We start from the raw sequence: 56678 nt of genomic DNA, 5'->3' as shown, positions 1-56678 counted from the left end.
GCTGCTTGATCGCCGCCGGGCGGTAGACGTCGGCCGACACCACCATCACGCTCTTCTTCTTGCGCTCCTTGAGGAAGCGCGCGAGCTTGCCAGCGGTGGTGGTCTTGCCCGCGCCCTGCAAGCCAGCCATCAACACCACGGCAGGCGGTGCGGCATTCAGTGCGAGGTCTTCGTTGGCCGCGCCCATCAGGCTTTCGAGCTCGGCCTGGACGATCTTCACGAAGGCCTGGCCTGGTGTCAGGCTGCGCGACACCTCGGTACCGACTGCACGTTCCTTGACGCTGTTGACGAAATCCTTGACCACCGGCAAGGCAACGTCGGCCTCGAGCAACGCCATGCGCACTTCGCGCAGCGTGTCCTTGATGTTGTCTTCAGTCAGCTTGGCCTTGCCGGTGACATGGCGCAGCGTCTGTGACAGGCGGTCGGTCAGGTTTTCGAACATGGTGATCCTTTCAGGCCCAGTAAAAGCCGAGGTTTGTCAGGCGCCCAAGGGGGAAATGTACACACCCTGGGCACAGCAAGGCGGCGATTATAGCGAAGTGCAGCGACGGCGCACACCTTGGTGGATAGTCGGTGACCAAACCCGCCGCTTCGCAGGTACTGTCCCGCAGTCTTCCTAGAGCAGCGCGATCTATGCCAAACTCCGTCTCTTTAAGGCTCGCCAACCAGGACTTATGTTCTCCTCACCCAGCCTCATCCCCAACCTGATCGCCGCCGGCCTTTATATAGCCGCGACCCTCTACCAGGGTTCGCACCTGGCCCAGGGCCGCAAAGCCGACAAACGCTTGCTCGGCCTGCTCGGCGCCCTCGCGGTGATCGCCCAGGGCGGTGCCCTGTTCTTCCAGCTGATCACCCCGCTGGGCCTGAGCCTGGACTTTTTCAGCGCCGCCAGCCTGATCGCCGTTGCGGTCATTACCCTGACGCTGCTGGCCTGCCTGCGCATCCCGGTAGAAAACCTGCTGGTGCTGCTGTTCCCGCTGGGCGCGGTCACCGCGTTGCTGGCCCAGTTCGCGCCCCCCGGTACCGTGCCGCTGGTCAACGAAGAACCCGGCATCCTTGCGCATATCCTGCTGTCGATCCTCGCCTACGGCCTGTTCACCATTGCCGTGTTCCAGTCGCTGCTGCTGTTGCTGCAGGACCGTCAGCTGAAAAACAAGCACCCGTCCGGCTTGATCCGCAACTTCCCGCCGCTGCAAACCATGGAAAGCCTGCTGTTCGGCTTTCTCTGGGCCGGTTGGTGCCTGCTGTCGCTGTCCCTGATTTCTGGCTGGCTGTTCCTCGACAACCTGTTCGCCCAGCACCTGGTGCACAAGACCTTGCTGGCCTGCGTCGCCTGGGTGGTGTTCAGTGTTCTGCTGTGGGGCCGCACCCGCCTAGGCTGGCGTGGCCACAAGGCGATCCGCTGGACGCTGGCCGGTTTCTGCCTGCTGATGCTGGCCTATTTCGGCAGCAAGCTGGTTCGCGAATTCATCTTGCATATCTGACGGCCGCCCATGGACACCCTGCCGTACGCACCGCTACTCGGCACTCTGGCACTGGCACTGCTCTGGTCGGCGCTTTTCAGCGCCGTGGATGCCGCCCGCCTGCAGCTCAACGGTTCGTTGCGCTCTGGCGATGACGGGCAAGCCCCCCTGCCCGCCCAGGCGCTGGTGCTGTGCGCCAGCCTGGGCAAGCTGCTGGTGCTGGGCCTTGCCTGCCTGATCGGCCAGCGCTACAGCGGCGAACACGGCTTCTGGCTGGCCGGCCTGGGTGCCACCCTGGCCTTGCTGGTGTTTGCCGAGTTCCTGCCGCGACGCCTGGCGCGGCGCAACCCGCAGGCGTTCGTCAGCCTGGGTGCCAGCCTGCTCAAGGTGCCCCTTGCCCTGTTGCAGCCACTGGCCTGCCTGCTCGACGGTTGCGCCAAGCTGATTCTGCGCCCGTTCCGCGCACAACCTACGGCGGTGGCCCTGCACCCGGAGCAGGATGACGACTTCGACGAAGACGAGGAGCACGAGCCTGCACGCCATGGCCTGCTCGACGGCTTGCAGTCGCTGGACAAAATCACCGTCAACGACATCCTGGTGCCGCGCAACGAAGTCGATGGCATCAACCTGGATGACCCGATCGAACGCATCATTGAGCAGCTGATCGTCAGCCGCCACACGCGCCTGCCGGTCTATCACAACGATATCAACCAGGTTGAAGCGATCCTCAACACCAAACTGATCAGCCACCTGCTGCCCAAGGCAGAGTTGACCCTGGAGAATCTCCACGGCGCCTGTTACGAACCCTATTTCGTCCCAGAAAGCACGCCCCTGCAGTTGCAGTTGCTGAACTTTCACAAGCAGCAACGGCGCCTGGGCGTGGTGGTGGACGAATACGGCGAAGTGCTGGGTATCGTCACACTGGAAGACATCCTCGAAGAAATCGTCGGCGAATTCGAAGACGAACAGGGGCTGGACAACCCGCACGTACACCCCCAGGGCGACGGCACCTTCGTCATCGAAGGCACCGCCTCGCTGCGCGAGATCAACCGCACCCTGGGCTGGCACCTGCCTTGCGATGGCGGGCCGAAGACCCTCAACGGGCTGGTCACCGAAGCGCTGGAAAGCATCCCGGAAAGCGCTGTTTGCCTGAAGATCGGCCGATATCGCCTGGAAATCCTCGAAACAGAGGACAATTGCGCCAGCAAGGTACTGGTGTGGACCGTGACCCGATAGCTATACTCGGGTCACGCTTACCCAGCCCCGCCGTCCCGCCTGCTACCCGCACCCGGCGCCACACGGCCAGTCCGCTCCACTGACACGCCCCGCGGTCCTGCTTCAACACCCCGAACAGTGCCCGCTCCCGCCCCTATCCCCCTTGGGCTATCGTCAGTCGGGCGAGCAAAAGAACAATACGCTCCGGCGTCCGCGCAACCGTGCCTGCCCTTGGATGGCGCGCGCAGTCGCGGATCAAGCCCATGGAGCACGACCAGACTGTTAGGGACCTAATTAATGACCACCAGCAGCACCTATGCCCAAGCGCCTGCCGCGCCGGTCAACTCGCCCGCGCGGGTGGCCACCGCCAGCTTCATCGGCACGGCCATCGAGTTCTACGACTTCTACGTTTACGCCACTGCCGCCGCGCTGGTGATCGGCCCGGTGTTCTTCCCGTCCGGGTCGGGCACCGCGCAAATGCTTGCGGCCTTTCTGACGTTCGGTATCGCCTTCCTCGCCCGCCCGCTGGGCTCAGCGCTGTTCGGCCATTTTGGCGACCGCATCGGCCGTAAATCGACCCTGGTGGCGTCGCTGCTACTGATGGGCGTCTCTACCACGGCTATCGGCGTGCTGCCCGGCTATGACAGCATTGGCGTCTGGGCGCCGATCATTCTCTGCCTGCTGCGCTTCGGCCAAGGCCTGGGCCTGGGTGGCGAATGGGGCGGTGCGGCGCTACTGGCCACCGAGAACGCACCGCCGGGCAAGCGCGCCTGGTTTGGCATGTTCCCGCAACTGGGCCCCTCGATCGGCTTCCTGGCGGCCAATGGCCTGTTCCTGACCCTGGCCCTGGTGCTCAGCGACGAGCAGTTCCGTGAGTGGGGCTGGCGCATCCCGTTCCTGCTCAGCGCCGCACTGGTACTGGTCGGCCTGTATGTGCGCCTCAAGCTTGAGGAAAGCCCGGTATTCGCCAAGGCCATCGCCCGCCATGAGCGCGTGAAGATGCCGGTGGTCGACCTGTTCTCCAAATACTGGATGCCCACCCTGCTGGGCGCCGCGGCGATGGTGGTGTGCTACGCCCTGTTCTACATCTCGACAGTGTTCTCGCTGAGCTACGGCGTGACCACCCTGGGCTACAGCCGGGAAACGTTCCTCGGCCTGCTGTGCTTCGCGGTGGTGTTCATGGCCCTGGCCACGCCTCTGTCGGCCTGGCTCAGCGACCGATACGGGCGCAAGCCGGTGCTGATCGTCGGCGGCCTGCTGGCCGTGGCGTCGGGCTTTACCATGGAGCCGCTGCTGACCTCGGGCTCGACCACGGGTGTGGCGCTGTTCCTGGCCATCGAGCTGTTCCTGATGGGTGTGACCTTCGCCCCGATGGGCGCGTTGCTGCCCGAGTTGTTCCCCACACACGTGCGCTACACCGGTGCGTCGGCGGCGTACAACCTGGGGGGAATCGTGGGGGCTTCGGCGGCGCCGTTCTTTGCTCAGAAGCTGGTGAGCATGGGCGGCTTGAGTTGGGTGGGCGGGTATGTGTCGGTGGCGGCGGTGATCAGTTTGATTGCGGTGCTGTGCTTGAAAGAGACCCGCAATACAGAGCTGTGAGACTCTGGGGCCGCTTTGCGGCCCATTCGCGGGGCAAGCCCGCTTGTGTCTTGGAGAGGGAATAGAATCTGAAGTGAGAGCGGTGAATGGCAAGCTGATAGCCCGAGGTGCCCAGAGCACGTGTGGGAGCAAAAGCTGCCATTCACCGTTCCACTTTGGCGAGAGCCCGAACAGTTGGATGAGGGGCGTAATCTCGAATCACAAGCGTGGGCCAAGCCAAAGCGCTCTCACTCCTTGAGTTTAAGAGGGTTTGGCCATGTCTTCCTCTGTCGGCATCGATGTTTCCAGTGCCACACTTGCTGTTCACATCCGCCCTGAGGGGGTGAACTTCAGTGTTTCCAATGACTTGAAGGGATTCCAACTGCTCGTCGAAAAGCTTGGCGGGCATGCAGTTTCAATGGTCTTGCTCGAAGCTACCGGTGGCTACGAGTGCAATGTCCTCAAAGCGCTGCAGGATGCCGATTTTCCGGTTTGCCGGATCAATCCCAGTCGTGCCCGGGACTTTGCCAAGTCGATGGGTAAACGCGCCAAGACCGATCCCATTGACGCAGCGGTTTTGGCTCACCTGGCTGAAGTTATGCCCCCACGGCCTTGCCAGGTGATGACACCCGAGCGGGCCTTGCTGCGCGAACTGCTTATGCAGCGGGATCGCTTCGTCCAACAGCGCGACGATGACAAGCGGCGCCTGAAGCAGGCGCGGGCTCCCAGTGTTTGTTTGCGGTTGGAACAACACATCGCCTATCTGAAGGGTGAAATTCGAGCGCTGGAACAAGAGATCGCACAGCAGGCAGCAGCTTTGCCTGATGACCGGGTTAAACAGCTCACTCAAGTCAAAGGAATTGGTCTGATTACTGCCGGAAAGCTGATGGCCTTGCTGCCAGAGCTGGGCCAGGTGGATAAGAAGGAAATTGCCGCCTTGGTCGGTGTTGCGCCGTTCAACCAGGACAGCGGCAAGCAGTCGGGCAAGCGTTCAATCTGGGGGGGGCGCTCACAAGTCAGGCGGGCGCTCTATATGGCCTGCTGGGTGGTGATACGGCACAACAAGGACTTCTGCGAGCGCTACAAAGCACTGCGAGCCCAAGGGAAGTGCGCGAAAGTATCGGTGGTGGCGTGTATGCGAGTATTGATAGTGAGGCTAAATGCGATGCTCAAGACCGGAACGCCCTGGAAGGAGCAAATAGCTCATTCGTAGGAGCAAGCCTTGCTGGCGATGCCCGGCACAGCCGGGCCTGGGGCGCTACGCGCCCCATCGCCGGCAAGGCCAGCTTCCACAAGAAGACAGTTGCTCCCACAGCGCTGAACCCGAGGGTACGGACTTTCCTGTGGGAGCGGGCTTGCCCCGCGAATGGGCTGCACAGCAGCCCCTTACACAATCAGATCAAAACTCGACCTTGACCGCCTGCGAAGCCCGGGTCGCCTTGGCCCGCGCCGCTTCGATCGACTCATCACGCGCCAGGCATACGCCCATCCGACGGGTACCGTTGATTTCCGGCTTGCCGAACAGACGAATGGCTGTGTCCGGCTCGCTCAGCGCGGCCCCCAAGTTAGCGAAGCTGGTCTGTTGCGACTGGCCTTCCGGCAGAATCACCGCCGACGCCGACGGCCCAAACTGACGCACCACAGGGATCGGCAGGCCAAGAATAGCGCGGGCATGCAAGGCAAACTGCGACAGGTCCTGGGAGATCAACGTCACCAGGCCGGTATCGTGCGGGCGCGGCGAAACTTCGCTGAACCACACCTGATCGCCTTTAACGAACAGCTCCACCCCGAACAGACCGCGACCGCCCAAGGCATCGGTGACCGCCTTGGCCACTCGCTGCGACTCGGCCAAGGCCTTGGGGCTCATGGCCTGAGGCTGCCATGACTCCTGATAATCACCTTTCTCCTGACGATGGCCGACTGGCTCCAGGAAAGTGGTGCCACCGACGTGACGCACGGTCAGCAGGGTGATTTCGTAGTCGAAATCGATGAAGCCTTCGATGATCACTCGGCCCTTGCCGGCGCGGCCGCCTTCCTGGGCGTAGTCCCAGGACTTCTGCAGGTCGGCATCGCTGCGCAGCAGGCTCTGGCCTTTGCCCGACGAGCTCATCACCGGCTTGACCACGCACGGGTAGCCGACGTCAGCCACGGCCTTGGCGTAGTCTTCATAGGTGTCGGCGAAATGATACGGCGAGGTCGGCAGGTCCAGTTCTTCGGCGGCCAGACGACGAATGCCTTCACGGTTCATGGTCAGCTGGGTGGCACGGGCGGTGGGCACTACGGTGAAGCCTTCGTTTTCCAGCTCGACCAGGGTCGCGGTGGCAATGGCTTCGATTTCAGGGACGATGTAATGCGGCTTCTCGGCCTCGATCACTGCGCGCAGGGCGACGCCATCGAGCATGTTGACCACATGGCTGCGGTGCGCCACCTGCATGGCCGGGGCATTGGCGTAGCGGTCCACGGCGATCACTTCGACGCCCAGGCGCTGCAGCTCGATCACCACTTCCTTGCCCAACTCACCGCAGCCGCAGAGCAGTACACGGGTGGCGGTGGGCGACAATGGGGTTCCGATACGGGTCATTTCAGGTCCTCGAAGGCGTCCGGGGCTGCGCCAGGCTAAGCGCCGCCCGCTGAAAAAGGACCCGTATTCTACACCATCAACCGACCGCAGCAGCCCGCCGGGCGCGAAATGCCATGGCCAGCCACACCGCGGTGACGCCGGCGAACTTCGAGGCCATTGCCGTGCCGATCACAGCTGGGGTCAGGGCACCGATCATGCCGAAGAAAATGAAGGTATCGACCGGAATGCTCAGCGCCGAGCTCAGCCACAGGCGGTCACGCAGGGGCCGGCGTGTGACACTGAACACCAGCCAGTCGATCAGTTCGGAGATGAAGAAGGCGGTGGCGCTAGCCAGTGCGATGGCCGGTTCCGAGGTGACGTATGACAGCACCAGGGCCACCAGCATGGCGATCAGGGCGCCATGCCCGAAGCGGGTCTGGACCATGTCGCGCAGGATGAACACCAGGCCGCCCCAGGCGGACCAGATGATGTCCAGGTGTGGGGCACTGGAAAAGGCGTAGTTGATCAGCACTACGCTGCTGATATAGGCGATGAGAAAGAACATGAGCAGTAACCGTCAGACAAGCCGCACAGGTTACTTGATTTTGGGGTCAGCGGCAGCCGCTCCTACAAAATCATGCCGGCAGCCACTGCCCGTTCATGGCACAGCTTCAACACCGCGCGGCGTTCAGTGTTATCCATCCGCCCCCAGCGGCCAATCTCGGCCACCGTGCGCTGGCAACCCGTGCAGATATCCTGCTCGTCCAGCGCGCAGATGCTCACACACGGCGACGCCACCGGGCGCTCGACCTTGACCGCCTCACTCATCATCCACCACCAGGTCACGCGCATAACGCTGGGCATTGTGCACATAGTGCGCGGCGCCGGCCTCGATCATGCGCATCTGCTGCTCGCTCAACTCGCGCACCACCTTGCCTGGCGAACCCATCACCAACGACCCGTCGGGGATTTCCTTGCCCTCGGGGATAAGCGCGTTGGCGCCGATGATGCAATGCTTGCCGATGCGTGCCCCGTTCAGGATCACCGCGTTGATGCCGATCAGGCTGTAATCGCCGACCGTACAACCATGCAGCATGGCGTTATGGCCGACCGTCACCCCCTTGCCCAAGGTCAACGGCGAACCCATGTCGGTGTGCATCACAGTGCCGTCCTGGACATTGCTGTCCTCGCCGATGTCGATCAGTTCGTTGTCACCCCGCAATACAGCACCAAACCATACGCTGGCACGGGCCTGCAGGCGCACATTGCCGATCACAGTGGCGTTGGGTGCGATCCAACTGGTGGGATGGCTGTCGACCCGCAGGTCGCCCAGGCGATATTTCATGCTCGCTCCTCAGGATAAACGGCGGCGGTTTGAAGCAGACGGCAGGGTGGGCCCCGCTCAGATTTCGATGTAACGCTCCGGGGGTTGATGCAGGCTGATGCCGGCGTCGTATAGCAGGTTGACCAGCTCGACGATCATGATCGCCGACAGCCCCCAGATCTTGTATTCGCCGTAACGGTAACTGGGCACGTACCAGCTACGCCCCTGGTAATCGATACGGTGGGTGTGGTCACGCGGGTCTTGGCGAAAGAATTCCAGCGGCACGGTGAATACTGCCGCGATCTCCGCATCGTTGGCGCGGTATTCGACGTAATCGGGAATAAGCCCGACGAATGGCGTCACTTTCAGGCCATGCAGCGAGATCAGCGGGCTCAGCGGGCCGATCACTTCCACCAGCCCTGGCGGCAGGCCGATTTCTTCTTCGGCCTCGCGCAGGGCGGTAAACACCAGGTCCGGGTCTTCGGGGTCGCGGCGGCCACCCGGGAAGGCCACTTCGCCACCGTGGGTCGACAGCCCCTTGGCGCGCAGGGTCAAGACCAGTTCGGGCGCTTCGCTGCGGGTAATGGGCAAGAGTACCGCCGCTTCGGGAAACCTTCGGTCGGTTTCCAGTGATGCGGGTTCATGGTTGCTCATTCGGCGAAGAAGCTCGTCCAGCATTGCGCACTCTCGTATCCAAGGCCTGTCTTGCATGATGCACCAAAGCCGCGAAGCACCCAAGCCCCGTACGCTTGCGGCCACCGGGCCATCGCGCCAAGATAGCCCTGTCATAAGGGAAGCTAAGCATGAAATTCTGCAGCGCGTGCGGCCAGCCGGTCATTCAGCAGATCCCCGAGGGCGACAGCCGCCTGCGGTATGTCTGCGCGTATTGCCAGACCATCCACTACCAGAACCCAAACATCGTCGCCGGGGTGCTGCCGACCTGGGGCAGCCAGGTGCTGCTGTGCCGCCGCGCCATCGAGCCACGCCGTGGCTACTGGACCCTGCCCGCCGGGTTCATGGAGAACGGCGAGACCCTCGATCAGGCCGCCCGTCGTGAAACTGTCGAGGAAGCCTGTGCCCAGGTCGGGCCAATGAGCCTCTACCAATTGTTCGACCTGCCGCACATCAACCAGGTGCATGTGTTCTTCCGCGCCGAACTTGCCGACCTGCGCTTCGATGTGGGCGTCGAAAGCCTGGAAGTGCGGCTGTTCGAAGAACATGAGATACCGTGGGGCGAGCTGGCTTTCCGCACCGTCACACGCACACTAGAATGCTACTATCGCGACCGCATCGGGCAGCACTACCCCATAGGCCATGAGTACCTGCCGCCGATGAACGTCTCGCCCACTACTTAAGCCTGCAGGTGCTGCTTCATGCGCTGGTTGTTTGCCTTTTTCTGCCTTTGCGTTACCTCGGTGTCCCAGGCTGCCTTCACCGAGACCATCATTCGCAAGCCGCAACCACCGGTGCCTGCGCAATCGCAATCGCAGGCCGCCATGCAGCCACTCATCGACAAGGTGCTGGTGATCAAGTCCGAGCGCCGCCTGCAACTGATCAGCCGTGGCGAACCGCTGAAGACCTACCGAATTTCCCTGGGCAAGCAGCCCAAGGGCGCCAAGGAGCGCGAAGGCGACAAGAAAACCCCAGAGGGCCTCTACTGGCTGGACTGGCGCAAGCAGAGCGACCGTTTCAACCTGGCCATGCACATCGACTACCCGAACATCAGCGACGCCGCCCGCGCCACCCGCGAGGGCGTGAGCGCCGGCAGCATGATCATGATCCATGGAACGCCGATCAACGACAACTACCCGGAGTGGTACTTCCATACCCTGGACTGGACGGATGGTTGCATCGCCATGCGTAACCGCGACATGCAGGAAGTCTGGGAACTGGTCAAGGACGGGACGTTGATCGAGATTCGTCCCTGACGTCCTACAAACCCACTCACCGTGTAGGAGCTTTCGCACATTCAAATGCTAACCCGCCTGACATCCGCATAGGCGGCGTACCGATGCTGACGCTCGCCAGGTGGGCGCGCGGTTGCAGTCGGCCAAAGGCGGCAAGGCGGACTGACCTGATCACCAACTGACCCGCCGCTGCCCTGTCGTTGCCTCCGGCCCCAGCCACTGCGCGCCGCGCAGCAGCGGGGTCAGGGCAGCATCGGGTTGCAACGCGATGGCGATTTGCGCCTGCCGCCCGCGCACATCTGCATCCATATCGAGCTGATGCTGCCCTGGCTGCAGCAACTGCCCCAGCAGGCGCCAGCCCCCTCGGCACTGCACCTCGACCCAGCCTTGCCCCAACCCCAGCGACCAAGGCTCACTCAATGCCAGGTCCGCCACTGTGAGGCGTCCATCGCTGGCCAGGCATTGCAGCCCCGAACCCTGCACCCGCACCGAACCCTGCCACTGTCCATCCAGACGATACGCTGCAGGCACAGTCGCCTGCGCCGCTGCCGGCCGCACTTCTAGCGCCCAGCGCCAGGGCCAGCCGTGAACGTGCACGTGCCACGCCTGCCCCTGAAACCCCAGCGCGCCCTGCCCCTGCAAACGCCAAGGCTGCACGGCCCACTGCAAGGGCCCGAACGGCCCCAACTGGGCAGCCTGCCCTTGCCACAGGCTGCCGCTCACACCCGCCGCCGGTAATCCAAAGCCACGCACCAGCCAACTGGCCGGCAAGTGCACCAGCAAGGTCAGGCCAAACACCAGTAGCAACCACGCCACGCCGCCCCGGCTCATGGTCGAAGCACCAGGTCGAAGCGCATCCCCTGAGGGTCTTGCTCCAACCCCCACTGCAAGGGCAGCGCGCCTTCGGCCTGCAGCGCGCGCACCCAATCCAGCAGGGCCTGCTCATCGCCTACCTGACCGCGCATTTGCCAGGCCTCGCCCTGCGTGACCACCTCCAGCAACTCGATCCGCCGGGCCTGTGCCGACGCGCGCAGGCGCTCAAGGTTCAACGTCGCGCCACCCTGCAAACCCACCGCAGCTTCCGCCAGCGCCCGCCATTGGCTCAGCACGCGCCATTGCGCCACACCTTCGCGCACCACCAGCACGCTCGACAGCAGCGCGATGAGGCACACGGCCAACGGCAAACGGTGCCGCTGCATCCAGGCCCTGCTCATGCCGCCACCTCCAGGTCGAACACCACGTTTGGCGACGACTCGCCGCCACTGACCTGCACCTGAGCCCCTACAGCGCTGGCCATCTCGCGCCAGGGTGGTGCGGCGCCCTCCCCCTCCAGCCGCACATGCCAACGCTGGCCATCAAAGCGCACCGCTTGCAGGCGCCAGCCGGGATGCTCACGCAGCCAGGCGTGCAAGCGTTGCTGTAAGTCGTCGAGCTGACGCAGGCGCACTTGCTGCTGCAGGTCGGCCTCGCGCAGGCGCTTGAGCGACTGAGCGGCCTGCCTGGGCCCCGCCTGCTCACCTGTCACGGCAATCACCTGGGCCTGCCAAAGCTGGGCCTGGCGCCATTGCTGGGCCAACCACAAGCCGCCCCAGGTGCACGCTAGCAGCAGGCATGCAGCAATAAGCTGGCACTGCTGCCGCGACGGCCCCGCCAGCGAACGGCGCCGCCTCTGCTCGAACAGGCCAGGCACGCTGTCCAGCGCGGCCAATGCTGCCGGCCACCTGCCTTCCAGGGGGAGCCTGCGTAGCTGGGGCCAGGGTTCGAGCAACACCTCGCCCATCGACTCAGGCCAGGCCAGCCAGTGCTCAGCAGCGTCTTCGCTCAGCCCCTTGAGCAGGCTGACCCCACCTTCTTTCTGCCACCACCAGGCTGCGCCCGGCTCGGGTACAGGCAGCAACTGGAATTCGGCCCAGCACCGCTCGACCATCAGCCCCCACTCGGCACATTGCCCACGCCAGCCGTCCAACTGCTCACGCGCCACGGCCAGTAACCGGGCTTGCCCGGCCGCACGGCCCAGATACCCACACACCACCTCATCCGCGCCTTGCAGCAAACGGTCTTCAAGCAGCAGCGGCCACTCTTCACGCTTGAGCCCTGGCGGCGCGGCCAACTGGAAATGGCTGCAGCGCTCGGCAGGCACGATCAACGCCACCCGCGCTTGTAGATTCGCCGGCGGTTCGCCCTGCCCCTGGCGTTGCGCGCCATCGCCCCCGACCAGTAACCAGTCCCAAGGGCTGCCTGGACGCAACAGCAGCCAAGGTCGTGCCGGTGAGCGTCGACGCCAGTCAACGTTCATGAGCGCCCCCAGGGAAGAACGAAGGTGCAGGCATACGGTGCTCCATCACGTTGCAGTTCCAGGCGCACGCCACGGCCGGGGTGCGCGGGTTGATCGGAAGGCCAAGGCAGCCAGCGGCCACTCTGGTGGTAAAGAATGTTCATCGCGCTCACCCGCCCAAGCTGTTCGCGCAGCACCCAGCGCGGCGCCGAGGCGGCATACAAGTCCGCCGAGCTTTCCAGCAGCAAGCGTTGCTCCCGCGCCTCGAAGCGCAAGCGCTGGCGCTGCAAACGCGACCCGCCTTCGGCTTCCGGCAGGCCTGTCGCGGCCACCCACAGCAGTTGCCGGCTCGCCGGTTGCCAGTCCAACCAACGGCTGGCCAAGGGCAGCCGCTGCTCATACACACGGCGCAGGACCGGGCTGTCGAAGCGCCGCTCCAGCGCCAGGCAAAAGTCCAGCACCGAGGTTTCCTGGCTGCTCACCTGCAACCGCTCACGCACCTTCAGCCAGCCATTGACCAACGCTGCCAGCATGACGCCGAGCAGCGCGGTGAGGGCCAGAGCCACCATCAGTTCGATCAGGGTCAGGCCTGCCTGCTGCCGCTTCATGGGCGCTCCAGAAACACACTGTATTGGCCAAGCGGCAGCCGCTGGTCGCGGTCGCCGAACAGCAACAGTTCACCCCTGCGCAGGTCGCGCACGCCGGTGCGGCGCAGTTTCAGTTGCCAATGGCACACCTGGCCGCCCTGGCTCAGTTCGCCGCCCACTTGATTGCTGGCCGGCCAGTACTGCTCGACGGTGAAACGGGCCTGCAGTTCGCGGGCGCAGAGCAGGCCAAGGCGGTGCTGCTGCAGGTTGTCCTGCACCGCCAGACGCTGGCGCAGGACCTGGCTGGTGATCACCGCCAACACTGCGGCAATGGCCAGGGCAACGGTCACTTCCAGCAGGGTGAAACCACGCTGCTGGCGTTTCATGGCACAGCCGCCGTCTGCAGGCGGCCATCACGGCGCCAGGCCCAGTGCTGACTGCCCTCGGCCCAGCGCCAGCGCACGGAACCCGGCTGCGCCCAACCCTGCGGCGTGAACACAAGGCGCGGCTGCTGGCTGGCTGGCCAGTCGGGCTGCAAGCCCTTGGGCCACTCGCCCAGGCTGACCTGTTCGACAACCCAGCCATCGCGCTCACGCCGCACGAACTCCGGGCGTTGGCCGGTCCAGCGCAGCCCGCGCAACTGCCCGGCGTGCCGCGCCTCGGCGGCCTGCGCGTGCATGTGCGCAGCCAGCCGCTGCAAGGCCTGATCGGCGCTGGCCTTGCCGCTGTCGAGCGACGCCACGGCGAGCCCGGTCATGAGCCCGGCGATGGCCAGCACCACCAGCAGTTCGATCAGGCTGAAGCCTTGCTGATGACCGGGTGCTATTGGGACCGCTATGCGGTCCTTCGCGGGCAAGCCCGCTCCCACAGGTTCGGCACAGGTCTTCAAGCCTGTATGTATCCTGTGGGAGCGGGCTTGCCCGCGAAGGGCCATATCAGGCTTATCTAACATGCTTTACAGCGCCCAGTTACCCAGGTCGGCATCCTGGCCTTCACCGCCCGGCACACCATCGGCGCCTAACGAATAAACATCCACCCGCCCATGCTCACCCAGCATGCGGTACTGATAGGGAGTACCCCACGGATCTTCCGGCAAGCGGCGTACATAACCATCGCTGCGCCACGAACGCGGCAATGGCTCCTGGGTCGGCTTTTTCACCAGCGCGGCCAAGCCCTGCTCGCTGCTCGGAAACCGCAGGTTATCCAGCCGGTACATGTCCAGCGCCTGTTCGAGGGTGGCAAGGTCGGCCATGACCTTCTGCCGCATGGCCTTGTCCTGGTTGCCCAGCACGCTGGGGGCGACCACGGCGATCAGCAGGCCGATGATGAAGATCACCACCATGATCTCCATGAGGGTGAAGCCACGCTGACGGTTACGTCGATGCTGCATGGAAGTACTCCTTGTGTTCACAGTTGCAGGCCCTGATTGAGTTGCATGATCGGTAGCAGCACCGCCAGTACGATGAACAGCACCACGGCGCCCATCACCAGGATCATCAGCGGTTCGAAAAGCGCCATGGCGGTGTCCACCTGGCGGGCGAAACCGCGCTCCTGGTCGTCGGCCACGCGTTCGAGCATGTCGGCCAAGGTGCCGCTGGCCTCGCCGCTGCCAACCATGTTCACCAGCAACGGCGGAAACTGCTGGCAGGCATCCAGCGCACGGTGCAGGCTGGTGCCGCCCTGCACCTGCTGGCGCACGTGCTCCATGGCCAGGCGGATGCGCCGGTTGACGACCGTCTCGGTGGCCACTTGCAGGGCTTCGAGCAGGGCCACGCCGCTGCCGCTAAGAATCGCCAGGCTGCGCGCCAAGCGCGCGCTTTCCAGCACCTGCAACAGGCCGCCGATACGGGGCAGGCGCAACAGCCACGCGTCACGTCGCAGGCACCACTGCGGCTTGCGCAGCAGCCAGCTGGCAAGCAGCGCACTTGCCAGCGCCAACCCCAGCAGCCAGGGCCCAGCGTGTACCAGCCCTTGGCTCACGCCGATCAGCAATGCGGTAATCAGCGGCAGGCTCTGCCCGGCGTGGGCGAACTGTTCGGTGAGCTTGGGCACCACGAAGGTCATCAGGCCGATCACCACGGCAAGCGACACGCCCATCAGCACACAGGGGTAGATCAACGCGGTACGCGCCTTGTGCTGTTGCCGTTGCACCTGCTCCAGGTGATCGGCCAGCCGCGTGAGCACCTGGGCCAGGCGCCCGGACCGCTCGCCTGCTTCGACCAGCGCACAGTAAAGGCCGCTGAACGGCGCCCCCTGGCGCGCCAAGCTACGTGCCAGCCCCAGGCCTTCGGCGAGCGAGCCGCGCAAGGCCACCAGCACGCTGTGCAAGGCCGGCTGGCGCAGTTGCCGTTCGAGGGTGGCCAAGGCATCGACCAACGGAATGCCCGCACCGGTCAGGGTCGCCAACTGGCGGGTCAGTTCGCACAGCTGTGCGCGGTTCAAGCGCTGGCGGCGGGGTTGCCGGGTACCTGCCTCTTGGCGCTGCAACTGGCGGGCGAACAGGCCCTGCTCACGTAACAGCTGGCGCGCATGGCGCTCGCTGTCGGCCTGCAAGCTGGCCTTGTGGGCCTTGCCGGCCAGGTCGATGGCTTGATAACGATAGGTCGGCATGGCTCAGCCCTGCACCACGCGCAGCACTTCGGCCAGGCTGGTCTCGCCACGCGCCAGGCAATCGCTGGCCATGGCGACCAGGCTGCGCCGACGATCAGCCAGGTAATCCTGCATGGCTTGTTCACTGGCGCCGTCGTACAGCAGCGCGATCAGGCCCGCGTCCAGCTCGACGAATTCGTACAGGCCCAGGCGCCCGACATAGCCGCTGCCTTGGCACTGCTCGCAACCCACGGCGTGATAGCTGCTGCCCAGCGCGCACAGTTCAGGCCACAGGTCACGCTCGGCCGCTTGTAGCGGCTGCGCCACCGCGCACTGGCACAGCCGCCGCACCAGGCGCTGCGCAAGCACACCGCGCAGGCACGATGCGATCAGGAAGGGTTCGATGCCCATGTCGCGCAAGCGGGTCACCGCGCCCACGGCACTGTTGGTGTGCAGGGTCGACAGCACCAGGTGGCCGGTAAGGCTGGCCTGCACGGCAATCTGGGCGGTCTCCTGGTCGCGGATTTCACCCAGCATGATCACATCCGGGTCCTGGCGCAGGATGGCGCGCAGGCCAGTGGCAAACGTCAGCCCTGCGCGGGGGTTGATCGCGGTCTGGCCGATACCGGCGATGGCGTACTCCACCGGGTCTTCGACGGTAAGGATGTTGCGGCTGCCATCATTGAGGCTGTTGAGGCTGGCGTACAGCGTGGTGGTCTTACCAGAGCCGGTCGGGCCGGTGGACAGCACGATGCCATTGGGCCGCGCCAGGCAATTGCGCAGGCCATTGAGCACCGCTGCCGGCATACCCAGGTTGTCCAGCGCCAGCAGGCTGGCCTGCTTGTCGAGCACACGCATCACCACCCGCTCGCCGTGGATGCCAGGCAGGGTCGAGACGCGCACGTCCACCTCACGTCCGGCCGCCCGCAAGGTGATGCGACCGTCCTGGGGCTGGCGTTTTTCGGCGATGTCCAGCCGGGCCATGACCTTGATCCGCGACACCAGCATCGCCGACAGCGCCCGTGGCGGGCGCAGCACCTCGCGCAGGTGGCCGTCGACGCGCAGGCGCACCACCAGGCTCTGCTCGAAGGTCTCGATATGAATGTCCGAGGCACGCAGGCGCAGGGCCTGGCCGAACAGGCCGTTGATCAGGCGGATCACCGGCGCCTCGTCATCGCTTTCGAGCAAGTCCTCGATGCGCGGCATTTCGCTCATCAGGCTGTCCAGGTCAACCTGGTCGCCAATCCCTTCGATCAGCGCTTCGGTGGCCGCATCGCCTGCCTGATAGAGCTGGCCCAGTTGCTCGTCGAAGGCCGCAGGCTCCAGGTAGGTCAGCGCACTGGGCTGGCCATGCACCCGCAGCAGCTCCTGCAACTGGTCGCTGTCGGCGTCGCGGCGCAGCCACAATTGCCAGCCGCCCTGCATCGGGGTCATGGCCAGGCCCGCCTGGCGTGCCAGCCGATAGGGCAGCATCACCAGGTGCCTCCTTCCAGGCGCGCCCTGCTTGCGGGGAACACCTGCAGCAGCGGCGTGCCGCCTTCAGCGCCAGCAAGGTCCGGCAACTGCAGCGGGGTGGTCTGTTGCAGGGTGCGGTACTTGTCTTCGCTGAGCCCGGCCAGGCTCGGCCCTTCGCGCAGGATGCGCGGGCGGATGAAGACCATCAGGTTCTGCTTGGTGTTCTTGCTGGCATCGGAGCGGAACAGGCGGCCCAGATACGGGATGTCACCGAGCAGCGGTACCCGCTGGTTGCTGGTGCTCAGCTCGTCGCTGATCAGCCCGCCCAGAATCACCAGGCCGTTGTCTTCGACCATGACCTTGGTCTTGATCTCGCGCTTGTTGGTGATCACATCGCTGGCAGCGCTGGATTCGGCAATCGACGAGACCTCCTGAACAATGTCCAGGCGCACGCTGTTGTCGATGTTGATCTGCGGTTTGATCCGCAGCTTTACCCCCACCTCCTTGCGCTCGATGGTCTGGTAGGGGTTGGCGTTGTTCTGCGTTACGGAGCCTGTGACGAAGGGCACTTCCTGGCCGACCAGGATTGACGCCTCGGCGTTGTCCAGGGTCAGCAAGGTCGGAGTGGACAGCAGGTTGAAACCGCTCTTGCCCTTGAGCGCATTGACCAGCATGGCGAAGTTGAAACCGCCACCAAAGTGGCCAATGCCGGCGGTGGCACCGGTGGTGGCAGACAGCAGCTTGCCCAGTGCCTCATTGTCGTCGCTGGCAGCCGCCCCCGCGATATTGGCGATGTTCACCCCATTGCTGCCGAAGTTGACGATACCGGCCCCGAATTTCTCATCGGCGAACAGCCACTGCACACCCAGCTCCTGGGCACTGCTGTCGGACACCTCGGCGATGATCGCCTCGACCACCACCTGGGCACGGCGGATGTCCAGTTGCTCGACGATGGCACGGTAGGCAGCCAGCTCGCTGTCGGGGCCGACCATGACCACGGCGTTGGTACCCTCTTCGTACTCCAGGCGAATACCCGAGCCACCGGCGGTGGCCATCACCGGCCTGTCCTTCACCTCCCCTTCGCCCGCGCTTTCAGCCGGCGCCACGCCTTCCTGGCTGAGCCCGCGCAACACCTTGACCACTTCACTGGCAGTGGCGTGCCGCAGGTAGATGACCTGGGTGCTGACGCTGCCCACTGCTTCGCTGGGGCGGTCGAGCTGACGCAGCAGGCTGGCGATGCGTTCGAGGTTACTGCGCCAGTCGGTAACCACCAACTGGTGCGCTGCCGGGTACGGGGTGATCACCCCTACCCGTGGGTCGATCAGGGGCTTGAGGATGCCCAGCACCTGCTCGGTGGCGGCGTTGCGTAAGTCGAATACCCGCGTGGCTACGCTGTCGCTGCCCGCGCCCTGCTGCCCGGTAGGCTCCACCGGCACCGGTTCCAGGCGCGCAGCCTGGTCGGGAACGATCTTCACGCTGCCGTTGGGCAGATCGACCGTGGCGTAGCCCTGGGCACGCAGCTGCGCGAGGAAGATGTCATAGATGGCATCGGCGTCGTGCAGATCGACCGTGCGCACGGTGACCTTGCCCTTGACCCGCGGGTCGACGATGAACGTGGTGCCGGTGATGCGCGACACACTGTCGATGAACTCGCCCAGTTCGGTGTCGACGAAGTTCACCTCGTACATCGGCGTGCCGTTGTCATCGAACACCGGCTCTTCAGCGCAAGCGCTGGGCAGGCCCACGGCCAGGGCCAGGCTCAGTGCAGCCGCCATGCAGTATCTAACAGGCATCGTTCATCCTTGCCGCTTGAAGCCGGTCACGGCGGGGCGTGGCGGCCAGGGCAGGCGTTCACGCCGCCCCTGGTTGTTGAAAATCAGGCCATCGCTGTCGATGTCCTGCAGCACGATCCCTGGCGCCAGGCGCTGGCCGCGAGCCAGGGTGCGCACCTGCTGGCCGTAGCGCAGTACCACCACGCTGGCCGACAACGGCTGGGCCTTGAGGCCGCCGAGGTAGTGCAGCGGCAAACGGGTCATGGCGATCGCGCCGTCGTCGGCGGGCGCCTGCCAGAGGCCAACCATCAACCCAGGCAGTTGAACTTCAACCGCCTTGGAGGGGCTGGCCGGTTGTGGCTGGCGGCCCAGTTGCAGCACGCACTGTGCAGCGAGCCAGCCGGCCAGGGTCAAGCAAGCGCCGGTGAGCAGCCGTGAAGCGAAGTTCACGAGGCCATCTGCCGGGGATGCCAACCGGGGTGGCCCTGTACATAGCGCACCTGGGGCAATTGCAGCGGTGCCAGTTGCCAGTCCGGCTGCTGACGCGCCAGCCAGGCTTCTACCCGTTGCCACAGCGGTTCGCCAGCCTGCGACTCGAACTGCAGGCCGAACGTGCGGCACAGCCCCTGGACCGGCTCCAGGCCGGTGATGCGCTTGCCTTGCGGGCTGTAGCTGACGCCCCAGGCTTGGGTTTGCCAGCGCGGCAGGTCCTGGCTGTTATCCAGCAGCAGCGGGTCGCCGAACAGCTGTTCAGCGGCATTTTCCAGCACTTGCTCGACCTGCCGGGCCGGGGCCTCGACCACCGGGGCCGGGTAACTCCCAGTCAGGCTGATCAAGTGCTCGCGGGTAATCGCTGCACCTGCGGCCAACGGGCAGTCGTAACGCAGGCCCGGCAATAGCACGGGCATGCTGCCGTCATCGGCCAGAGCCTGATGCAGCAGGCGGTCCCAGCTGCCGCCACGGGTGTCACGCCGCCACAAGTTCTGGGGCGCCCGGGCCAGCGGTTGATCGAGCCACGCCGCATGGCCAGCGCGCTGTTGGCGCAACTGCGCCTGCAACTGCCCGGCACGCACCTGCGCAGCCGGTGCCAGCTGGTGTTCGAACGCCGGGAAGAACCGACCCTCGAACTGCCATTGACCAGCCACCTGCTGACAGCGCAAGCGAAACGCCCCGCTGCCCCGGCACCCGGCGAACAACACCGGCACGCGGCGGCCGCTGGCCTGGGTGGCCAGCACTGGCGCCGGCCATAGGTCTTGGCCGCGCGCGCACAGCAACACGTCAATTGCCGGCAGCCGTTCAGCCAGCCACAGACCCGGCCCGGTACCGACATCGGCCATGGCCACGACCAGGTCCGCCTCGCGCCGGGCCTGTTCGAACACCGGCAGCAAAGATTGATACCACTGTTTAAGGGAGGCTTTCTGGTCCTGGGCGTAAGGGTCGGTCACACCGACCACGGCAATGCGCGCACCGCCCCGCTCGAACAAGTGCAGGGGTTCAAGGCCGAGGCCTTGGCGTTGTTCATCGGCGAGCCCTGCGCCAAGCGTAATGGCAGGAGACTGAGCGTAGAGTGCCGTGCTGCGCTGCGGCCAGAGCACCCGCTCGTCGCTGCTGACGCGCACTTCGCTGCCCAGCAGTTGGCTGCCCTGCACGCCACTTTCACCTTGGGTCAGGTAGGCCAGGCCACTGCCGTTCCAGCCTTGGCCGTTCTCCAGGGTCAGGCTGTTGCCCGCCCCGGCCTCGCCACGCAACTGTTCCAGCAGCGCTGCCAATACCGCATAGCCGCCCAGGTTGGCCTCATCGGCCCGGCCGGCATCGAGCAGCGGCGCCAGTTGCGGGAAAGCGGTGCTGGCGCTGGTACCGGTCATCCACGGCGCACGCCCGAGGTGGCTGACCGGCCCCAGGCGCGTCGCCGGGACTACGGCCAGGCCGGGCTGGCGGGCATCGAGGGTGTCAGCGACATAAAGCAAATCCAGGCTGGCGTTGCCACCGCGCTGCCCTGGCAAGGCGGAACAGGCGCCGAGCAACGGTGCCAAGGCACCGACACCCATCCAGCTGATCACTTCGCGCCTGTTCACACTGCTTGCCATCGAGCCCGCCATCCTTATCCAAGTTCACGTTGGGCCCCGGATGTTGCGGCGTTCGCATGACAGTTTGATGGCAGAAATCCGACAACGATTCCAAATCGATCTGTCGGGCACGAACGTAAGAACGTGCAGTTTTAAGCGCGCTTTCACATTTCTGCCAAGGAATCATCATACTTGCGCTCTAAAGTCGCGGTTTCTTTCAACTCAGCCAACATAAGGACACCCTGATGAGTCGAGATACCGGCGACAACCTGGACCGGAACCACAGCGGCAATCTGCCGATGGCCAGCGTCATGGACGCTTACCTGAGCCGCCGCAGCGTGATGCGCGGCAGCCTGGGCGCCGCCATCGCCATGATCGCCGGTACCGGCCTGACAGGCTGCTTCGACGGTGGTGGCGGTTCCGATCACGATGATCCTGTCACCGAACCGCCGGTGACCGAGCCACCTGTAACCGAACCGGAAGTCCCGAAACTGGCACTGGGTTTCCAGTCCATCCCAGGCTCGCGTACCGATGCCTGTGTCGTCGCGGCAGGCTACAGCGCCTACGTGCTGGCGCCATGGGGCACGCCGCTGAACAGCAATGCCAACCCGTGGAAGTCCGATGGCAGCAACACCTCGACCGACCAGGCCAATGCCATGGGCATGCACCACGACGGCATGCACTTCTTCCCTATCAATGGCAGCTCCGAAGACGGTTTGCTGGCCATCAACTTCGAGTACATCGACGCGGCCGCCCTGCACCCGGCTGGCCCGACCACTGACGTCAACGGCAAGCGCCCGGCCGAAGAGATCCGCAAAGAGATCAACGCCCACGGCGCCGGCGTAGTACGCCTGCAAAAAGTCAGTGGGCGCTGGCAGGTGGTCGACAACGACCCACTGAACCGCCGCTTCACCACCGCCTCGCGCATGGAGATCACCGGCCCGCTGCGCGGTACCGACCACGTCAAGACCAAGTACTCCACTGGCGGCACTCACTGCCGCGGCACCAACAACAACTGCGGCAACGGCTACACCCCCTGGGGCACTTACCTGACCTGCGAAGAGAACTGGCCGGGCATTTTCGTCAACAAAGGCACCCGCCCTGAAGACCAGCGCCGTATTGGTGTCGGCACTTCCAACGGCCAGTACAAATGGGAAAGCGCCGCCGGTGACAGCACCGAGGTGAATGACGAATTCGCCCGTTTCGATGTGACCGTCAAAGGCGCCAGCGCCGCCGACGACTACCGCAACGAAGCCAGCACCTATGGTTACATCGTCGAGATCGACCCCTACAACAGCGCCACCCTGGCCACCAAGCGCACGGCGCTAGGCCGCTTCCGCCACGAAGGCTGCTGCCCAGGCCTGCCAGTGGCCGGCAAGCCGCTGGTCTGGTACATGGGCGACGACTCGAACAACGAGTACCTGTACAAGTTCGTCTCCACCGCCGTGTGGGATGCCGCCGATGCAAGCCCAGCCGACCGCCTGGCCACCGGTGCCAAATACATGGACCAGGGCAAGCTCTACGTGGCCCGCTTCAATGCCGACGGCACGGGTGTATGGCTGTTGCTCGACGTGGCCACCGCCACCAGCGCCGGCAGCACCCTTGGCGCGCTGTACGGTGACCTGCCGGGCATCATCCTCAACACCCGTGGTGCTGGCGATGCCGTGGGCGCGACCCCAATGGACCGCCCGGAATGGACCACAGTCAATCCGCTCAATGGCGATGTCTACCTGACCCTGACCAACAACAGTGCGCGTACCCCGGAAAAAGTCGACGCCGCCAACCCGCGTGGCCCGAACCGTCACGGCCACATTATCCGCTGGCACGAAAGCGACGATCAGCTGAGTTTCACCTGGGACATTTTCGTGTTTGGCGCCAATGCCGCCGGTACTGCTGACATCAACCGTTCCGGCCTGACCGAGCTGAACCAGTTCGCCAGCCCCGATGGCATGAGTTTCGATAGCCGTGGGGTGTTGTGGTTCGAGACCGACAACGGCGAAACCACCCTGACCGATTACACCAATGACCAGTTACTGGCGGTGATCCCTACCGATCTGGTGGATGCCACGGGCAAGCAAGTGCCGGTCAACGCGCAAAACCAGGTGGATTTGCGGCGCTTCTTTGTCGGGCCGAACGGCTGCGAGGTGACCGGGATTGCCTTCAGCCCAGACAACAAGTCGATGTTCGTGAACATCCAGCATCCGGAGAACTGGCCGTATACCGACAAGGCTACCGATGCTACCCCGGCAGGGGGCACGGTAAGGCCGCGGGCTTCGACAGTGGTGATTCAGCGTGATGATGGCGGGGAGATCGGGACGGTCTGACCGGGCGCTGGTCAGCCAGCCTTGCGCTGGCTGTACCGGCCTCTTCGCGGGGCAAGCCCGCTCCCACAGGCACCCCACTAGTCTCAAGGGCAGTGGGGGACCTGTGGGAGGTACCCCACTAGTCTCAAGGGCAGTGGGGGACCTGTGGGAGGCACCCCGCTAGTCTCAAGGGCAGTGGGGTACCTGTGGGAGCGGGCTTGCCCCGCGAAGAGGCCGGCGAGGTTTACCAGAGTATCGGCTCACGACTCTTCACCCGCACCTGCTGCGCCGGCACCCGCGCATGCCACTGCACCACCCCCAGCGCCTCGACCTGAAACGCGCTGCGCATCACCCGCCCCTCTTCCTCGAACGACAGCTGCAACAGAAAATGCCCACTGTTGAGCAGCAATCCTTCGCTCAACCGTTCGAACGTCTCATCATCCACCGCCCCCAACGCCTGGCGCAGCGCTGCGGCATCCACATACCCCGACGCCGGCCGGCCACTGACGATGCGGCTGAGCAGCGCACGTGGGTAGCGCCCCTCGTACAACGCCTCGAGCATGGGCAGATGCTCCAGCCCCAAGGCATTGGCGTTCAAGCGCCAGCCGGTTGTTTGCGGCAGGGCGCACAGCATCGGGTAGCGGGCCTGACGCGTGGCATCCGGCTCCAGCAGCAGGTTCAGCTCGCTGGTGTCGAGCATCGGTTGGTTAGCCGCCAGGCGCGCTGGTTGCTGGCGCAGGTACTGGGCACTTTCGGCCCCTTGCAGGCGGGTATCGCTGTCAGTGTCGAGCCAATCGGCCAGGGCATCGACCAGGCGCTCTGCCGCCATGTCGTCGCCCAACAGGCGGCGCAGCTGGCGCTCGGCGCGCTCGCCATCAGCCCCGAGCAAGGCGTTGACGTTGAAGCACGTGTGCTGGTCGCGCACCCGCAGTTGCGCCTGGCCTGCACCAAAATCGTAGTCCAACGGTTGCCCGCGCAAGGCCTGCCAGAACAACGGGCTAAGCCGCCAGGCCGGGTCGCGCAGCGCCTGTTCGGCATAAGCCAAGCCGGCCTGCTCCATGGCCCTGACCTGCACCCGCTGCTGCAACAGGCGCACTTCATCGACCTGACGCCGGCCATCCTCCACCAGCCAGGCCATGCCTGCCGCGAGCATCGCCAACACCACCATCACCATCAGCAAGGCCGCACCCTGCTGTCGTTTACCGCCCATCTGCAGGCGCCTCTCATGGCCCGTAAAAGCGCCAGTCAACACGCCGGGTGTTGCAGGCAGATGGCAATGGCACGTTCCGTCATGTTCACGTCATCTGCACGAGGCAGGATTGCCCTTCCTTTTCATGGCCTTACAGGAGTGGTCGCAATGGGTGGTATTGGAATCTGGCAACTGGTGATCGTATTGATGATCGTATTCCTGCTGTTTGGTACCAAGCGCCTCAAGGGCCTGGGCAGCGATGTGGGCGAGGCGATCCAGGGGTTTCGCAAGTCCATGGGCGGTGACAACGACGCCAGCTCGCCCGGCCCGGCTCACGTACAACAGCAGGCACCGCTGGCCGGCCAGGCTACGCCACCGGACCGTCAGGCCTGATGTTCGAGGTAGGCTTCAGCGAGTTGCTGCTGGTCGGCATCGTCGCACTGCTGGTGCTGGGCCCCGAGCGGCTGCCGGTAGCGGCACGTACGCTTGGGCGCGGCCTGGGCCAGGCGCGCAGGGCCATGCATGGCCTGCGCACGCAGATGGAGCGGGAGATCGAATTGCCCAACCTCGACAGCGCGCCCTTGCAGCGCCTGGAACAGGAGATTCGTCAGGGCATCAGCCTTGCCGCACCCTCGGCCAATGACGCGGCAACCGTCGCAGTACCCAGGGAGAGTGTTTCATGAGCCTTGCCATGGACCCTGCGGCGGGCATGCCGCTGACCGAGCACCTGCGTGAGCTGCGCAAGCGCCTGGTGCGTTGCCTGGGGTTGATCGCACTGGTTTTCGCCGGCCTGTTCCCCTTCGCCCAGACCCTCTACACACTGATCTCCGAACCCCTGCGCCGCTTCCTGCCGGAAGGCGCCAGCATGATCGCGACCAGTGTCACCTCACCCTTTCTGACACCCTTCAAGCTGACCGCGATGTGCGCGCTGTTTGTCGCCATGCCACTGTTGTTGCACCAGGCCTGGGGGTTTCTGGCGCCGGGCCTGTATCGCCGCGAACGGCGGATTGCCCTGCCGCTGCTGGTGTCGAGCATCCTGCTGTTTTATGCCGGCATGGCGTTCGCGTTCTTTCTGGTATTCCCGATGATGTTCGGCTTCTTCGCCAGCGTGACGCCCGATGGCGTGGCGATGATGACCGACATCAGCCAGTACCTGGACTTCATCATGGCGCTGTTCCTGGCGTTCGGGCTGGCGTTCGAGATCCCGGTGGCGACGTTCATCGTGGTCTGGGTGGGGTTGGCGGATGTGGCGACACTGCGCCGTAGCCGGCCCTACGTGATCGTCGGGTGCTTTGTGGTGGGGATGATTCTGACGCCACCGGACGTGTTTTCGCAGACGATGCTGGCGGTGCCGATGTGGGTGCTGTTCGAGGTGGGGTTGTTGGCGTGTGGCGGGTTGAAGCGGCCCGAGCCTGGCAAAGAAATGGTGACTGGAGTGTAGGGCCACTTCGCGGGCAAGCCCGCTCCCACAGGGATATCACAAGCTTCAAGCCCTGTGATATCCCTGTGGGAGCGGGCTTGCCCGCGAAGGCCGTGATGCGGTCTAGAACTCGGCGAGCCGCCAGACCTCATAGGCTGGCGTTTCATACGGGTGGCTCTGCTTGAGCGCAGCAACGACCTGAGCAATCAGGTCGTCAGCCACCACCAGCTCCACCTTCCATTCCTCGACCACCTCGACCTGGCCGGTTTGCCCGAGAAACGGCTGGCTGCCGTCCAACGGGCGAAACTGGCCTTGGCCCAGGGTTTGCCAGGCGCAGTGGTCGTAGTCGCCGATACGCCCGCCACCGGCGGCGAACACGGCGGCCTTGACCACATCGACATGGCTGGCCGGGACGAAGAAGGCGAGCTTGTACACGCCTTAGTTCACCCAAACCCGCGCGTTGCGGAACATACGCATCAGCGCGGCATCTTCCTGCCACTCATCCGGGCGCCAGGAGTTCTGCACAGCGCGGAACATACGCTCCGGGTGCGGCATCATGATGGTCACGCGGCCGTCGCGGCTGGTGAGGCCGGTGATACCACGCGGCGAGCCGTTCGGGTTGGCCGGGTAAGTTTCGGTGACCTTGCCGTGGTTGTCGACGTAGCGCAGGGCCACGCAACCAGACACGTCGGCTTCCAGCAGTGCCGCTTCGTTGGCGAACTCGGCATGGCCTTCGCCGTGGGCGATGGCGATCGGCATGCGCGAACCGGCCATGCCCTGCAGGAAGATCGAGTTGGACTTCTGCACCTCGACCATGGCCACACGGGCTTCGAACTGCTCGGAACGGTTACGCACGAAGTGCGGCCAGAACTCGGTGCCCGGGATCAGCTCGTGCAGGTTGGACATCATCTGGCAACCGTTGCACACGCCCAGGGCGAAGCTGTCGGTACGCTCGAAGAAGGCCTGGAAGGCATCGCGGGCACGGGCGTTGAACAGCGCCGACTTGGCCCAGCCCTCACCAGCACCCAGCACGTCACCGTAGGAGAACCCACCGCAGGCAACCAGGCCCTTGAAGGCTTCGAAATCGACACGGCCAGCGAGGATGTCGCTCATGTGCACGTCGATGGCGGCGAAGCCTGCGCGGTCGAAGGCGGCAGCCATCTCGACCTGGCCATTGACGCCCTGCTCACGCAGGATCGCCACTTGCGGGCGCACGCCTTTCTTGATGTACGGCGCGGCAATGTCGTCGTTGACGTCAAAGCCCAGCTTGACCGACAGGCCAGGGTTGTCTTCTTCCAGCAGCGCGTCGAATTCCTGGTCGGCGCATTCGGCGTTGTCACGCAGGCGCTGAACCTGGTAGCTGGTCTCGGCCCACTGGCGTTGCAGCAGGCGACGGTCGCCCTTGAACAGTTCTTCACCGTTCAGGCGCACGACCACTTCGCTGTTGTTGATCGGCTGGCCGATCACCGCGACGCAGTCTTCACCCAGGCCAGCGGCGCTGAACTGAGCCAGTACGTCCGGGGTGGCATCTTGGCGAACCTGGATCACCGCACCCAGCTCTTCGTTGAAGAGGATGGCGGCGACTTTTTCTGGCTTGCTGGTCAGGGTGTCCAGTTCCAGGTCAAAGCCGCAATGGCCGGCGAAGGCCATTTCCAGCACGGTGGTCATCAGGCCACCATCGGAACGGTCGTGGTAAGCCAGCAGGTGGCCGTCGGCGTTGAGGCCCTGGATCACGGCGAAGAAGGCCTTGAGGTCTTCGGCATCGTCGACGTCCGGTGCAGCATTGGCCAGCTTGCCGTGGGTCTGTGCCAGGATCGAGGCGCCCATGCGGTTCTTGCCACGGCCCAGGTCGATCAGGATCAGGTCGGTTTCGCCCTTGTCCATGCGCAGTTCAGGGGTGAGCGTCTTGCGGATGTCGGTGACCGGGGCAAAGCCGGTGATGATCAGCGACATTGGCGAGGTCACGCTCTTCTCGACGCCCTCTTCACTCCACTTGGTCTTCATCGACATCGAGTCTTTGCCGACCGGAATGGTGATACCCAGCTCAGGGCACAGTTCCATGCCCACGGCCTTGACCGTGTCGTACAGGCGGGCATCTTCACCTGGGTGGCCGGCAGCGGACATCCAGTTGGCCGACAGTTTGATGTCGGACAGCTTTTCGATCCGCGAAGCCGCCAGGTTGGTCAGGGTTTCGCCGATGGCCATGCGGCCAGACGCCGGGGCGTCGAGCAGGGCCAGCGGGGTGCGCTCACCCATGGCCATGGCTTCACCGGTGTAGACGTCGAAGCTGGTGGCGGTGACGGCGCAGTCGGCCACCGGCACCTGCCATGGGCCGACCATTTGGTCACGGGCCACCAGGCCAGTGATGGTGCGGTCGCCGATGGTGATCAGGAAGCTCTTGCTGGCCACCGCAGGGTGGTGCAGCACGCGCTTGACCGAATCGGCCAGCGACAGGGTGCTTGGGTCGAACTCATCGCCAAGCTCGGCTTCACGGGTGACCGAACGGTGCATGCGCGGCGGCTTGCCCAGCAGCACGTCCAGCGGCATGTCCACCGGCGTATTGCCGAAGTGACTGTCGGTGACGGTCAGGTGCGGCTCTTCAGTCGCCTCGCCGACCACGGCGAACGGGCAGCGCTCACGCTCACAGATGGCCTGGAAGCGGTCGAAATCGACGGCGCTGACGGCCAGCACGTAACGTTCCTGCGACTCGTTGCTCCAAATTTCGTGCGGGGCCATGCCCGGCTCGTCGTTGGGCACGTTGCGCAGTTCGAAGCGGCCACCGCGGCCACCGTCGTTGACCAGCTCAGGGAAGGCGTTGGAGATACCACCGGCGCCGACGTCGTGGATGAAGGCGATCGGGTTCTTGTCACCCAGCTGCCAGCAGCGGTCGATGACCTCTTGGCAACGGCGCTCCATTTCCGGGTTTTCGCGCTGTACCGACGCGAAGTCCAGGTCGGCGGAGCTGGCGCCGGTGGCGACCGACGAAGCCGCACCGCCACCCAGGCCGATGAGCATGGCCGGGCCGCCGAGCACGATCAGCTTGGCACCGACGGTGATTTCGGCCTTCTGCACATGCTCTTCACGGATGTTGCCCATGCCGCCTGCGAGCATGATCGGCTTGTGGTAGCCGCGCACTTCTTCGCCGTGCGGGGTGTTGATCGCCTGCTCGAAGGTACGGAAGTAGCCGGTCAGTGCCGGGCGACCGAATTCGTTGTTGAACGCAGCACCACCCAGTGGACCTTCGACCATGATGTCGAGTGCGTCGACGATGCGCTCAGGCTTGCCGTATGCCTGCTCCCACGGCTGTTCGAAGCCTGGGATGCGTAGGTTGGACACGGTGAAGCCGGTCAGGCCAGCCTTGGGCTTGGCGCCGCGACCGGTGGCGCCTTCGTCACGGATTTCGCCGCCGGAGCCGGTAGATGCACCGGAGAACGGCGCGATGGCGGTCGGGTGGTTGTGCGTCTCGACCTTCATCAGGATGTGCACCGGCTCCTGCACCGCGCCGTACTGGCGGGTCTCAGGGTTCGGGAAGAAGCGGCCGGCAACGTTACCGACGATCACCGAGGCGTTGTCTTTGTAAGCCGACAATACGCCTTCGCTGTGCATCTGGTAGGTGTTCTTGATCATGCCGAACAGGCTCTTTTCCTGAGCCTGGCCGTCGATGTCCCAACTGGCGTTGAAGATCTTGTGGCGGCAGTGCTCGGAGTTGGCCTGGGCGAACATCATCAGTTCGATGTCGTTCGGGTTGCGCGCAAGGTTCTGGAAAGCGGCGACCAGGTAGTCAATCTCGTCTTCGGCCAGGGCCAAGCCCAGGTCGACGTTGGCCTTGGCCAGCGCATCGCGGCCACCGCCCAGGATGTCGACCGAGGTCATCGGCTTGGGCTGGGCGTGGCTGAACAGGTCGGATGCCTGTTCCAGCTGGGCCAGCACGCGCTGGGTCATGCGGTCGTGCAACTCGGCGGCGACGGCCAGGGCATCGGCTTCGCTCAGGTTACCGGCAACGTAGTAGGCGATGCCGCGCTCCAGGCGCTGGATCGACTGCAGGCCGCAGTTGTGGGCGATGTCGCTGGCCTTGCTGGCCCAGGGCGAAATGGTGCCCAGGCGCGGTACGACCAGGAACAGGCGGCCGGTCGGCTCCTGTACCGGGACGCTCGGGCCGTACTTGAGCAGACGGCCCAGCACCTGCTGCTGGTCGGCGGTCAGCTCGCCGTCGACATCGGCGAAGTGGGCGAATTCGGCATACAAACCAGTAACAGCGGGGACTTTCTGGCTCAGTTGCTCGAGTAATTTACCGTGGCGAAAGGCAGAAAGGGCAGGAGCGCCGCGCAGGATCAACATCGTCGGGACAGCCTCAGGAAGGGGTGTGCTTAGAGGCCGTGCATTCTAGCCTAATTCCGCGGCTTTCGGCACCCGCCAGAGGGCAATGCTGCCGGGCGGCGGAACCGGACTTCGGGGTCAAAAAAATTGCCGGTTTTTCAGCCTGTCCATGGCGCCCTGAGGCGCCTAGCGAAAAAACCGCTACCAGACAAGCTATCTGTTGTCGAGATATGGCGCCGCCTGTCCTTTGCGTATACTGCAAGCTATGTTCGCCCACACTGCTTTGCGCCAGCGCTGCGCCAGATGGCTCATCGCAACCGGACTCTTTCTGATGCTCGGTGCCTGTGTTGAAAAACCCAGCACCCTAGAGCGCGTGAAGGAGGATGGCGTGCTGCGCGTCATCACCCGCAACAGCCCGGCGACCTATTTCCAGGACCGTAACGGCGAAACCGGTTTCGAGTACGAACTGGTCAAGCATTTCGCCGATGATCTCGGCGTGAAGCTGGAGATCGAGACGGCCGACAACCTCGACCAACTGTTCGACGAACTGGGCAAGCCCTCCGGCCCGGTGCTGGCGGCCGCGGGCCTTGTGAGCAGCGAGCGGCGCAAGACCCAGGCAAAATTCTCCCACCCGTACCTGGAAGTCACCCCTCAGGTCATCTACCGCAACGGCCGCTCCCGCCCCACCGAAGCCAAGGGCCTGGTCGGCAAGAAGATCATGGTGCTCCAGGGCAGCAGCCATGCCGACCAACTGGCCGCGCTGAAAAAACAGTACCCGGGCCTGGAATACGAAGAATCCGACGCCGTCGAGGTGGTCGACCTGCTGCGCATGGTCGATGAAGGGCAGATCGACCTGACCCTGGTCGATTCCAACGAATTGGCGATGAACCAGGTGTATTTCCCCAACGTACGGGTCGCCTTCGACCTGGGCGACACCCGCGACCAGCGCTGGGCAGTGGCTGCCGGCGAGGACAACAGCCTGCTCAACGAGGTTAACGAGTTCCTCGACAAAGCGCAGAAGAACGGCACCCTGCAGCGCCTGAAAGACCGCTACTACGGCCATGTCGATGTACTGGGCTACGTCGGCGCCTACACCTTCGCCCAGCACCTGCAGCAGCGCCTGCCCAAGTACGAGAAGCACTTCAAGAGCTACGCCAAGGTTGAACAGGTTGATTGGCGTCTGCTGGCGGCCATCGGCTATCAGGAATCCATGTGGCAGCCGGAAGTCACCTCCAAGACCGGCGTGCGCGGCCTGATGATGCTTACCCAGCGCACCGCGCAGGCCATGGGCGTGTCCAATCGCCTGGACCCGAAACAGAGCATCCAGGGTGGCGCCAAGTACTTCATGCTGATCAAGCAGCAGCTTGACGACAGCATCCAGGAACCCGACCGCACCTGGTTCGCCCTGGCCGCCTACAACGTCGGCAGCGGCCACCTGGAAGACGCCCGCACCCTGGCCAAGCGCGAGAAGCTCAACCCGAACAAGTGGCTGGACGTGAAGAAGATGCTGCCGCGCCTGGCGCAGAAGCAGTGGTACAGCAAGACCAAGTACGGCTATGCCCGCGGTGGTGAGCCGGTGCACTTTGTGGCCAACATCCGCCGTTACTACGACATCCTCACCTGGGTGACCCAGCCGCAGCTCGAAGGCCAGATGGCCGAGGGCAATTTGCATGTACCCGGCGTGAACAAGGACAAGCCGGCGGAGCAGTCGCCGCCGATGTAAGCCTGTACTGGCCTCTTCGCGGGGCAAGCCCGCTCCCACAGGTTGGACTGCCCCCAAGAAGTTGGACATCAATCCAACCCTTGGGGGATCTATGGGCAAGTACACCGAGCAGTTCAAGCTCACCGCGATTGCAGCCTACCTTGATGGCAGCAATGGCTTCCGAAAAGTGGCTCGCCACTTTGGCCTTGATTTCAGCCTGCTGCGACGGTGGGTTGCCAGTCATCAGGCCGGCTCCAGCGTCGGTCTACGTTCGCACAGACAGCGCTACAGCGAAGAGTTCAAGCGCCAGGTGCTGAAGTACATGCATGAACATCGGCTCTCTTTGCGCCAAACTGCGGCACACTTTGATCTCGGACAGTCTTCTCAGATAGGCATTTGGCAGCGGCAGTACTACAGTGGTAGGCCCGCAGCGCCTACTGCCGCCAAACCAAGAAAGCCTAGACCCGTGCCAAAGAAGATTAAGCCAGCCAAGCCCACCGATACCGACGACGCGCAAAAGCCCCGAGAGCAGCTGATGGCTGAGCTCGAGTTTCTGCGTATGGAGAACGCTGTCCTAAAGGAGTTAAAGGCTATGCGGGAGGAGAAGGAGCGAATACAGACGAAAAAGTCCTGATCGTCTGCAAACTCAAGCACAGATTCCCTTTACCTGACCTTTTGCGGTTGGTCAGATTGGCGCGCAGCACCTTCTGCTACCAGGTCAAAAGCCAGCAGCAGCCGGACAAGCATGCTGCGCTCAAAGAGCAGATACAGCGTATCTATTACGAGCAGAAAAAGCTCTACGGCTATCGACGCGTGGCGCTCGCGATCAGAAATAGCGGGACCTTGGTCAACAAGAAGGTCGTTGAGCGACTGATGGTTGAACTCGGTCTGAAATCGGTCGTGCGCCCCAAGAAATACCGCTCCTACCGGGGCGTTGTCGGCAAACTGGCAGCGAACCTCTTGGAGCGCAACTTCGTCGCCCAACGGCCCAACCAAAAATGGGTGACCGACGTAACCGAGTTCAAGGTCGCCGAGCAGAAGCTCTATCTCTCACCCGTGATGGACCTGTACAACGCTGAGATCGTGGCTTACGAAACGGCCAGCCGGCCATGCTACAGCCTGGTTGGGAACATGCTGGACAAGGCGCTTGATGGCCTGGGCGAGAAGCCAAAACTGGTGATCCACTCAGACCAAGGGTGGCACTACCAACAACCTCAATATCGCCACAAGCTCTACCAGCGCGGCGTAAAGCAGAGCATGTCGCGCAAAGGTAATTGCCTGGACAATGCAGCTATGGAAAGCTTCTTCGGCACACTCAAGTCTGAGTTTTTCCACCTGAAGCGATTTGAAACCGTCGAAGAACTGAAAGCAGGTCTGGATGAGTACATTCACTACTACAACCATGACCGCATCAAGCTAAGACTCAAAGGCCTGAGCCCTGTCGATTACAGGGCCCAGGCGGCTAGCTAAACTGTCCAACTTTCTGGGGGCAGTCCAGGATCCCGACTTCCTGGAGGTTATAGGGTATCTGTGGGAGCGGGCTTGCCCGCGAAGGGGCCGGTACAGGCTAACCCTTGGCCCGCCGAGCCTTGAAAAAGTCACTGAGGATCTGCCCGCACTCCTCGGCCAGCACCCCGCCCTCCACCATCACCCGATGATTCAAAAAAGCCTGGCCAAAGAACTGCCCCTGGCTCCCACAGGATCCCGACTTCCTGGAGGTTATAGGGTATCTGTGGGAGCGGGCTTGCCCCGCGAAGGGGCCGGTACAGGCTAACCCTTGGCCCGCCGAGCCTTGAAAAAGTCACTGAGGATCTGCCCGCACTCCTCGGCCAGCACCCCGCCCTCCACCATCACCCGATGATTCAAAAAAGCCTGACCAAAGAACTGCCCCTGGCTCTGCACAATCCCCGCCTTGGGCTCCAGCGCCCCATACACCACCCGCGCCACCCGCGAATGTACGATCAACCCCGCGCACATGCTGCACGGTTCCAGGGTCACGTACAGCGTGCTGCCCGGCAGCCGATAATTGCTCGCTGCCTTGGCCGCAGCCCGGATGGCGACCATTTCGGCATGGGCGCTGGGGTCGCTGTCGAAAATCGGCCGGTTGAACCCCTGCCCGATCACCTGGCCATGCTGCACCAGCACCGCCCCCACCGGCACCTCGCCCATAGCCGCACCCTCAGCGGCCAGTGCCAGGGCCAGGCGCATGAATTCCTGATCGCGGCTGCGATCGATGATCTGCGGGCGCATCAGACCACCGTGATCGCGGCCATCAGGCCGGTTTCCATGTGGTCGATAACGTGGCAGTGGAACATCCAGGTGCCTGGGTTATCGGCGACCAACGCCACCTGGGCGCGTTCGTTCTTGCCCAGCAAGTAAGTGTCGGTGAACCACGGCTCGACGATCTCCCGGCGGTTGGAGGCGATCACCTTGAAGCTCATCCCGTGCAAATGGATCGGGTGCTGGTATTGGGTCATATTCTTCAGCTCGAAGATGTAGCTCTTGCCCTTCTGCAGTGTGGCGATGGGCCGGTCGGCGCAGGTCTTGTCGGTAATGTCCCAGGCCTGGCCATTGATTTGCCACAAGCTTGGTGGCTTGCCGTTCTCGGTGTTGACCGAAACCTTGCCCACCCATTCGAAATTGAAGTTGAGCTTCTCGGCGTTCTCCAGGTCCGGCTCGGCCACTGGGTTTGGCGGCAATGCGGGCGGCCAGTCGCTGGGGGCGTCACTGCTGGCGACCGAACGTAAAGTGCCCAGGCGCACGAAACCGTCGCGCAGGGAGATTTCCTCACCCGCCTCGGGGATGCGAATCGCCAGGCAGATGCGCATGCCAGGCCCCAGCCAGTAATCCTCGTCCAGCGGGCGCGGGGTGACCGGGTTGCCGTCGAGCGCGTAGATCCGGGCCTCGCAGTTGCCCTTAAGGTTCAGGCGATAGGTCCAGGTGTTGTCCAGGTTGAGCAGGCGCAAGCGCACCACCTGGCCAGCTGGCAACTCGGTCACTGAGTCGGCCTGGCCGTTGATGGTGATCAGCCGCCCGGCCGTGCCGTTACGCGCAGCCTCACGGGGGATGCTGAACGGCAGCCAAGCGCCCTGCTCATCCACGTGCCAGTTTTTCAGGCTCATCGTGCGCTCATGCAGGAACCCAGTAGGCTCGCGCTCCTCGACGATCAACGGCCCGACCAGCCCGCGGCCGAGCTCTTCGGAACTGCTGACATGCGGGTGGTACCAGTAGCTGCCGGCATCCGGCACACGGAACTTGTAGTCGAAGTACTCGCCCGGCTTGACCGGCAGTTGCGACACATATGGCACGCCGTCCATTTCCAGCGGCAGGCGGATGCCGTGCCAGTGGATGGTGGTTTCGACCGGCAGGTGGTTGATGAAACGCACCCGCAGCCAGGTGCCTTGGCGTACCCGCAGCTCGGTGCCCGGCGCCGACGGGCCGAACGCCCAAGCTTCGGTCTTGAAGCCCGGCACCAGCTCGACCTCCAGCGGTGCGGCGATCAGCTCGTAGTCATGCCCGGCATTCTCGTCCTCGACCTTGCCCAGCCAGTACCGCGCCGCGCCTCCGGCGCCCAGGCCTACTACAACCAGGCCGGTGAGGCCTTTGAGCATTTGTCGACGGGTGAAGGACATCGGTGCGGGTACCTCGTTTCGGCGCAATCAAGCTGCCAGCAGGGCTGGCGATGAAGGGCGAATACGATACACCTGCAAATGGGAAAGATTAAGTGAAGTCTTGTCGCAGGGAGGTCTGGGCCTGATACCTGCGCGCAGCGTCAAAAGAATTCGTCCAGCAATCGATAAAAGCGGATCCGGGCAGGATCCGCTTCAACCCCATAGCTTGCCAGAAAGGGCGCCACCCACTCATCCCCCAGGTCAGCGGCGATATCCCGGGTTGCCAACGCCAAGTCCTGCCAACGGTCGGCCACACCCAGGCGGCCACAGTCGATGAAACCGCTGAAGTGTGCACCCTCGGCCATCAGGTTCGGTAGACAGGCATCGCCATGGGTCACCACCCGGTCCTCCTTCGCCGGGCGCGCCGCCAACAGGTCGGCGAACACGTCACTGGCCGTGCGCCCAAGTTGCTCTTCATCGAAGTCTGCCTCATCGACCAGGCCAGCCGTCATGCGCGCTTGCGCCAACCTCACCCGCGCCGCCAGCGCATGATCGAACGGGCAATCCCCGGCCGGTCGCTGGTGCAGCTGGCGCAGTGCCTCGGCCATCAGGGCAACCGTGGCCGCTGGCGTACGCTTAGCCGACTCGGCCAAGCTCTGGCCTGGCACTGCCGTCATCAACAACCAGTGCCGTCCCTGTTCAGTAACGGCATCGACGACCCGAGGCGCCGGCATGCCCTGCCCCGCCATCCAGCGCAGGCGGCTGACCTCCCCTGGGAGCTCCGCCAGCGCCGCAACGGGCTCGGACTTGAGGAACAGATCGTCGGCGCATTGCCGGCGCAGGCGCAAGACACTGGCCCCAGACTCGCCAAGCGCCTGAACCTCCATCGCCACAACGCCATGGGCCTCTCGCCAGCCTGCTGGCAGGCTCGTCATGGCATCTGCCCTTTGAGGATGTCTTCGCAGGCCTCGCTGCCCATGAGTGGCGCCAGAATAACGCCTGGGTGAGCGACCGTGACGTACAGCCCTTCGAACCCCTCAAGGAACGTACGCAGTGGCAGGCCACTGTCGGTTTTTGGCCGGTACACTGCCTGGATTGATCGCAGCGACAGTTCGCAACTGGGGTGAAACAAACTGGCAACCGCTTGCAGGCTGCTACGACCGAGCTCGGCCATCCCCGCTTCACCCGGGAAGTCAGCTGCCGACAGCAGCCCACCACCCCGACCGGGCCGCACTTCCAGCGACTGCCCGTACAGCAGATGGCGCAGCGGCACCTGTGCGGCATCGAACCGCAGCAGCACCGCAGGCGCTTCGTGGATGGGCAGAGCCTGCCCCAGTTGCCGGGCCAGGCTCTGGGCGCCCATGGCATTGGCCAGTACGACGACATCCGCCGGCACGATGCCCGCGTGGGTACGCACACCGGTAATGCGCGCACCCTGCACCTCCAGCGCCAGTACCTCGCACGCCTCAAGCACCTTGGCGCCTTCGCCCTGGGCTGCCGCCAACAAACGCTCAGCCAGTGCATCAGGCTCGACCGCAAAATCGTCCGGTGACCAAATTGCCATGTCCGGAGGCTGCACCAAGCCGGGCTCCAGCTCGCGGATGCGCTCGCGCCCCACCGCCATCATCGACACCCCGGCCGCCTGCTGCTCGGCAAGCATGGCCAAGGTCTCCTGCTCGCTGTCGAGCCAGATCAAACCACCTTGCGCTGCCACCGGCAGCGGCCCGAGCGCTTGCGTCAGCTGCGCAAATTGAGCCAGGGCACGCTGCTCCAGGGCAAAGCCTGCCGGGTGCTCGGAAGGGAGGCGGCTGCCGGTGCCCACCCAACCATACGAGTGCCCGGTGACACCCCGGGCAATGGCCCGCTCGCGTTCAAGCACGGTGACCGGAGCACCCCGCCGGGCCAGGTGCCAGGCGATGGAGGCGCCGATGATACCGCCGCCCACCACCACTACATGAGGAACGTTGCGTGCCATTGCGTTTGTCCTTGCGCAAATCCGAGGAAGCGTAGTGTGCGCAATGGCAGCCTTAACGTCTGTGAACAATCGTATTCACACTCAATGGCGGCCGGCGGCTTACGTTTGCTCACAGACGCGCAGACAGTCGTCTACGCACAATGGCGTTTTCAACGTGAGGCCAGACGTATGACCGCCATAACCTTTCGCCCCGCAGCACCTGAAGATGCCGCAACCTGTATGACCCTCCGGGCATTGACCCGAGAAAACGCGTTCACCGAAGAAGACCTGCGCGCCCTGGGCATCACCGTCGATTCCTGGAGCAGCAGCATTCGCGATGGCAGCGGCCCAGGCTTCGTGGCTTGCAAGGACGACCAAATGGTGGGCTACTGCTTCGCTGACAAGGACAGCGGCGAGGTCACCGTGCTCGCACTGTTGCCGGCATATGAGGACCAAGGGATCGGCAAACGCTTGCTCCAGATGGTCGTCGATCACCTGGGGGAACTGGGGTTCGAGCGATTGTTCCTGGCGTGCTCCAGCGACCCGAACGCGCGCTCTTATGGGTTCTATCGCCACCTGGGGTGGACGTCGACAGGCGAGCACGATGAAGCGGGCGATGAGATCTTGCAGCTCGGGATCGATAGCAGCGCTCGGTAAAACGCAAAAGCCCGCAATCATGCGGGCTTTTGCTAGCTTCCTGCTATCGGACGCCGGCCGTGGCCGGGCGCGAAATCATTACCACTCTATTATCAACAAAGGAAATTTACTCAGTATTTTCAATGGTTTAACAATATTACAAATCTTAAACCCATGAAAAATACCATGCTGGAAAACCTTGGTCATTGCGATCCAATCGAGTTAGCTTTTGATCAGCCTCGCCGCTGGTACGAGAAAGCGCGTCCGGCGCGAGGCGATAGAAAACATGAGGTCACCGGACGCGCATACGTATTAACGTTGGTCGATAAACATCTTGGCGGCCGCCTCAACGCTCTTGCGGACCGCCTCAGAGCCAGCTGTTGCCTTAAAATCGTCAGGCAGCAAAGAGAGCGACTTTTCGACCTTTAGAAGCCAGAACTGCAAGGCGGTCCGCTCGCCATTTACCAAATCACCAAGCCGTGCCGTCACAAACGGTTGAACGTATTCAAGCACTTTCACAGCGTAGGACCGATGGCTCCCGTCGCCGAGCATGGCATCAATTCGCTCAATCCCAAGAAGAACCGCTTCAATGTTGAAAATCGCCTGACCCGCGCTCTGCTCCATGGCACGCATCAGAGCGATGCGGAAAGCCTGGGTATCAATCTGGTAGGTTTGGAAACCGGGAAGCTCTTCGGCCTTTCTGTAGGCCGTAGCGATGAATTCGTCGGCCGCATCGAGCCGAGACTTTTCCGCCATCGCGATCGCATACTGAAGCCAAAAGAGGGGTTCACCATTCACCCGCTCGTCGTATCGTAGGCGCTCATAGATGCTGGCAATAACGGTATCCGGATCTCCCTTGCCGCGCAGGGTTCTCCGCAAGCTCGAATACGCCATCATATTCGACATGAGAATTCTATATGGCCGCTCGCTTCGCCGCTGAGCCGCGGCCAGCGTTACCTCGACAACAGCGTCAGCGATCTCCTCCGGCGCAATGAACGCTGAGATCACAAAAGATGAGAAGACAGACGATCGTGCCCTGAAACCGTCAGCTGACGTCTCGAAAATTTCATGCGAGAGATCCTCCAACGGTTTGAGCGCCATAAATGGATCCTCGCCGACTACGTTTCTCACGAATGCGGGACCGACTGAGCCTTGATGAGTGGCGATCAACATAGTCATAGTCAAAATTCGCCGAGTAGCCCTATTTTCAAAAAGGGGGGCTAGAGCCTCCTTCACGCGGTCGCGGACTGCGGCATTTTCGAAAAGATCAAGCAAAAGGTCACGCAGGTCGCCGCGGTGATCGAGATCAGGTGCACGAAGCCCCGCACTCTCGCACAACCGGCCAAACGCGGCCATTTCGGATCGCGAGAGGCCGTTAAGGCTCACCCGGTCAAACGGCTTGGGCAGAAGCTTTACGAACTCGTGAAAGCGGACCTCGAACGTTCCCGTCCGCACTTCCACCACGAGCTTAGCTTGCGGTAGAGCTTCGCGCAGACCACGCAAACTGTCTTGCGCGGCCGAATATTGGTCGACAAACACGACCAATCGATCGACCCCGGCCAGTGCCGCAACCTCGCGCTGAAGATCTGGATGACCAAGCTGGAGCTGTAGACAGATCCATCCTCTCGATGAAAGCTCGAACGCAAGTAGGTGAAGAAAAATCGATTTGCCGTTACCAAGGCGACCATCTACAACGAGCGATGCCTTGCTCTCAACAGCATCCGCCGCCGCTTGCACCGAATCCCCCCGAGCGATCGCGTACTCCTCACTGGGTTGCGAGCGAGCAAGGCGTCCAGGATCGAAATCGCCATAGACAAGAAGATCAAAGACTTCGGTAGCGGTCGGACGAGCGACTGCCTTCTTATCACGTATGGGTGACAGCGAGCGGAACGAACGCAGATTATCCAGTGAAGGAGCAACTGAGCGTGGAGCGCGCGCAAGAATCTCAGCGAAGCCGTCTGTGCCTATAAACATTGTGCGCCCGTACTGTGCAGTACGTCGCAGGAACGTTTTGTCGACGGAGGGCCCCTGAATGAAGATAGTTCGCTCGGCAAGCTTAGGATTGGCCATCAGAAGGCCGGCAATATGATAATCGGCGAGACTGTATCCAACGATATACAGGGTGCTTGCGAAAGCTAGATCACGCTGAAATTGGTCGTACCAGCGTGAGCGCACGACATGCTGGTTCACGTAAGATCCCTCGCCGAGAACCAAGCTTTTCATCACATTATCAGACGTGATCAGTCGGATGCTACCGTGGAGATGCACTACTGCGCCGTGTGGCAGTTTGTTCGGAACTGGCTCCGAGACATCGTAAGCGTTCGGCGGCAGTTTCTTTTTTAACCGATGCAACTCAACCGCGTCATCGTAGTTCGTCGAGTAGATGCGTCGCCAAGGCTCATTCAAAACAGCCGTTTGTCCTGCAGTTAGCTCGGTCAGCCGAAAAATCCTATAGAGCTCGTCACGAAGCTTCTCAGAGTCATGCTCGGCAAATTCCTCGCTGAGGACTTGTAGATCGTAGTCCGTATCCGCTGGGAGGTTGAGTTGCTCGATAAAATGGCGCCGCAACCCCCTGCCGTTGGGCGGTGTTCCATTCGCGATGTTGCTCGCGCCGAGACTGAACCCAGAGCCTAAGAAGAGAATAGAGGACTCGGGATCGAACTCACCAATTGCGTCAATATCATGCGTCATCATTCCTCCATTTACGAGACAGTTTGCCAAGTAGCGGACAACTGAAACCGTCAAGAGCGGATTCAGTCATCCAAAATTCCGTGGCTATCAGTCGGAACTAAGCCGACCTTGCCATGACCAGATTATGAGATTGAACACGACTTGGTCCGTCAGCGATATCACTCTTGGTAGCGATCTCGCCCGGCTGCAATGCTAGTTGGATATCGTACATGCGCCCCTATTCGTCGCGTAGGCGGATGAGGCTGCAGACTTGGGCGGTATGACAACCTAGTCATGTCGCTTCGGATCAGCCCGTTCCCGGCCGGACCAACTCGATGCCGTTAGCGCCCGTTTCGTTGTCGTCATAGGCCATATGTGTTGTCCCGATTCCAACCGGCCCCTTTCGATGATAGCTAGGCAGGAGGCCGCATGTCTTGGATCGCCTGGAGCTTCTCTATATCCCGTCCAATTATTTTCTTCGCACAGTCTAGGCAGTAGTGATCCCAACTCCGGCCGTTTCTGACCTTCAGGCGCACATCGCCCTTCTCGATACGGTGCTTGGCACTGGCTTGACAGTTATGGGCCTTGCCAGCGGTATCTATTTCGACATGGGTAACGAGCGACTTAATTGCCACCGAACACCTCCCTTACGGCTGCCGCGAGGATGCCGTCGAACCCTTGGTCAATCCGGTCGTGCATCTCGCGCGTGAACTCGTGCCGTTGTCCCGTTCCCATACCGACAAAGGTATTTATCTGACTGTTTATGGCAGCAATCATCACGATCAAGTTCGTCCTACCAAGATGTCGCGTATCGAGCTCGCGACCATTCGGGTTGATGTCCCGCTCGCCGAGAATCCGTCCAGCTGCCGTTCGAACTCGAATCGGAAGTCCATCACGCATCGCCTGCCGCTCGCGTACACGAGTTGTCGGGAGTGGCTGCAAGGTCTGGTAAGCAGCCGCAACATCGTTCGCGGTATATCCGCGCTCCTGCAGCACGCGAAGAGCCGCCAGGGCCTCATCGTCCAGCAGTAGTGGAATCTCCTCGACGTGTATATCGGACTGACTGCGCACCTCCACGCCGTCCAAATCATGGGGCACAGGCTCCACCTGTCGCTCGACGGGGGCATGATCTGGATCGACTTCCTCCACCGGCAGCAACTGTTCGAAATAGTCCCGGTCGGCCTCGCTAAACTCCTGGAAGTCAGCCCAACGTCTGGCGATGTTCGCACCAGCATGGAACACGACGACGCCCTGGTTGAGGACGTCGCCGGGAGCGTTCTGCCGTATTACGCGCATGATGCGGCCGACGAACTGAACGAACGGAGACAGGTTACTAAAGATGCTGAACACGGCGGCCACGGACAGGTACGGATGGTCAAACCCTTCGCCGAGCTTGCGCACCTGGACGATCACATCGAGCTCATGGCTTTCCAGCCGCTGCATCACTCTCTGGTTCGCCGGCGCGTTCTCTCGCGAATGCACGTAACTAGCACGCAGACCACGTGCGACGTAGGCTTCGACGACTTGCCGGCAGTGTTCGTAGTTTAGAGCCGAGGCGATAATCTTCAGTCGGGCCTCGCCAGTCTCCCCGCGCAGCCGGCGCAGCTCTCGGATTGAAGCATCCACAATAGTGTTCAGCGTTTCGGTAGAAGTTACGATGCTACGGCGGAAATCGGCGTCCTCCTCACCCAGCCTGCGCACCTCGTCAAGCCCTACCTCGATCTCCTGACCGTCTTCACGGCGCACGTACCGGAGCGTGCGAGGGTTCAGCTGCACGGCCTTAAGGCGTTTGACATAGCCTTCGCGGATAGCTTCGAAAATAGGGTACGTATAGATGACGCGCCCCTCCATGAGCTGGCCATCAGCGCGCATCGGTGTCGCGCTGAAGTTGACGATCTGCGCTTCGGGAAACTGCGCCTTGAGAGCCTGCCAGCTGTCGGCTAAACCATGGTGACCCTCATCGACGAGAATCAGGTCGAAGTAGTCGGCCGGCAGTTGGCGCAGCCAGCGGTTCGAGTCGCCGCCTTGGAGCTGCTGAATATTAGTAATGACGACGTGCGCCTCGTCCAAATCAGCCCGGTTGGTCGTCGTCCCTCGGATTTCGACAGGCTCAGGATAGGGCGCGCCGACGAGCACCGCGCACTTCTGGTAGAACATGTTGGGATTGGACGGGTCGAAATCACCGGCTAACTGCTGAGCGATGGCCACGCCTGGCGCGACCACCAGCGTCCGCCGCGAGCGGAAGGCAAAAGGCGATATCGTGATGCTCCCGGACTTGCCACATCCGACCGGCAGTATTACTGCGAACTCACGCTCTTCGCCACCCGCCGCGAAAACCTCGTTCAGCGCTAGGAACACGCCTTTCTGGGGAGTGCGGATACGTTCGTTATTCTCGATGTGTGGCTCACGGTCCTGGAATGGGTTTGTCATATGGGTCCTTCCGTAAGGGTTGGGGGCTTTGTCACAACAGAATTCGCTGACGATTGCAGTCTTATTCAACCGTTTAGGCGAAATCCGGGATCACAACTTCGAACAATAGCTGTACCGCGCCAGTGGCCTCAAATTTATGGCAGCTGCCATCGCGTTCTGTAACACGGAGTATCTAGGGCGTGCCACCAATACCTTCGCAGTCTCGGTCGCGGTCGGGCGGGGTAGGTGCTGGGTTATCTATCCCGGCATGTCGTGATCAAGCAGTCGGAAGCAATCCGACAGCTTGCAAAGCCCCCCTGAGCCCCCCGTGCGATGACTCACCGGGATCGGGCATGCGGGGCCTGGCTCTGCGTTCCAAACGCGAGGGTTAGCTGTTGTAACAAAATAGCCAGCTCTGCTGGGTCGCCTTCGCGTAACACATCGGCAAGTAATTCAGCCGCATATGCAGGATCAGCACGAAGCTGCTCGGACATTGCCTCACTGTGCGGTCGATCCCTCATTCGATCCTCCCTCCTCTCATCAAGAGACACCGTTAGCATACGCCGAAGAATTGAGCGACGGCATCGAGCTCAAGTCAGTCAGAGGGACAGCCAACCGGCCATCGGTCTTTGTGGATTGCACAATCCAAAAACTGTTCAGAGCAGTGAGTTTACCTATGAGATTTAATAATCGCTCCCATCTTCATTCCGATGGCCACCTGTAACCTCCGAAATTCCATCATTACGCTTTCCACATCAATGGCGCTTGCGCCTTCTCCACGCTTATCAGCAAGCCAGAGTTTCAATAGACCGGCAACCCGTCCGAGGTCGCCATTCAACTTCGCCAAGTCAGTCACTGCGCCCAGGTCAACGACTGACTTTACAGGTGTATTCAAACTCAGAGCTCGCAGATAGGCTGAGCGTGCCATACCTGCTTCCTTAGCCCGCGCAGTAATCGTCGCCTTTTCTTCATCGGTGACCCAAACCTCTATGGGTTTTCCGCGCCGTCGAGCCGGTGATTTTCCTTTGGTGCCGTCAGTCATGGCTGCTCCTGATGTTGCTGTGCTCTCCCTTTAGACGCGGCAGCGAACGTACGCCTCGCAGAGCAAGATGCCGTTGAGCCTAAGGCGAATAAGGGGCGGTGTTGGATGGGGACGGGCTTGCCCGTACCCGTACAACACATATCTTGCCGTCTATTCCTATGCGATTCTATGCAACTGGAGCAGAAATGCCATTTGCATTTCGTCTAATCGTGTAGATTCGCGTAAGTTCGCATACATTCGCATACATTCGCATACCGCCGCGTTAATAAATGGTCTCAATCGCATAGAGTCGCGCAGAATCGCATAAAGCCGCCACAGCGAACTAGGTCAATTGAATTATCTAACATCGGGCACCAAAACAGACTGATTGGTGGCGAGCACGACTAATATTGCAAAGCTTGCATCTTGAAAATTACGCATCGCGAATGAGAGCATTCATAGGCTTACGCCCCTTTACCGAAGAAAATCATCAGATATATCGGAGCAATCAATGGCACGCAAAACTCTCGCTGAGCGCCGTTCTGACGCCATTTCCGAACTGGAAACCGCTAAAGCACGACTGGCAAAACTCGACAATGAGGCCGCTGAGAGAATCGGCAGAATTGCAATAAAGTCAGGATTGGTTAATCTGAAGCTTACGGACGATCAAGTCCGGGAAGCATTCGACCGAATAGTGGAAAAGATCAGCAAGGGGAATTGACCATGAAGACAGCTCACCGCATCAGCGCATTTGCCAGTCGACTCGACGAATTGCAAGCCTGCCTCGGTCGAGCCAGTAACCGGGCTACCGAAAATGTTACTGAAGCCCAGCGCATCGCGGCTGAGCTGGCTTTATCCCTCGAAGACTGGCATCTCGACGCGCTGCGCATACCTAAGGCGGAGCGTGCCCCCTACCGAGCGCAGAATCCATACTATTCAGCACATTGACTCTGCCGCTCTCGTTAAAAAGTCCACTCCGGTGGACTTTTTTGTGTCCGTAAAACGTATAAAACCGGACAAACCTAACCCCTCCCCTCCTCACAATTAACGCCTTATAAATCAGACCGATAGTTGTTATCTCTCGCCCAGATACCGGACAGTGTACGGGCAGACCTCGAGAACTTTATGCGGATAGCATAGTTATCCGCATATTTTAAACAGACCAATATCGGTAAATAATCGAGCCACCAAGGTTAGAAATGAGGTATTCGGCATGGAAAGGGAATTACTCATAAAAGCGTCGTCCCGTGTACGCAAAGCCGGGCGTCATGCGGCTTTGAGCATTGCGATGGCCGGAACCAGCTTAGTTGGCGGGACCTTATACATTGCACCTGCCACGGCTTACGCCATCTACTGCGCAAATTGCTCCACGTTCTATCAGCAAATGTTTGAGTACGCTGAGGCGGTTAACACGGCTCTGAACACCGCCGAGCAACTGCAAACCCAGGTGCAGCAGTATCAAAGCATGATCACGCAGGGCACGGGCTTGCCTGATTCGATGTTCGGCAGTATCGCGGCTGATCTTAAAAACATTATGAACATCTACGAGCGCTCGCAGGCGTTGGGCCGCCAAATCCAGAACATGGATTCGCAGTTCAACACGGCTTTCCCCGGTTTCAATTCGTACCTGAATCAAGCTGCCAACTCGGCTGAGTCACCGGCACAAGATCGCTATCAGACGTGGTCTAAGCAAGGCCGCGATAACGTGAAAGCTGCGCTAGAAGCGGCGAACCTCAATACCAGCACCTTTGAGTCTGAGGGCGAGCAGCTTGACCGCATGATGACCCGCTCACTGTCGGCTGTGGGCCGGATGCAAGTACTTCAGGCGGGCAACGAAATAGCCTCACAGAACGTACACCAGTTGCAAAAGCTGCGCGATCTGTTGGCTACGCAAATCAACATGCAGGGCAACTATCTGGCTCAGCAGGGTGACCGTACAGCAGCCAGCGAAGCTACCGAACAGCAGTTTGAAGCGCGCAAAAACACACGCGGCGGCGTGAAGGGGTACTGAGAATGACTATTTCGAAATGGCTCATCGCGTTGATCTGCTCCGGCTCAGCACTAACCGGTTTTATGGTCACCGTGGCAGTTCAAAGCAACAGCGAATGTACCTCGGTGACTGAGCACCAACGGCAACAGCGTGACGCTGATACCTCGTTTGAAGCACGCCCGAACACTCGCGGCGGTGTTAAGGGGTACTAGCTATGGATACTCGCCTACTGTTGTTCCTCGCCTTAGCGAGTGCATTCGTGAGCGGAAATGCTATGGCCGCGACCGACCTTTCCCATGCTGACACATCGGTGCAGGGCCTACTCGACCTCGTTTTACAGCAGTCGCACCAGTGGTCAGGAAAGCTGTATGACTACGCGATCAGATTATTCTGGCTGTTGGCCTCGATTCAGTTCATCTGGACGTTCATGCCTCTGGTCATGAAGCAAGCCGACTTCGGCGAGATTGTCGGCGAGCTGATGCGCTTCGTCCTGGTGGTCGGTTTCTTCCTTGCCGTTATGAAGTACTCGGTGGAGTGGTCATCTGCCATTGTCGATAGTTTCCGCGATGCGGCGGCATCTGCGAGCGGTCTCGGGCGTGCGTTAGAACCCGGCGATATGCTGGCGGTTGCACTGGATTTTGGCCGCACCATGGTGAAGGGCATATCAGTGTTTTCGCCGGCCAAAGGACTTCTGATCGCAGTTTGCGCAATCCTTGTATTGGCGTGTTTCGCCTTCATCGCTGCATTCATGTTCGTAACTCTCGTAGAGTCTTACGTCATCATCAATGCTTCGGTGCTGTTCTTTGGCTTTGGCGGCTCACAATGGACGCGTGACTTTGCAGTCGCCCCAATGCGTTTCACCGTCGCAATCGGAGCCAAGCTGTTCGTCTTAACGCTGATCGTCGGCCTGATCGTTCAGTCGGCCAAGCAGTGGTTGGCCGCCTACACCAATGACGAAGCGTCGTTGATGACGATGGTTGGTCTGGCCTTGGTGTGCTGCTATCTGACAAAGACCATTCCTGACCTCATCGGCGGCATGATAAGTGGCACCTCGATGGGTGGTGGATCAGCCATCGGTGGTATGGCGGCGGCTGGTGCTGCCGGTGCAGCGGCGGCAATCGCGACCATCGCCACCGCCGGGACGGCCGCTCCTGCCGCTGCCGGTGCTCTCGGCTCTGCTGGTAGCAGTGGTGCTGCAGGTGCAGCGGGTGCCGGTGGCATCAGCAGCGGCGGTCTGGCAGGGGCTATCAACTCTAGCTTTGCCGGTGCAAGCTCCGCCGGTGGTGCCGCTTCGTCTGTAGGTGGCGCAACATCCTCCGGCGTGGGGACCAGCACTGGCGGCGGCGCAGCGACCAAGGAGGCAAGCTTCGCAGGTGCGAAGACTAGCGGTGGTGCAGCTACCCCATCGGCTACGCCCAGCCACGGCGTTCATCAGGCCGCTAAGCAGGCAGGGAAGGCCGCGCGGAGCGGCGGTGACAATGATCAAGAAGCGATACCAAAAGGTGGAGCTGTCAGTTCCGGCAGCGCACTGTCCCAAGCGGCCAATGGTGGGGCAAAAGCACTCGGTGTGATCGCCTCGCTGTCAGTGCCCGGCATGGAGAATGCGCACTCAGCGTCTCTTGGTGCTGGTCTTCCGCTGTCAGCTCCCAGTGACTCCAGTTCGACCACGCCCGCAGAGCCAGCTGCGGAAGCCGCAGGTATAGAGCCCAACGTCATTCGACCAGATACGAACACCAGCTCGAATTCCGGCCGCCTCGACGTTTCGAGCATAACCTCAAGCAACCACCAACCGGAAAAATAGCCATGAATAGCATTCTAATATTCGCTGGATTCGTAGTACTCGCCTCCACTTTAGCCATTGGCATGTGGGCGCTCGGCCGTTGGCTACGAAGCAAAGGCTATGGGCCATTGCTCGATAGACTGGATCGACAATGTACCGCGTTGCAGCTTCGAGTTAGCCCGCTGGCCCTTTCGGCTTCCTTTCACATGTTTTCTGGAGTGCAGCATCTGAATCGCCTCCCGCTGCTTGGTAGCAAGCGCAATGCTGCTCAAGCCCAGCAAATTCTGACGGCGATCCGAACGGAGCAGGAAGCCCAAAGGCTCGACTCACCCGGCAAGCGCTGACCCTACAATCCCCCGCCAGAGTGTGGGGGATTGTTTTCCCGGAGACACCAAATCTAAGTATTACGCACAGACTTGTCTCAGCTCACGCCGCGAGACATCCCGCACGTACGCGTACTATCCCCCTGAGCTCAAAATCTGAGCCGCCTTATTACTTCGGATCAGCGCCCTACTGGTACGCAATCAGAACGACAACCCCAGACAGCCTTGATCTATAGCCCGGAAGGCTCTGCCATTAGTAATACGCACGGACTTTGAACACCTGGACTATCAGCTTGGATGGGCCGCCGTCAAAAGCGCGGGGGCTTCGCCATTAGTAATACGGACGGACTCTGAACACTCTACGGCCGGAGCTTTGAGGTAGCCCGAGATGGCCCCCACGGACACCCCCATTTGCTTAGCGATGGCTCGCACGCTCAAGCCTTCGCGTCTGAGGGCCTGCGCCTGCGCCTGCTTAGCGTTGGCAGCCTCAAGGTAGGTTTCTCGGTCTACAGATCCGGCAGCTCGCCTACGAAGCTCGTGCCGCCTCCTATCTCGATCTGCAGCCTCGACCCGGCTGACAATGGTCTTGAGTTGGCGTTGTTCGTCGACGGTGATCCCGAACAGGTTGATAAGGGTGTCGTTCTTCGGCGTGTACAGCGGCGCGTAGTCCCTGCCGCCAAAGCTGACTTTCTCCCCGGCCTCGTAGGCTTTGGCCTTGCTGAACAGGGTCATAAGCTCTTTCGAGCGGCTATTCCACTGTGGATCGAGCTCGCGGGCCAGCGCCGCCGCTTCGTGGTACATCTGCTTGCTGTTGGTAGCCCCGGACAGCAGCAGGAAGTTCAACCGCCAGAACAGGTGCTGCATCCGGCTACCTTCCCCAACGCCGCCGCGCAGCTCGGCCAGCTTGCGCAGGTCTTCGAGGCGATCCCACGCGAGCTGTCGGCCGGAGAACCCGCGCAGATTGTCGGCTTTGCCGCCGGACACCAAAAGGAAAGGCTTTCTCGTTGCGCGTTGCTCGGCCTGCTTCTGTTGCTCCTGCCGTTGCTGCTCGATAGTCCAGCGGGCCGCCGGTAGCAGGGCCTCGGCAAGATACTCGAAGTTGTAGCGGATCGGTTGGCCATCTTGGCCGCTCTGAACATGAACCACGCGGCAGACCTCGCCGCTCTTGCTGTTGACCGTCTCGACGGTGCGGAGCACGCGGCTGGCGTCCTTGGCCATCGGATCGGCGCCAACGTGCGCTAGGCGATCCACAAGGTAGCGTTGGCAGGCGTTCCAGCGGGGCAGGGCTTGTCGTGGAATCGTGCCCTCCAGAAGCCACTTGGCCTGTATGCCCCGGCCGCTGTAGATCAGCACGGACGGCGGCGGCAAACCGTCGTCGGCGCAGAAGTACAGGACAGATGCGGCCAGTTGGTCAGGCAAGCGCCCGGCCAGCGCGGGCACGCGGTAGGTGTCGAGGTCGGCGAACAGCAGGCCCAGCCGCAGAAGATTAACGACTCGCCTATTGGGTCGGATAAACTCTGCTTGCGACATCCACGTGTCACGTTTTTTGTCCAATACACTGAGCACTTTTGGCATATCAGCCAAACGATGAGAAGACTGGCGCTTTTCACCTCGGGAATCGACGAGCAACGAAAAAAAACCGGCTCTCGTCCTATCGTGGTACATCTCCGCTTCGTCTTGAGCACTGAAAAGCGCAAGCTGTGAACTGGCGCTAGTCAGCTCTACCAGAGCGTTTGCAGTGTCTGAGCAAGGACGCGATATAGACCTTGCCTCAGGCTCGGCCCGCACCGCTCAGACTGCCACTCCTGGCCTAGGAGCGGGGCCAGCCTCCCTGCATGTATCAATCCATTCCTCTACTTCGGCCAAATCCCACACAACCTTGCGGCTGCTGACCGCAATTCGACGTGGGAATTTACCCTTCATTTCAAAGTTATAGATCGTGCGCTCACACAGTGGGATCATCGCCAGGAGTGTTTTTTTGTCGATGAGTTTTTTGCTCGATGGATGCATAGCTAGGCCCTATCAGTCACAACGAATGTGTGCCTGATCGTGCCTCTAGGTGCCTATTGCTTCGACGGAATGGTTGGCTAGAATGGTTGACATGAAAAAACAATCGACCATAGCTATCTGGGAGGGGTGTGACGCCACCGTCACAGACGCCCTACACCGATTCCTTGATCGCTGGGAGCCCTACTCCACAGCATCTAAACGCTATTCGATCGTTCGCCTGGTCGAAGAGCTTATCGACCCTGCCGTGGCGGCATACGCCGAAACGCTTCCATCGCGTTATCAGGGTCATATACCCGGAGCGGGCACGAATGTAGCGTTCAGCGCGATTATGCAGCTGGTTGGTATTGCCGCCATGGTTCGCCTACAGCGTCAACTGCTAAGGGCTTTTGTTCTGACGCATGACAAACAGTCGGGAGATGATCGCTGCTTCATTGCGACACTTGAGACGTTGATAGAACTGGTACTGGCATGTAAGCGCAAGCAACCGTCTAACAAGGATATGGGCGGTTTGAACGGTCAACGCTTGAAGGGATTTTGTAGGTTCTGTGGCACACGAGCAGAGCTTGCATTGTTCGCTGAAGGTGAAGGCCAGCGCGACCTTGACGAACATCTACGCCTGAGCAACCTGTACTGCACCACCCACCGCCCCAAGACACCAGATGGGCGCTGGAACCCGGCTTACAGGCAAGCAATGAGATCGGTAGCGCAATTCGACCTAGAGTTGGCCAGATTGAGCAGACAATGCGCAATACGAGCAGAGCCTCATGCAAAGTCAGGTGATGAACTAGTCGACGCGTATATCTTTCGATACATGCTCAGCCAAACCCTACACCTAACGGACGAAGCGGAGCTAAGAAATCTCGCTCGACTAATGGTGGACATGAAGCTGACAGACCGAAGAAAGCAAATTCTCGTGCTTCAAAAATTCGGTTTCAACCAGTCTGAAATCGCCCGCAGATTGGAGATTGAGCGCCAAGCAGTATCCAAAGCTCTTCGCTCAATTCCTGACTGCTTTCGACTTCCGACAAGGTGAGTGCCCCAAGGTGCGTAATAGCACATAGCATGACCGCACCTTTGCTTTCTACGTATCCAACAACTTGCATCGATCTGAACAGCCTTTTGCATAGCGAAGGGGGCGAAAGCAACCATCCACGAACGGCAAATGAAGACCCGTAGCAGTCATTGGTGAAGCGATTCTCGGAATGGAGCTAAACAGGTTTACTCCACGGTTATTGTAGAAAACTGCGTGTACCAATCCTCATGTCATGGTAGGCGGTTTTGCTTCCCAGGTGCTGAGCAGGTACAGAGCGAGAGAGCCAGCAAGGTTCACCGCCAATTCAGCATGCCGTGGAGCTGGTTTCACCCCTCCTTTTCCAGTGCCGTGGGAGTCGCTCAGGCGGTTCCTCAGCGCGCCTAGGCCTTCTACCACTGACGTGCAGCCGCCGAGGATCTGCTTGAAGACTTTTTCTGTGTGTTGAGAGGGGGCAAGGTTGAGCAATTCAGCGGTTTGGCGGTAGAGCTTGTTGAGGTCCGGGGTATCGTCGTAGTCGATCCCAGCTTCTTCAAGAATGTGTTTGCAGACGGATTCCAGAAGCGTGCGCGCCATCGTGATTGCGCCTTCTGGATCAGTGGTGCGGCGCTCCAAGGATTTCGTCCAAGCAACCCTCACATGCTCCGAATCAAACCGTTCAATCGCTCCAGTGACAACGTGGTCTGCTGGTGACGATCCACCTTTCTCTACGTAGTCCAGCAATGGGCGAAATTCATCCCACAAGTAGGTTCGGCGTTCGGCATAGGTGCCGTACTTATTCTTGATGAACTGCCAGAACTGACTGAGACTGCGGCATGTGTTCACGCACCGAGGGACCATCGTCGCGAGGGTGGGATCGTCGAGAATCGTGCGCCTGAGCATCAGGTACGCCGTATCGTCTTCACTACCGCCTGTAGCCTGCGAGACCAGCATGTGCTGGAGAGCTTCTGCTTCTTCTGACAAAGGATGCATAGGAATGCCCTGAACCGTTGGGGTATGTCATACAGCCATCTTAGGGCGTGAACCCTACGGTTCCAAGCACGTCGCGTCCAATGTGAGGCTGATTGACAGTGCCTAGAGAGCCAGTCCCTGCTTGCCTTGGAGAGGATCATGGTGTCAAATCACCGGCTGCCTTGGGAGGCAGGTTTCTGCTTCATTTTTCGAGGACAAGGCTAGCACCATGCCTACATTGCACTGGGTGGGAAAGGATCAAGTCCGAAACCATCATCGGGATGTAACCTATCGCGTTTTGCGCGAGCAATTCACCTTTTCAGCTCAAGAGAGCCTGCCGAAGAACAGCTTCGATAACAAGATTATCCACGGCGATAATCTGGAAGCTCTCAAAAGTTTGCTGCCTGAATATGAGGGAAAAGTGAAATGTGTTTACATCGATCCGCCCTATAATACCGGCAATGAAAACTGGGTCTACAACGACAACGTTAATGATCCACGAATCAGAAAATGGCTTGGAAAAGTAGTCGGTAAAGAAAACGAGGATATGAGCCGTCAAGACAAATGGCTCTGCATGATGTATCCACGTCTAAAGCTTCTTCATCGACTGCTTTCCGAAGACGGATCAATTTGGGTTTCGATTGATGACAACGCGGTGGGTATTCTTCGTCCGGTTCTAGATGAGATATTCGGCGTTGGGAATTTCGTGACCTGCGTGATTTGGGAAAAAGCGGATTCGCCTCGGAATTCCGCGAGCCAATTCTCTACAGACCATGACTACATTTTGGTCTACTCGAAACGTCCCAATTGGGTTCCTGCTCGGCTGCCTCGTACTGCTGAGTCGGATTCCATCTACGACAATCCAGATGACGACCCCAACGGTCCTTGGATTGCGGGCGATCCTTTTGCCAACAAGCCTTATTCCAAGGGGCTGTTCACCATCACAGGTCCGACCGGGCGTGATTTCTCTCCACCTCCGGGGCGCTTCTGGCGTGTCTCTGAGGAAAAGCTGCGCGCTCTCGATGCTGAGGGTCGTGTCTGGTGGGGCCCAACCGGCGATGCCCGTCCAAGCATCAAGCGGTATCTCAACGAGGTGGGTGACTTGGTGCCCCGCACGTTGTGGAAAAAGGACGTGGGCAGCAATCGCAGCTCCAAGAACGAAATGCGGGCTATCTTCTCCGGTTCTTCGTCTTTCGATACGCCAAAGCCTAGTAGCCTGATTGGTCGAATTTTGGACATTGCTGCTGATAGCGACTCCATCATCCTCGATTCCTATGCCGGGTCTGGTACGACCGGACACGCCGTTTTGAAGGCGAACGCCCAAGACGAAGGGACTAGACGCTTCATCCTGATTGAGATGATGGATTACGCCGAATCGCTTACCGCTGAACGCATCAAGCGGGTTGCGAATGGCTATGGCGAAGAGAGCAAGGCAGTGGCGGGGCTGGGTGGCGGTTTCACCTATTACGCATTGGGTGAGCCTTTGTTTGTGGAATACGGCAACCTGAACCCCGCTGCCGGAATCGATGCAATCCGAAGCTATGTCGCATGGCAGGAAGGAGTCGTTCAGGGCACTGGTTCGTCATCTGCTGAAAGTCAGCACCGCTACTGGCTTGGCGAAGCAAATGGTCTGCGAGTCTTCTTCGCTTATGAGGAACACTCTGTAACCACGCTCGACCTTGAGCTTCTGGCAGAGCTGGTGAAGGTCGCTGGACCTGTACTGGTTTACGCTGACCAGTTGGCTCTTGGTGAGGACTTCATGCGTCGGCACGGCATTGGCTTCAAGAAAATTCCACGCGACATTGCTCGACTCTGAGGATTTATAAAATGCAATTGAACACCTATCAGAGTCAGGTCGTTGAAGATCTTGAGCTGTTCCTTCGTCGCTGGACCGCGTGTGATGACCCTCAGTTAGCCTATCGCGCTCATTGGGATGCACTGGGCGCGACCAAGATGCCCGGTTATCAGCCAGCTCCGCACGGCGCTCCACAAGTGTGTGCGAAGGTGCCGACTGCCGGTGGTAAAACTTTCATCGGACTCCATGCCGTTTCGAGCATTTTCAGTGCGCTGCAGAAGCGCCAAGGTGATGCTCGTTTGTGCCTGTGGCTCGTTCCTTCGCTGTCTATTCTGGATCAGGTTCTGAGGGCGCTGCGTAATCCGACACATCCTTACCGACAGGCGCTGAACCGTCTGTTTGAAGGTCGTGTGAGCATCATGGATAAGCGCGATTTGCTGTCTGGATTCCTGTCTCGGGATGAGGTGGAAGACGGTCTTGTCGTAGCTGTGCTGACGTATGACAGCTTGAAAGCGCGCAACAAGGATGACCGAAAGCTTTACCAAGAGAACAGTGCGCTGGATGACTTGGCGTCCACGGCTGTGGCGGTAGGTGAGGGTGTTGACCCTTACTCTCTGGTCGCATCGATGGCAGGTTTGAAGCCAGTCATCATCGTTGATGAAAGCCACAACGTGACCAGTAGCCTGTCTCAAGACATGCTTCGCAACCTCAATCCAAGCTTTGTATTTGAATTGACCGCTACCCCGCGAACCGGGGCGAATATTATCAGCTTCGTTGATGCTCTGGTTATGCGTGACCAGCACATGGTCAAGTTGCCAGTCATCGTGAGAAACCTTCCAAGTCGTAACTCTGTCATTGCTCATGCGATTGATTTGAGGGCACGTCTCGAAGCTGAGGCGAAGGCAGAAGAGCAGACTGGTGGTGCTTACATCCGACCCATCGTGTTGCTGCAGGCTGAAAGCAAAACCAAGGCAGATGCCAAAACCTTCGAGCTGGTGAAGGCTGAACTGCTGGAACATGGGATTGCCGAAGACTGGATCAAGATCAAGACTGCTGACAAGGATGAGCTGAGCGGTTTGGACCTCATGTCCCCGTCCTGCCCGGTTCGGTTCATCATCACCGTGAACGCCTTGAAAGAAGGTTGGGATTGCCCGTTTGCCTACATCCTCGCGACCTTGGCTGACAGGTCGTCTGCGGTTGATGTGGAGCAAATTCTTGGTCGGATTTTGCGACAGCCATACGTTCGCGCTCATGGTCATGAACCACTCAACATGAGCTACGTGCTGACGGCTTCTAGTGTCTTCAGTCAGACGTTGGAAAGGATCGTTATCGGTCTGAACAGAGCTGGTTTTAGCCGTGCGGATTTCAGGACTCCTGACCTCGTTTCGAACGATTCCAAGCCAGATAATCAGTCCTCGAAAACAGTTACGCCTGAGCCAACAAAACCTCAGCCGGGGCTATTCGTCACGAACACTTCTGAGGGTGATTCAGAACCTTTTGAGTTGTCATCGAGCGGCGGCGGTGAACTGAGTAACGGCAGTGAATCGAGTGGCGACGACTTCCTTGAATCGACGTTGGAGGCTGCGCGCCAAGCCAATGCAGAGCTGGTAGCTGCTACGGCTACCAACGGCGGCAAGCACATCCCCAATGACGTGAGAGGCGCAATGGAACTGTTCTCCCTCCGACCTGAATTCGTCGATGAGATAAAAGAACTCAAGCTACCCCAGTTCTACCGGAAAGCGCCTGCTGGGTTGATTTTCGCTGACGAAGACGGCGGGGTGCTTCTCGACAAATCTCAGTTGCTTGACCAAGAGTTTCGTCTGGCAGATTGCGACGTGAACGATTTTTCCGTTGCTCCTGTGAGCGGCGATTTGGTGAAGCTCGATCTGCTTCGTGTGGGTAGTGCGCAGGGTGACTACGAACCTACGAAGATTCAGTTGAAGGACAACGAGATTCGCAAGCTGAAGGACTACCTCTCCAGCTTGGATTCAGAGGGTAAGCGTCGTCAGCTCACAGGGCTGGTGGGTAACTGGCTGGGCAAGATGCCGCCGTTGGCTGAGGCTGATTTGCAGGCGTACATCCGCAAGATTCTGGCACGGCTGAGTGCCGGTCAGTTGGATGAAGTGCTTGAACAGCAGCATGCCTATGTTGAGAGCATCAAGCAGCGCGTGCGAAGTGAAATGCTGGGCTTCTCGCGCAGGCGCTTCAAGCAGTGGATCGACCTGAACAAGGTGGACACACGACCTTCCTACCAACTACCAATGGAGATTGCTCCACGGCAGAAAGCCCCACTCGCGGCAGAGAATTCTCTGTACGTTCGTGAAGAGAAGGGCAATGGTCTTGAAGAGCGCATGTCCGAATTCCTGTCGGACTGTGAAAACGTCCGGTGGTGGCATAGGAACTCAAGCGGTCGTGGCTTCGTGTTGAATGGTCCGATCAACCACTACCCTGATTTCGTTCTGAAATTGCGCTCAGGTCTCATCATCCTTTTGGAGACAAAGGGCAGTGACCGGGACAACTCGGACTCCAGCGCGAAAATCGAGCTTGGGAAGTATTGGGAAAGGTGTGCTGGGCGGGATTACCGCTACCTGATGGTCTTCGAGCATAGCCCCTTGGAAGGTGCGTATTCGTGGGCTGATGCCTGTGAATTGCTTAAAAACCTATAGCCATAATACCTTGAGAGGAAAGCCGGCTCCGTTTCGGCTTTCCTGTTTCTGAGGTGATGGCGATCTCAAAGAAAAGGTATGCCTTGAGACATCATTGACCATGGATATGG

General features: G+C 61.1%; 52 protein-coding genes and 1 pseudogene (1 of these 53 only partly in view). 21 read left to right on the top strand and 32 right to left on the bottom strand.

The window, feature by feature from the left end:
• Positions 1-442 carry the start of a signal recognition particle protein gene (ffh, locus tag ACSSU5_RS16010; RefSeq protein WP_264310059.1) on the bottom strand. It extends 935 nt beyond the left edge of the window, so the window shows 442 of its 1377 coding nt (coding positions 1-442); it begins with the start codon at positions 440-442; the stop codon falls past the left edge of the window.
• A 232-nt stretch (positions 443-674) separates the two neighbouring features.
• On the opposite strand from ffh, the gene ACSSU5_RS16005 reads away from it, so the two are divergent.
• The 4 genes from ACSSU5_RS16005 to ACSSU5_RS15990 all read left to right on the top strand — a co-directional run bounded on the left by ACSSU5_RS16005 (position 675) and on the right by ACSSU5_RS15990 (position 5469).
• Positions 675-1484, top strand: a complete 810-nt coding sequence (locus ACSSU5_RS16005; protein WP_492559269.1) for a cytochrome C assembly family protein — start codon at positions 675-677, stop codon at positions 1482-1484.
• A 9-nt stretch (positions 1485-1493) separates the two neighbouring features.
• On the top strand, positions 1494-2699 hold the full coding sequence (locus ACSSU5_RS16000) for a transporter associated domain-containing protein (protein WP_264310061.1): 1206 nt from the start codon (positions 1494-1496) through the stop codon (positions 2697-2699).
• A gap of 276 nt (positions 2700-2975) precedes the next feature.
• Positions 2976-4277 carry an MFS transporter gene (locus ACSSU5_RS15995; protein WP_492559268.1) on the top strand — a complete coding sequence of 434 codons (1302 nt, stop codon included), beginning with the start codon at positions 2976-2978 and terminating at the stop codon, positions 4275-4277.
• A gap of 256 nt (positions 4278-4533) precedes the next feature.
• Positions 4534-5469: an IS110 family transposase gene (locus ACSSU5_RS15990; RefSeq protein ID WP_492559267.1), complete on the top strand. Its 936-nt coding sequence runs from the start codon at positions 4534-4536 to the stop codon at positions 5467-5469.
• A 186-nt stretch (positions 5470-5655) separates the two neighbouring features.
• Here the strand turns inward: ACSSU5_RS15990 and purT are convergent, their stop codons facing one another.
• The 5 genes from purT to ACSSU5_RS15965 form a co-directional block, all read right to left on the bottom strand.
• The gene (purT, locus tag ACSSU5_RS15985) at positions 5656-6837 is read right to left on the bottom strand and encodes a formate-dependent phosphoribosylglycinamide formyltransferase (protein ID WP_264310063.1); all 1182 of its coding nucleotides are present in this window, start codon (positions 6835-6837) and stop codon (positions 5656-5658) included.
• 76 nt (positions 6838-6913) lie between these two features.
• Positions 6914-7381 (bottom strand): VUT family protein, encoded by a 468-nt coding sequence (locus ACSSU5_RS15980; protein ID WP_264310064.1) that lies wholly within the window; start codon positions 7379-7381, stop codon positions 6914-6916.
• A 62-nt stretch (positions 7382-7443) separates the two neighbouring features.
• On the bottom strand, positions 7444-7647 hold the full coding sequence (locus tag ACSSU5_RS15975) for a DUF1289 domain-containing protein (protein WP_264313971.1): 204 nt from the start codon (positions 7645-7647) through the stop codon (positions 7444-7446).
• Positions 7637-8161: a gamma carbonic anhydrase family protein gene (locus ACSSU5_RS15970; RefSeq protein ID WP_264310065.1), complete on the bottom strand. Its 525-nt coding sequence runs from the start codon at positions 8159-8161 to the stop codon at positions 7637-7639. Before ACSSU5_RS15970 ends, ACSSU5_RS15975 begins: the two co-directional genes overlap by 11 nt.
• A gap of 57 nt (positions 8162-8218) precedes the next feature.
• A complete protein-coding gene (locus ACSSU5_RS15965) occupies positions 8219-8818 on the bottom strand; it encodes a CoA pyrophosphatase (protein WP_027595712.1) in 600 nt (199 codons plus the stop codon).
• A gap of 125 nt (positions 8819-8943) precedes the next feature.
• Between ACSSU5_RS15965 and ACSSU5_RS15960 the strand changes: the two genes are divergently transcribed.
• Together ACSSU5_RS15960 and ACSSU5_RS15955 are read left to right on the top strand one after the other, a co-directional pair.
• Positions 8944-9495: an NUDIX hydrolase gene (locus ACSSU5_RS15960; protein WP_264310066.1), complete on the top strand. Its 552-nt coding sequence runs from the start codon at positions 8944-8946 to the stop codon at positions 9493-9495.
• Between the two features lie 18 nt (positions 9496-9513).
• Positions 9514-10068 carry a L,D-transpeptidase family protein gene (locus tag ACSSU5_RS15955; RefSeq protein ID WP_492559266.1) on the top strand — a complete coding sequence of 185 codons (555 nt, stop codon included), beginning with the start codon at positions 9514-9516 and terminating at the stop codon, positions 10066-10068.
• A gap of 150 nt (positions 10069-10218) precedes the next feature.
• On the opposite strand, the gene ACSSU5_RS15950 is transcribed toward ACSSU5_RS15955, so the two are convergent.
• The 12 genes from ACSSU5_RS15950 to ACSSU5_RS15895 form a co-directional block, all read right to left on the bottom strand.
• On the bottom strand, positions 10219-10878 hold the full coding sequence (locus tag ACSSU5_RS15950) for a type II secretion system protein N (RefSeq protein ID WP_264310068.1): 660 nt from the start codon (positions 10876-10878) through the stop codon (positions 10219-10221).
• The gene (gene gspM / locus ACSSU5_RS15945) at positions 10875-11261 is read right to left on the bottom strand and encodes a type II secretion system protein GspM (RefSeq protein WP_492559265.1); all 387 of its coding nucleotides are present in this window, start codon (positions 11259-11261) and stop codon (positions 10875-10877) included. Before gspM ends, ACSSU5_RS15950 begins: the two co-directional genes overlap by 4 nt.
• Positions 11258-12343, bottom strand: a complete 1086-nt coding sequence (locus ACSSU5_RS15940) for a type II secretion system protein GspL (RefSeq protein WP_492559264.1) — start codon at positions 12341-12343, stop codon at positions 11258-11260. Before ACSSU5_RS15940 ends, gspM begins: the two co-directional genes overlap by 4 nt.
• Positions 12340-12930 carry a PulJ/GspJ family protein gene (locus ACSSU5_RS15935; protein ID WP_264310071.1) on the bottom strand — a complete coding sequence of 197 codons (591 nt, stop codon included), beginning with the start codon at positions 12928-12930 and terminating at the stop codon, positions 12340-12342. Before ACSSU5_RS15935 ends, ACSSU5_RS15940 begins: the two co-directional genes overlap by 4 nt.
• Entirely contained in the window at positions 12927-13295 is a 369-nt protein-coding gene (locus ACSSU5_RS15930; protein ID WP_492559263.1) for a type II secretion system protein GspI, read from the bottom strand. Before ACSSU5_RS15930 ends, ACSSU5_RS15935 begins: the two co-directional genes overlap by 4 nt.
• On the bottom strand, positions 13292-13765 hold the full coding sequence (gspH, locus tag ACSSU5_RS15925; protein WP_492559262.1) for a type II secretion system minor pseudopilin GspH: 474 nt from the start codon (positions 13763-13765) through the stop codon (positions 13292-13294). The genes ACSSU5_RS15930 and gspH overlap by 4 nt, the downstream gene beginning before the upstream one ends.
• A 99-nt stretch (positions 13766-13864) precedes the next feature.
• Positions 13865-14299: a type II secretion system major pseudopilin GspG gene (gene gspG / locus ACSSU5_RS15920; protein ID WP_492559261.1), complete on the bottom strand. Its 435-nt coding sequence runs from the start codon at positions 14297-14299 to the stop codon at positions 13865-13867.
• Between the two features lie 17 nt (positions 14300-14316).
• Positions 14317-15519 carry a type II secretion system inner membrane protein GspF gene (gene gspF / locus ACSSU5_RS15915; protein WP_492559260.1) on the bottom strand — a complete coding sequence of 401 codons (1203 nt, stop codon included), beginning with the start codon at positions 15517-15519 and terminating at the stop codon, positions 14317-14319.
• Between the two features lie 3 nt (positions 15520-15522).
• On the bottom strand, positions 15523-16971 hold the full coding sequence (locus ACSSU5_RS15910; RefSeq protein ID WP_264313972.1) for a GspE/PulE family protein: 1449 nt from the start codon (positions 16969-16971) through the stop codon (positions 15523-15525).
• Entirely contained in the window at positions 16971-18728 is a 1758-nt protein-coding gene (gspD, locus tag ACSSU5_RS15905; RefSeq protein ID WP_492561326.1) for a type II secretion system secretin GspD, read from the bottom strand. Before gspD ends, ACSSU5_RS15910 begins: the two co-directional genes overlap by 1 nt.
• A gap of 21 nt (positions 18729-18749) precedes the next feature.
• Positions 18750-19175 (bottom strand): pilus assembly protein PilZ, encoded by a 426-nt coding sequence (locus ACSSU5_RS15900; protein WP_264310076.1) that lies wholly within the window; start codon positions 19173-19175, stop codon positions 18750-18752.
• Positions 19172-20812, bottom strand: a complete 1641-nt coding sequence (locus ACSSU5_RS15895; protein WP_492559259.1) for a bifunctional UDP-sugar hydrolase/5'-nucleotidase — start codon at positions 20810-20812, stop codon at positions 19172-19174. Before ACSSU5_RS15895 ends, ACSSU5_RS15900 begins: the two co-directional genes overlap by 4 nt.
• 224 nt (positions 20813-21036) lie before the next feature.
• Here ACSSU5_RS15895 and ACSSU5_RS15890 point away from each other — a divergent pair, with 224 nt between their 5' ends.
• On the top strand, positions 21037-23115 hold the full coding sequence (locus tag ACSSU5_RS15890) for a PhoX family protein (RefSeq protein WP_264310078.1): 2079 nt from the start codon (positions 21037-21039) through the stop codon (positions 23113-23115).
• Between the two features lie 223 nt (positions 23116-23338).
• Here ACSSU5_RS15890 and gspK read toward each other — a convergent pair whose 3' ends face one another.
• Positions 23339-24304, bottom strand: coding sequence for a type II secretion system minor pseudopilin GspK (gspK, locus tag ACSSU5_RS15885; protein WP_264310079.1), 966 nt, complete (start codon positions 24302-24304; stop codon positions 23339-23341).
• Positions 24305-24451: 147 nt separating this feature from the next.
• Between gspK and tatA the strand changes: the two genes are divergently transcribed.
• From tatA to tatC, 3 genes are read left to right on the top strand one after another with little or no spacing between them, the layout of a single operon-like run.
• Entirely contained in the window at positions 24452-24676 is a 225-nt protein-coding gene (gene tatA, locus ACSSU5_RS15880) for a twin-arginine translocase TatA/TatE family subunit (RefSeq protein WP_264310080.1), read from the top strand.
• On the top strand, positions 24676-24966 hold the full coding sequence (gene tatB / locus ACSSU5_RS15875) for a Sec-independent protein translocase protein TatB (protein WP_264310081.1): 291 nt from the start codon (positions 24676-24678) through the stop codon (positions 24964-24966). Before tatA ends, tatB begins: the two co-directional genes overlap by 1 nt.
• Positions 24963-25724 carry a twin-arginine translocase subunit TatC gene (tatC, locus tag ACSSU5_RS15870; RefSeq protein ID WP_264310082.1) on the top strand — a complete coding sequence of 254 codons (762 nt, stop codon included), beginning with the start codon at positions 24963-24965 and terminating at the stop codon, positions 25722-25724. Before tatB ends, tatC begins: the two co-directional genes overlap by 4 nt.
• A 102-nt stretch (positions 25725-25826) precedes the next feature.
• Here tatC and ACSSU5_RS15865 read toward each other — a convergent pair whose 3' ends face one another.
• Both ACSSU5_RS15865 and purL read right to left on the bottom strand, forming a co-directional pair.
• Positions 25827-26138 (bottom strand): YqfO family protein, encoded by a 312-nt coding sequence (locus ACSSU5_RS15865; protein ID WP_465896346.1) that lies wholly within the window; start codon positions 26136-26138, stop codon positions 25827-25829.
• Positions 26139-26141: 3 nt separating this feature from the next.
• A complete protein-coding gene (gene purL / locus ACSSU5_RS15860) occupies positions 26142-30041 on the bottom strand; it encodes a phosphoribosylformylglycinamidine synthase (RefSeq protein ID WP_264310084.1) in 3900 nt (1299 codons plus the stop codon).
• Positions 30042-30285: 244 nt separating this feature from the next.
• Here purL and mltF point away from each other — a divergent pair, with 244 nt between their 5' ends.
• Positions 30286-31743, top strand: coding sequence for a membrane-bound lytic murein transglycosylase MltF (gene mltF, locus ACSSU5_RS15855; RefSeq protein WP_264310085.1), 1458 nt, complete (start codon positions 30286-30288; stop codon positions 31741-31743).
• Between the two features lie 91 nt (positions 31744-31834).
• Positions 31835-33192 (top strand): IS3 family transposase gene (locus ACSSU5_RS15850; protein WP_492559258.1). Its coding sequence is split into 2 segments (ribosomal slippage): positions 31835-32308 and positions 32311-33192, totalling 1356 coding nucleotides; the frame shifts between segments, so codons are not numbered across the junction.
• Between the two features lie 97 nt (positions 33193-33289).
• Here the strand turns inward: ACSSU5_RS15850 and ACSSU5_RS15845 are convergent.
• The 5 genes and pseudogenes from ACSSU5_RS15845 to ACSSU5_RS15825 all read right to left on the bottom strand — a co-directional run.
• Positions 33290-33433 (bottom strand): annotated as a pseudogene (locus ACSSU5_RS15845) (tRNA-specific adenosine deaminase); the annotation flags it as partial.
• Between the two features lie 59 nt (positions 33434-33492).
• Positions 33493-33972 carry a tRNA adenosine(34) deaminase TadA gene (tadA, locus tag ACSSU5_RS15840; RefSeq protein WP_264310086.1) on the bottom strand — a complete coding sequence of 160 codons (480 nt, stop codon included), beginning with the start codon at positions 33970-33972 and terminating at the stop codon, positions 33493-33495.
• Positions 33972-35354, bottom strand: coding sequence for a multicopper oxidase family protein (locus tag ACSSU5_RS15835; protein WP_492559257.1), 1383 nt, complete (start codon positions 35352-35354; stop codon positions 33972-33974). The genes tadA and ACSSU5_RS15835 overlap by 1 nt, the downstream gene beginning before the upstream one ends.
• A 140-nt stretch (positions 35355-35494) precedes the next feature.
• On the bottom strand, positions 35495-36268 hold the full coding sequence (locus tag ACSSU5_RS15830; protein WP_492559256.1) for an APH(3') family aminoglycoside O-phosphotransferase: 774 nt from the start codon (positions 36266-36268) through the stop codon (positions 35495-35497).
• Positions 36265-37377: an NAD(P)/FAD-dependent oxidoreductase gene (locus ACSSU5_RS15825; RefSeq protein WP_492559255.1), complete on the bottom strand. Its 1113-nt coding sequence runs from the start codon at positions 37375-37377 to the stop codon at positions 36265-36267. The genes ACSSU5_RS15830 and ACSSU5_RS15825 overlap by 4 nt, the downstream gene beginning before the upstream one ends.
• 99 nt (positions 37378-37476) lie before the next feature.
• Between ACSSU5_RS15825 and ACSSU5_RS15820 the strand changes: the two genes are divergently transcribed.
• Positions 37477-37944, top strand: coding sequence for a GNAT family N-acetyltransferase (locus ACSSU5_RS15820; protein ID WP_264310090.1), 468 nt, complete (start codon positions 37477-37479; stop codon positions 37942-37944).
• A gap of 291 nt (positions 37945-38235) precedes the next feature.
• On the opposite strand, the gene ACSSU5_RS15815 is transcribed toward ACSSU5_RS15820, so the two are convergent.
• The 3 genes from ACSSU5_RS15815 to ACSSU5_RS15805 form a co-directional block, all read right to left on the bottom strand.
• Entirely contained in the window at positions 38236-40614 is a 2379-nt protein-coding gene (locus ACSSU5_RS15815) for an SIR2 family protein (protein ID WP_492559254.1), read from the bottom strand.
• A 603-nt stretch (positions 40615-41217) separates the two neighbouring features.
• A complete protein-coding gene (locus ACSSU5_RS15810) occupies positions 41218-43023 on the bottom strand; it encodes a DEAD/DEAH box helicase (protein ID WP_492559253.1) in 1806 nt (601 codons plus the stop codon).
• A gap of 649 nt (positions 43024-43672) precedes the next feature.
• Positions 43673-44044 carry a plasmid mobilization protein gene (locus ACSSU5_RS15805; RefSeq protein WP_492559252.1) on the bottom strand — a complete coding sequence of 124 codons (372 nt, stop codon included), beginning with the start codon at positions 44042-44044 and terminating at the stop codon, positions 43673-43675.
• A gap of 490 nt (positions 44045-44534) precedes the next feature.
• Between ACSSU5_RS15805 and ACSSU5_RS15800 the strand changes: the two genes are divergently transcribed.
• The 5 genes from ACSSU5_RS15800 to ACSSU5_RS15780 all read left to right on the top strand — a co-directional run bounded on the left by ACSSU5_RS15800 (position 44535) and on the right by ACSSU5_RS15780 (position 48137).
• Positions 44535-44744 carry a TraC family protein gene (locus ACSSU5_RS15800; RefSeq protein WP_492559251.1) on the top strand — a complete coding sequence of 70 codons (210 nt, stop codon included), beginning with the start codon at positions 44535-44537 and terminating at the stop codon, positions 44742-44744.
• Positions 44745-44746: 2 nt separating this feature from the next.
• Positions 44747-44971 (top strand): hypothetical protein, encoded by a 225-nt coding sequence (locus ACSSU5_RS15795; protein WP_083285080.1) that lies wholly within the window; start codon positions 44747-44749, stop codon positions 44969-44971.
• Between the two features lie 265 nt (positions 44972-45236).
• Positions 45237-46034, top strand: coding sequence for a P-type conjugative transfer protein TrbJ (gene trbJ / locus ACSSU5_RS15790; protein WP_492559250.1), 798 nt, complete (start codon positions 45237-45239; stop codon positions 46032-46034).
• 193 nt (positions 46035-46227) lie between these two features.
• Positions 46228-47814, top strand: coding sequence for a P-type conjugative transfer protein TrbL (gene trbL / locus ACSSU5_RS15785; protein ID WP_492559249.1), 1587 nt, complete (start codon positions 46228-46230; stop codon positions 47812-47814).
• 2 nt (positions 47815-47816) lie between these two features.
• The gene (locus tag ACSSU5_RS15780; protein ID WP_492559248.1) at positions 47817-48137 is read left to right on the top strand and encodes a hypothetical protein; all 321 of its coding nucleotides are present in this window, start codon (positions 47817-47819) and stop codon (positions 48135-48137) included.
• Between the two features lie 267 nt (positions 48138-48404).
• Here the strand turns inward: ACSSU5_RS15780 and ACSSU5_RS15775 are convergent, their stop codons facing one another.
• Positions 48405-49781, bottom strand: coding sequence for a replication protein (locus tag ACSSU5_RS15775; protein WP_492559247.1), 1377 nt, complete (start codon positions 49779-49781; stop codon positions 48405-48407).
• Between the two features lie 126 nt (positions 49782-49907).
• Complete coding sequence (locus ACSSU5_RS15770) at positions 49908-50126, bottom strand: helix-turn-helix transcriptional regulator (RefSeq protein WP_492559246.1); 219 nt, start codon at positions 50124-50126, stop codon at positions 49908-49910.
• A 91-nt stretch (positions 50127-50217) separates the two neighbouring features.
• Here ACSSU5_RS15770 and ACSSU5_RS15765 point away from each other — a divergent pair, with 91 nt between their 5' ends.
• On the top strand, positions 50218-51159 hold the full coding sequence (locus tag ACSSU5_RS15765) for a LuxR family transcriptional regulator (RefSeq protein ID WP_492559245.1): 942 nt from the start codon (positions 50218-50220) through the stop codon (positions 51157-51159).
• Between the two features lie 225 nt (positions 51160-51384).
• On the opposite strand, the gene ACSSU5_RS15760 is transcribed toward ACSSU5_RS15765, so the two are convergent.
• Positions 51385-52128: an abortive infection family protein gene (locus ACSSU5_RS15760; protein ID WP_492559244.1), complete on the bottom strand. Its 744-nt coding sequence runs from the start codon at positions 52126-52128 to the stop codon at positions 51385-51387.
• 208 nt (positions 52129-52336) lie between these two features.
• On the opposite strand from ACSSU5_RS15760, the gene ACSSU5_RS15755 reads away from it, so the two are divergent.
• Positions 52337-53923, top strand: a complete 1587-nt coding sequence (locus ACSSU5_RS15755; protein ID WP_492559243.1) for a site-specific DNA-methyltransferase — start codon at positions 52337-52339, stop codon at positions 53921-53923.
• Between the two features lie 11 nt (positions 53924-53934).
• Complete coding sequence (locus tag ACSSU5_RS15750) at positions 53935-56568, top strand: DEAD/DEAH box helicase (RefSeq protein ID WP_492559242.1); 2634 nt, start codon at positions 53935-53937, stop codon at positions 56566-56568.
• Positions 56569-56678: the final 110 nt, after the last annotated feature.

The organism is Pseudomonas sp. E1MeOHC2 (assembly GCF_058745025.1).
This window is presented reverse-complemented; position numbering and strand designations above follow the sequence as displayed.

Coding starts and splice junctions, on each gene's coding strand:
- ACSSU5_RS15760 (WP_492559244.1), bottom strand. CDS start 52,128: ATGCATCCTTTGTCAGAAGAAGCAGAAGCTCTCCAGCACATGCTGGTC.
- ACSSU5_RS15820 (WP_264310090.1), top strand. CDS start 37,477: ATGACCGCCATAACCTTTCGCCCCGCAGCACCTGAAGATGCCGCAACC.
- ACSSU5_RS15960 (WP_264310066.1), top strand. CDS start 8,944: ATGAAATTCTGCAGCGCGTGCGGCCAGCCGGTCATTCAGCAGATCCCC.
- ACSSU5_RS15755 (WP_492559243.1), top strand. CDS start 52,337: ATGCCTACATTGCACTGGGTGGGAAAGGATCAAGTCCGAAACCATCAT.
- gspG (WP_492559261.1), bottom strand. CDS start 14,299: ATGCAGCATCGACGTAACCGTCAGCGTGGCTTCACCCTCATGGAGATC.
- ACSSU5_RS15910 (WP_264313972.1), bottom strand. CDS start 16,971: ATGCTGCCCTATCGGCTGGCACGCCAGGCGGGCCTGGCCATGACCCCG.
- tatB (WP_264310081.1), top strand. CDS start 24,676: ATGTTCGAGGTAGGCTTCAGCGAGTTGCTGCTGGTCGGCATCGTCGCA.
- ACSSU5_RS15775 (WP_492559247.1), bottom strand. CDS start 49,781: ATGTACCACGATAGGACGAGAGCCGGTTTTTTTTCGTTGCTCGTCGAT.
- ACSSU5_RS15805 (WP_492559252.1), bottom strand. CDS start 44,044: ATGACTGACGGCACCAAAGGAAAATCACCGGCTCGACGGCGCGGAAAA.
- ACSSU5_RS15930 (WP_492559263.1), bottom strand. CDS start 13,295: ATGAAACGCCAGCAGCGTGGTTTCACCCTGCTGGAAGTGACCGTTGCC.
- ACSSU5_RS15995 (WP_492559268.1), top strand. CDS start 2,976: ATGACCACCAGCAGCACCTATGCCCAAGCGCCTGCCGCGCCGGTCAAC.
- ACSSU5_RS15940 (WP_492559264.1), bottom strand. CDS start 12,343: ATGAACGTTGACTGGCGTCGACGCTCACCGGCACGACCTTGGCTGCTG.
- ACSSU5_RS15830 (WP_492559256.1), bottom strand. CDS start 36,268: ATGACGAGCCTGCCAGCAGGCTGGCGAGAGGCCCATGGCGTTGTGGCG.
- ACSSU5_RS15895 (WP_492559259.1), bottom strand. CDS start 20,812: ATGGCAAGCAGTGTGAACAGGCGCGAAGTGATCAGCTGGATGGGTGTC.
- ACSSU5_RS15750 (WP_492559242.1), top strand. CDS start 53,935: ATGCAATTGAACACCTATCAGAGTCAGGTCGTTGAAGATCTTGAGCTG.
- ACSSU5_RS15890 (WP_264310078.1), top strand. CDS start 21,037: ATGAGTCGAGATACCGGCGACAACCTGGACCGGAACCACAGCGGCAAT.
- ACSSU5_RS15965 (WP_027595712.1), bottom strand. CDS start 8,818: ATGCTGGACGAGCTTCTTCGCCGAATGAGCAACCATGAACCCGCATCA.
- ACSSU5_RS15795 (WP_083285080.1), top strand. CDS start 44,747: ATGAAGACAGCTCACCGCATCAGCGCATTTGCCAGTCGACTCGACGAA.
- ACSSU5_RS15955 (WP_492559266.1), top strand. CDS start 9,514: ATGCGCTGGTTGTTTGCCTTTTTCTGCCTTTGCGTTACCTCGGTGTCC.
- gspK (WP_264310079.1), bottom strand. CDS start 24,304: ATGGGCGGTAAACGACAGCAGGGTGCGGCCTTGCTGATGGTGATGGTG.
- tadA (WP_264310086.1), bottom strand. CDS start 33,972: ATGCGCCCGCAGATCATCGATCGCAGCCGCGATCAGGAATTCATGCGC.
- mltF (WP_264310085.1), top strand. CDS start 30,286: ATGTTCGCCCACACTGCTTTGCGCCAGCGCTGCGCCAGATGGCTCATC.
- ACSSU5_RS15810 (WP_492559253.1), bottom strand. CDS start 43,023: ATGACAAACCCATTCCAGGACCGTGAGCCACACATCGAGAATAACGAA.
- gspF (WP_492559260.1), bottom strand. CDS start 15,519: ATGCCGACCTATCGTTATCAAGCCATCGACCTGGCCGGCAAGGCCCAC.
- tatC (WP_264310082.1), top strand. CDS start 24,963: ATGAGCCTTGCCATGGACCCTGCGGCGGGCATGCCGCTGACCGAGCAC.
- ACSSU5_RS16005 (WP_492559269.1), top strand. CDS start 675: ATGTTCTCCTCACCCAGCCTCATCCCCAACCTGATCGCCGCCGGCCTT.
- ACSSU5_RS15950 (WP_264310068.1), bottom strand. CDS start 10,878: ATGAGCCGGGGCGGCGTGGCGTGGTTGCTACTGGTGTTTGGCCTGACC.
- purT (WP_264310063.1), bottom strand. CDS start 6,837: ATGACCCGTATCGGAACCCCATTGTCGCCCACCGCCACCCGTGTACTG.
- gspM (WP_492559265.1), bottom strand. CDS start 11,261: ATGAGCAGGGCCTGGATGCAGCGGCACCGTTTGCCGTTGGCCGTGTGC.
- purL (WP_264310084.1), bottom strand. CDS start 30,041: ATGTTGATCCTGCGCGGCGCTCCTGCCCTTTCTGCCTTTCGCCACGGT.
- ACSSU5_RS15835 (WP_492559257.1), bottom strand. CDS start 35,354: ATGTCCTTCACCCGTCGACAAATGCTCAAAGGCCTCACCGGCCTGGTT.
- ACSSU5_RS16000 (WP_264310061.1), top strand. CDS start 1,494: ATGGACACCCTGCCGTACGCACCGCTACTCGGCACTCTGGCACTGGCA.
- ACSSU5_RS15975 (WP_264313971.1), bottom strand. CDS start 7,647: ATGATGAGTGAGGCGGTCAAGGTCGAGCGCCCGGTGGCGTCGCCGTGT.
- ACSSU5_RS15770 (WP_492559246.1), bottom strand. CDS start 50,126: ATGCATCCATCGAGCAAAAAACTCATCGACAAAAAAACACTCCTGGCG.
- ACSSU5_RS15990 (WP_492559267.1), top strand. CDS start 4,534: ATGTCTTCCTCTGTCGGCATCGATGTTTCCAGTGCCACACTTGCTGTT.
- tatA (WP_264310080.1), top strand. CDS start 24,452: ATGGGTGGTATTGGAATCTGGCAACTGGTGATCGTATTGATGATCGTA.
- ACSSU5_RS15935 (WP_264310071.1), bottom strand. CDS start 12,930: ATGAAGCGGCAGCAGGCAGGCCTGACCCTGATCGAACTGATGGTGGCT.
- trbL (WP_492559249.1), top strand. CDS start 46,228: ATGGATACTCGCCTACTGTTGTTCCTCGCCTTAGCGAGTGCATTCGTG.
- ACSSU5_RS15780 (WP_492559248.1), top strand. CDS start 47,817: ATGAATAGCATTCTAATATTCGCTGGATTCGTAGTACTCGCCTCCACT.
- ACSSU5_RS15970 (WP_264310065.1), bottom strand. CDS start 8,161: ATGAAATATCGCCTGGGCGACCTGCGGGTCGACAGCCATCCCACCAGT.
- gspD (WP_492561326.1), bottom strand. CDS start 18,728: ATGGCGGCTGCACTGAGCCTGGCCCTGGCCGTGGGCCTGCCCAGCGCT.
- trbJ (WP_492559250.1), top strand. CDS start 45,237: ATGGAAAGGGAATTACTCATAAAAGCGTCGTCCCGTGTACGCAAAGCC.
- ACSSU5_RS15800 (WP_492559251.1), top strand. CDS start 44,535: ATGGCACGCAAAACTCTCGCTGAGCGCCGTTCTGACGCCATTTCCGAA.
- ACSSU5_RS15980 (WP_264310064.1), bottom strand. CDS start 7,381: ATGTTCTTTCTCATCGCCTATATCAGCAGCGTAGTGCTGATCAACTAC.
- ACSSU5_RS15765 (WP_492559245.1), top strand. CDS start 50,218: ATGAAAAAACAATCGACCATAGCTATCTGGGAGGGGTGTGACGCCACC.
- ACSSU5_RS15815 (WP_492559254.1), bottom strand. CDS start 40,614: ATGACGCATGATATTGACGCAATTGGTGAGTTCGATCCCGAGTCCTCT.